Source organism: Streptomyces sp. NPDC001848 (genome assembly GCF_042891915.1).
Classification (GTDB): Bacteria; Actinomycetota; Actinomycetes; order Streptomycetales; family Streptomycetaceae; genus Streptomyces.
This window is the reverse complement of record NZ_JBIATP010000029.1, coordinates 1-56749: the sequence shown is the minus strand read 5'-3', so window position 1 is coordinate 56749 and position 56749 is coordinate 1. Positions and strand designations below refer to the sequence as shown.

The following is a 56749-nucleotide window of genomic DNA, read 5'->3' as shown; positions in this document are numbered from 1 at the left end:
CCGCCGCACAGGTCCACGCCCACCAGCCCGACGGCTTCGGCGGCTCCCTGTCCCCGGACTTCCTGCGCGCCCTCGCCGGACCCACGGGCCGGATCGGAAGCGTCGACGCCACCCTCGTACATCGCGGCTCCGGCGGCACTCCCCGTCTGCGGCCGCTCACCGGTGCCGACGACCACCCCAGGGTGCGGTACGCCCGACAACTGCGCGCCGGCGTCCGGGCGTTCGGCGACGACCGGGGTCTGGTCACTCTCGCGGCGGGCCTCGCCGGGCGTACGGAACTCAGCATCGAACTGCATCAACCCGCGGACGGCGGTCGCGGACACGGCCGGGCGCTGCTCGCCGACGCCCTCACCTTGGTACCGGAGAACGAGCCCGTCTACGCCGCCGTCGCCCCGGGCAACGCCCGCTCCCTGCGGGCCTTCCTCGCCTCCGGGTTCACCCCGATCGGAGCCGAGGCCCTCGTCCGGCCGGAGCGGAGCCAGGCATGACGACGCCGCGCCCGCATACCGCGGGGTCCGCCGTGACACGCCGCAGCTACGACACGGTGGCCGAACGCTACGCCGCCGAGATCGGCGACGAACTCGAGGGCAAGCCCCTCGACCGCGCCCTGCTGGACGCCTTCGCCGAACTGGCCTCCGACGGGCCGATCGTGGACGTCGGCTGCGGCCCGGGCCATGCGACAGCCCACCTGGCCCGCCGTGGAGCCCGTACCTTCGGCGTCGACCTGTCGCCTGCCATGTGCGGCATAGCGCACCGCGCCACCGCCCTGCCGTTCGCAGCGGCGGACATGACCGCGCTGCCGATCCGCTCGCGGACGGTGAGCGGCATCCTGTGCTGGTACGCCGTGATCCACCTGAGCCAGTCCGAACGGGCCGCCGCCTACGCGGAATTCGCCCGCGTGCTGCGCCCCGCCGGCCATGCCCTCCTCGCCTTCCACACCAGCGACGGCGACAGCCGCCCCGGACAGGCCAAACACCTCACCGAATGGTGGGACCGCCCCGTCGATCTCACCTTCCGCTTCCTCGACCCGGTCGCCGAAACGGCGGCCCTCGCCCAAGCGGGCCTCACCCTCACCGCACGACTCGACCGAGCACCACACCCCGGACACGAGCACCCCAGCCGGCGGACCTATCTCCTGGTACGACGGCTCCCCCAGGCACAAGGACAGGCACCGCTGTAGCGCTACGCGCGGTGTTCGCCGCGCTCGCCCCGCTGGTGACGGCAGCAGAGGCCGGGGCCGTGCCGGTGGCCGTCCACCGGCGACGCGCTCGCGGTCCCCATGAGCGCCGCACACTGCGCCCGCTTGGCGCTGTCGACCATCCGGTCGCTGTCCGAGGCGGCGTTGGCCAGGCTCGCGCAGCACACGGTCAGCAGCAGGGCGCCCGCCAGGAAGGGCAGGCTTCGGCGGGCGGGGGGCGGCGCCAGCAGGGCCCGTACCCGCTGGGGCACCTCCCCGCCGGTCACGGCAAGGGCGGGGCGAGGTGCGCCGGCGGACGCGAGGGCGGCGTGGCCGACCGCGCGGGCGACGACCGCCCGGTCCCCGACCTGCGCGGCGGCCTCCTCGTCGGCCCAGCGCTCCAGGACGAAGGCGCCTGTGTCGGCCAGGGGACGCAGCAGCGGGTTCAAGGCGGCCGTGAGCCGCCACAGGCGCAGGAACAGGTGGTGTCTTGCGCGCAGATGGGCCCGCTCGTGCGCCAGCAGGGCCGCGCGCTCCTCGTCGCCGAGACAGCGCAGCATGCCCCGGGAGACGACGATCCGTCCGGGCCTGCCGGGCAGGGCGAAGGCCAGCGGAACGTCGTCGTCGAGCACGGCCAACTCCGTGCGACCGCGCAGCCCGGCACACTCCCGGCGGGTCCGCACGACCTGGCGCACCTGGCGGACAGCGGCCACGCCCAAGGACACGACGCTCGCGGCCAGGACCCAGGTGCTGACGGCCGCGACGACGAAATACACCGGGTCCTCGGCGCGCAGCGCGGTCACCGACCAGTGGCCCTCGGCCGCAACCTGGGGGATCTGCGCGATGCCGGTGAAGGCCAGCAGGGCCAGCGAGCCGGTCCAGCCGACCGCCATGACGAGCGCGGCGCAGGCCAGGGCCCAGGCGGCGGGTCGCGGACTGAGCCGTCGCGCGAGACGCGGCGCGAGCAGCGTGAGGACCGCCGTGCCGGCGAACGGTACGTAGACGCTGATCAGCACCGGCTCACTGCTTCCCTTCGGAGCCCTCGCCCCGGGCTTCGTGCCCGGACAGGAGGTGGTGCAGCAACTGCTCGTCCTGCGCGGAGAGTTCGGAGACGAAGCGGGTCAGCACCGCCTCACGGTCGGAACCTTCCTCCAGCAGCGATCGCATGCGCCGGGCCGTGTGCGACGCCTCGTCCCGGACCGGCGCGTAGGCGAAACCGCGGCCCTCCCGGTGCCGGACGAGCATGCCCTTGTCGTGGAGGCGGGACAGGATCGTCAGGACGGTGGTGTACGCCAGGTCGCCGGGCAGCCGCTGAAGGACCTGCCGGGCGGTCAGCGGGCCGTCGGCGGCCCACAGCGCGGCCAGCACATCGCTCTCCAGTTCGCCGCGCGCACGCCTACCGGATCTGCCGGCGGTCGCCTCGTCCCTCGGGTCGCTCACCATCCGCCTTTCCTCACCCTGCATCCGGACAGGCTACCCGGTCATCTCCTACTAGTTGTAGGAGGTATGCTCCGGGCTTCGAAGCACTCGCTACTACATCTTGTAGAGTTCCCCCCTCTCCCGACGGCCGGAGGACCAGCCCCATGCCCCACGCCGGACGCACCCTTCCGGACGCCGGACGCACCCTTCCGGTGCCCGCACTCACGGCCGCCGTACCGCGCCCACGGAGCGAGGCGACACCCTCCGGCCGGATCGCGATCATCTCCGCGAGCGTCGGCGCGGGGCACGACGGTGCCGCCGCCGAACTCGCCCGCCGCCTCGACCAGGACGGCTACACCGCCGACCGGCACGACCTGCTGGACCTGCTGCCCGCTCGGCTCGGCCGCGCCGTCCAGGAGGGCTACCACCGGATGCTCGTCCGGGCACCCTGGGCCTACCAGCGGATCTACGCCGGCACCGAGCGCGCCGGAGGCGGTGGCCCGGCGGCACGGGCGCTGCTGCGCTCCGCCGAGGACCGGGTGCTGCGCGCCCTGGCCCCGGGGACCGGCGCGGTCGTCTCCACCTATCCCGGGGCCAGCCGGGTGCTGGGCAACCTGCGCCGGTCCGGGCGGCTGACCGTCCCGGTCCTCACCTACCTGACCGACTTCTCCGTGCATCCGCTGTGGGTGGCGGACGGCGTGGACGTCCACCTCGCGGCCCACGCCGTACCCGCCGCCCAGGCACGGGCCGCCGGAGCCCTGGACGTACGGGTGTGCGGGCCGGTCACCGATCCGCGGTTCAGGCCCTGCGACACACAGGAACGCGACCGCGCGCGGGCCAGGTTCGGGCTGCCGCCGCACAGCCCGATCGCCCTGCTCGTCGCCGGGTCCTGGGGCGTCGGGCCGGTGCGGCAGGTGGCGCTGGAGGTGCGCGACTGCGGCGCCGCCGTACCGGTCGTCGTCTGCGGCCGGAACGAGACCCTGGCCGAGCAACTGCGCGCCGACGGCATCGAGCACGTCCACGGCTGGGTGGACGACATGCCCGGCCTCATGCACGCCGCCGACGTCCTCCTCCAGAACGCCGGCGGGCTCACCTCCCTGGAGGCTTTCGCCGCGGGCCTCCCCGTCGCCAGTTACCGCTGCATACCCGGCCACGGCCTGACCAACGCCGCCGCCCTGGACCAGGCCGGCGTGGCGGTATGGATCCGTGACCCGGCCGATCTCAAGTCCGTACTGCACGACCTGGTCGACGGTCCGCTCGGGACACGCCAGCGCGCGACGGGCCTCGCCCTGTTCGCCGGGACGCCGGACGAAGGCCCGGCGGCCGAGATAGCGCGCGTGCACCGCTCGGGGCCCTCACGACCGGACCCCCGGCCCGTTGCCCGCCGGCGCCCCACCCCCCGACGACTCGCCCCGACGGTCGCTCTCGCGTGCGCCGTGTGGGCGTGCGCCGTCGGCACCGGCGTCGCGACCGCGTACGACGGCCCGGGCCTGGTGCACGCCATCGGCCACGGCATCGACCTGGACGACCTCGCCACGCATCACGGCCACCAGCCGGAAGGACACCACTCGTGACCACGGCCCGCACACTGCGCACCGCCACCCTGACCGCCCTGCCCGTGCTCGCCGCCGCCCACGCGGCGCCCGTCCTCTCCACGTTCGGACCGCTGCGCAACCGCGTCCTGCCGCGCCTTTCCGGCCGAGGCCGCCCGGACCACGTCGCCCTGACCTTCGACGACGGCCCCGACCCCCGCTCCACCCCGCACTTCCTCCGGCTGCTCGCCGACCACGGCGTACACGCCACCTTCTTCCTGCTCGGCACGCAGGCGCACCGCTCACCCGGTCTGGTCCGCGAGATCGCCGGGGCCGGCCACGAGATCGGCATCCACGGCTGGCTGCACCGCCCGCTGCTGCTGCGGGGCCCACGGGCGACCTACGACGACTTCGCCCGCGCCCGCGACACGGTCGCCGCGATCACCGGGCGACGGCCCACCCTGTTCCGGCCGCCGTACGGGGTCATGTCCACCGCCGCCCACCTGGCGGCCCGCCGCCTCGGCCTCACGCCGGTGCTGTGGACCTGCTGGGGCGAGGACTGGACGGCCCGGGCCACCCCGGACTCCGTCCACCGCACCGTCACCCGCGATCTGGACGGCGGCGGAACCATCCTGCTCCACGACTCCGACTGCACTTCCGCCCCGGGCGCCTGGCACTCGGCCCTCGGCGCCCTGCCCCGCATCCTCGACACCTGCGCGGAGCGGGGCTTCGAGGTGGGCCGGCTGTGCGACCACGGACGGCCTGCGCCCGCACTCGTCGGATCCCCACACCACGGGCGGCCCGCGCCTGGCTGACGAGACGTTTGCTGCGCGGCCGGCCCATGCTGTCCCTGGCCACGACCTTTCTCATCGCGGTTGGCCGGTCCCCTGACACGTTTTGCATAGTGCAAATTCACGAAAAGGGGAAGCAATAAGAGCCATACCGGCCGCAAGGGGCGGAAAGCAGATGTCCGGCACCGCACCGAGGGGTGTCCCGCCCACACGGCGCCACCTTGAGCAGGTCGGCGAGCGCCACCAGCTTGGTGGCGCCCCGCGTGGACAACACCACCAGCATCCGGAACTGCGGGAGGGTCACCCGCTCCTCCACCGCGGCGAGGGAACGGGCGGAAACCGCCACCAGCAGGCGGGACGCCGTCAGCACCGCCCTTGTGACCGCATCGACGTCGTCCATGGTCCCCGCAGGGTGCTCTCGCTCTGGCATGGTTCCTTTCCACCGCGCCGAAGTCGCTGCGCTCCCCTGGGATGGGAACCTGTGGGCGGGCAGCATGCCGACAGCCAACCCCCGCGCGCGGTGAACCGGGCACGCCTTCGGGCACCCGGCTTCCGGCTGTCGCCGGCAACCGGCAGGCCGCATCACACGTCGTCCATCCGTTGCGGGAATCCGCGGAGCACCCTCACCGGTGTTCGGAGTTTTCGTAGTCGTGGCGGCAGCACGCGTCCCAGGCGGTGCCGCACTGTGTGCGAGCGCGACGGCACGTCCGTCCCACATTCGGCTCCAGCGTGCGGGCCGGCCGTGCCAGGCGCCACCACAGCGCCGCCGAACGGCCCGGCAGTTGCTCAGCGCTCCGAACAAGACCCGGGCGGGTCCTCGGCCCGGCCCACGAGGCGGCCCCGGCCCGGTCAGGACATCGGATCCAGGAACGTCAGCACGGAGGCGTCCTCCTCGATCAGCGGGGCGAGAGCGGTGTTGAAGGGGGCGCCGTACGGGGCCTTCAGGTGCGCCTGGAAGGCGTCCTCGTCCCGGTACACCTCGAAGATCCAGTATGCGCGCGGGTCGGCTGTCTTCGTGTAGACGTCGAAGGCGAGGTTGCCTTCTTCCTCGCGCACCTTCCGGGCGTAGTCCCGCAGCAGGCGGGCGACCTCGTCCTCCGCTCCCTCGCGGGCGGTGAACTCGGCGAGCAGGGTCTTCTGCACGGTGTGATGTCCTCCTTGGTGTCGGGGATCAGTAGCGGTAGGAACCGAGGTGCCGGACACGGGCGCGCTCCAGGTTCACCGAGCCGTTCTCGGCGAAGACCTGCACCCCCTGGGCGGCGGGGTCGGGGAAGATCTGGTCAGTGATCACTGCCTCGCCACTGCCGCCGAAGACCTCGACGGACGACCAGTCGACGAGGACCCGCAGTTTCACCTTGCCGTCCTTGGCCTGCAACGGTGCGCGCTGGACGCCGGGAAAGGCGCTGCTGAAGTCCACCGCGCCGGAGCGGGTTCGGTCGACGTACAGCTCCTGCGTCGTGGTGTCGTACCCGATGACGGTCTCCTGTCCGGCGCCGGTGCGCACCTTCAGCCCGAACCGTTCGGCGTCCCGGAGGGAGAAGGTCGCCTCGATGTCGAGCGCCTTGCCCTCGGCGGCGGGACCGATCAGCGGCCGCGAGCCGTTCGTGACGGTGACGTCGGCCGCGCTCGACGCGTCGCCCTGCCGCAGGGACGCCAGGCTGCTGACCGGCTCGCTGGTCAGCCGGATCCGGCCGTCGACGGTGCGCAGGGCCATCTCCCGGGGGACGCTCTGCGCGCTGCGCCAGGGAGAGGTGGGGATGGCGCCCCCGTACTCCCAGTCGTTCATCCAGCCGATCATGTACCGCTTGTCGCCCGGCGTGTTCTCCCAGGACACCGCCGCGTAGTAGTCCTTGCCGTAGTCGGCCCAGTCGGCGCGCTGCACGGCGGACTTGGCGGGAGCGTCCGCGGCGGTGAACTGGTCGGCCAGGATGTGGCCCCAGCCGCCGGTGTTCATGTCGACGATCTGGATCCGCGCCTTCTTGCCGGCCCAGGGGCGCATGTCGAAGGAGGCCCAGTCCAGGGTCTCGCTGTCGGAGCCGGTGGCGCTGCGGACGACCTGGCCGTCGACGACCAGGTTGACGGAGGTCTCCCGGGAGACCGGCTGCGCCCGGGTGTCGGACAGCGTGATCCGGTCGACGTTGAGGTGGCCCCAGCCGCCGGTGTTGTCGTCGACGATCTTGATCTGTGCCTTCTTGCCGGCGAGGTCACGGACGTCCCAGGAGGCCCAGTTGAGGGCCTCGTCGTCCTGTCCGGTGGCGCTGCGCACCACCTTGCCGTCGACGAGGAGCTCGACGGCGGTGGGGTTGGCTCGGCCGACGGGGTGGTTGCCGCCGCCGATGAGGAAGTCGATGTAATCCTTGTCGATGGTGAACTCGGGTGAGGTGAGGGTGCCGGTGGTGGAGTCGCCGTTGAGGTAGGTGTCGACCAGGCCGTCTCCCAGCCAGCCGGTCACCTGTTGCTGGTTGGGGAGGGTGCCGGTGGCCGGTGCGGTGCCGAAGGCGTCCCCGGTCGTCGTCCAGGCGCCGTAGGTGCCGCCCTCGAAGTCGGCGAGGACCGTCCCGTCGGGGGCAGCACCCCGCTCCAGGACGGTTCCGGCCTCGTGCGGGTGCCGTCCGCCTCCCACCTTGAAGTTCAGGTACGGCCTGTCGACGGTGAACTCCGGTGAGGTGAGGGTTCCGGTGGTGCCGTCGCCCGCGTGGAAGCTGTTGGCGAGCCCCTTGCCCTCGAAGCCGTCGACCGCCCCCTGCCCGGCGAGCGCCCCGGCTGCCGGTCCCTCGCCGAACGCGGTGCCGGTGGTCGTCCACGTGCCGTAGCCATCACTCTCGAAGTTCTGCACGACCGTGCCGGCGGGGGGTGTGTAGGTGCCCTGGTCCTGGGCCGTGAACCTCTTGCCGTCGAAGTCCCCGACGAAGTACTGGGCGCCCGAACCACCGGTGATGCCCCCGGGGTTGATGTTGACGACCAGGACCCACTTGATGTTCTTCTTGTCCCCGTCGACCGCGAGGGGGAACAGGTCCGGGCACTCCCACACACCGCCGGTCGCACCGGCGGGTCCGAACTCGCTCAGTGGCGTCCAGTCCTTGAGGTTCCTGGACGAGTAGAACCGCACCTTGTGCTCGGCGGACAGCGACACCGTCATCAGCCAGCTCTTCGTCGGCGCGTACCACTGGACCTTCGGGTCGCGGAAGTCGGTGGAGCCTATGTCGAGCACGGGATTGCCCTGGTACTTGGTCCAGGTGCGGCCGCGGTCGGTGCTGTAGGCGAGCGACTGGGCCTGCCTGCCCGTGTTCTTGAGGTAGCTGGTGTAGATCGCCACCATGGGCGGGTTCGTCGGGGTGCCGAATCCGCTGGTGTTGTGCCAGTCGACCACGGCGCTGCCGGAGAAGACCATCTCCTTGTCGTCGTACGACAGGGCGAGCGGCAACTGCTTCCAGTGGACCAGGTCGGTGCTCACCGCGTGGCCCCAGGACATGTCGCCCCAGGTGTTGCCGTTGGGGTTGTACTGGAAGAAGAGGTGGTACTCACCCTTGTAGTGGACGAGGCCGTTGGGGTCGTTCATCCAGTTCTTGTCCGGCGTGAAGTGGAACTGGGGCCGGTAGGTCTCGGAGTACGGCGGGGTGTCGGCAGCGGCGGCCCGAGGAGCGAGCGGGGCGGCGGACAGGGCGCAGACGGTCGCCACCGCCGCGATCAGCCGCACGCGGGCATGTCGGGGTACACGTCCAGAGCTCATGCTGTCTCCTGTGCTGCGGCCGTCCACGCGGCGGACTGCCGCACGGCGTGGACGTTCGGCCGGAACTGGCGCTCTGCGGCACCGTCGTCCCATGGCGCCGAGAAGGCGTGTCGTCTTTGCGTGTGATCCTTGCGTAGGCGGCATGTCATCGTTGACTTGTGTCATCGATGACATCGAACGGGCCCGATGATGGGCGCAGTTCGGCCGACGCGTCAACGGTTCGGCCGTGATTGCTCCGCAACCGCCCGTCGGCCCCTCACGCGTCGGAGCCTGGCGCCAGCCGCGTCGGAGCCTGGCGCCAGCCGCGTCGGAGCCTGGCGCCAGCCGCGTCGGCCGGCTCCGCCAGGGCGGAGCGGGACCGGCGTCCTGGCAGGTCAGAGCCGGGACCGGTGGTCCGCGGCGCCGGCCAGGGCGTCGACGACGCACGCTGCGACCACGCCGATCTCCCGCGGGCTCATGGGGGGATCCCCGCTGCGGACGGTCGGGCAGGTGTTGGGCAGCCGGGGCGCGGTAGGGAGCGGGTCGGCGACCGGAACGCCGGGGCGGCAGCCGTCGGCGTTGCCGATTTGTGACGAGCACAAGGCATTGACGTTGCCGGGAGGGGAGTCCATCATCCTCGGCAAGCAAGCAGTGTCAACGATGACATAAGTCAACGATGACACCTGGGGACGGCATGCTTCGATGCCGGCCGCGCCGCCCGCAATCCCGCAGGAGTCGTTCATGTCTCGCACCACTCGTCTGTCCCCGTCCCTCGTCAGAGTCGCCGCCTGCACCGGCATCGCGGCCCTCGCCCTGACGGCCTGTGGATCCGGCTCCGGCTCGGGCTCGGTGAGCGCGGGCTCCGGCTCGGGCAAGGGCGTCAAGGTCGGTCTGATCACCAAGACCGACACCAACCCGTTCTTCGTGAAGATGAAGGAGGGCGCGGAGAAGGCCGCCAAGGAGGACGGCGTCCAACTGGTCACCGCGGCGGGCAAGTTCGACGGCGACAACGCCGGTCAGGTCACCGCCATCGAGAACATGGTCGCCTCCGGCGTCAAGGGCATCCTGATCACCCCGAGCGACTCCAAGGCGATCGTGCCCGCGATCCAGAAGGCCCGCGCCAAGGGCGTCCTGGTCATCGCCCTGGACACCCCGCCCGAGCCGCAGAGCGCGGTGGACGCCCTCTTCGCGACCAACAACTTCAACGCCGGCCAGCTGATCGGTCAGTACGCCAAGGCCGCCATGAAGGGCAAGACGGCCAAGATAGCCACGCTCGACCTCGCGCCGGGCGTCTCCGTCGGCGTCCAGCGGCACAACGGCTTCCTGAAGGGCTTCGGCGCCACCGACAAGGACGTCGTCTGCTCCCAGGACACCGGCGGCGACCAGGCCAAGGGGCAGACCGCCATGGAGAACTGCCTGCAGAAGGCGCCCGACATCAACGTCGTCTACACCATCAACGAACCCGCGGCCCTCGGCGCGTACACCGCCCTGAAGGCCAAGGGCCGGGAGAAGGACGTCCTGATCGTCTCCGTCGACGGCGGCTGCACCGGCACCCAGGCGGTCAAGGACGGCAAGATCGCCGCAACCTCGCAGCAGTACCCGCTGAAGATGGCCGCCGACGGCGTCAAGGCGGTCGCGACATACGCCAAGAACGGCACCAAGGCGTCCGGCTACACCGACACCGGCGTCACCCTGGTCACCGACAAGCCGCAGGCCGGGGTCACGTCCAAGGACACCGGGTTCGGCCTGCAGAACTGCTGGGGCTGAGCCGCCCCCGAGGTCCGTTCGACACCGCCTCTTCCCGCAGCGGGGCGGCCGGCCCCACCCCTCCCCGACCGTGGGGCGGCCGCCCCCTTGTCTTCCGACAAGGACTTCGCATGACCGCCACGTCCACCACCACACCGTACGCCGAGCTCAAAGGCCCGACGACGGCCCGCAGACTGCTGACGGCGCCGACCACCGGCCCACTGGCCGCCCTCGTCCTGGCCTGTGTCTTCTTCTCCGTGACGACCGATCAGTTCCTCTCCGGGGGGAACTTCTCCCTGATCGTCCAGCAGGTGATGGTCGTCGGCACCCTCGCCATCGGACAGACCCTGATCATCCTCACCGCGGGCATCGACCTGTCGTGCGGAGCCGTGATGGCGTTCGGCAGCATCCTGATCGCCAAGACGGCGGCCGCCGGCACCCTGCCACCGCTGCTCGCCATCGCCCTGGGCGTGGTCGTCTGCGGCGGGTTCGGCCTGCTCAACGGGCTGCTGGTGCAGAAGGTCCCGCTGCCGCCGTTCATCGTGACCCTCGGCATGCTCAACGTGGCGTTCGCGCTGACCCACATCTACTCCCAGGAGCAGACCGTCACCAACCTGCCCGGACCGCTGACGGCCCTCGGGCAGACCTTCCCGCTCGGCAGGACCGACATCACCTACGGCTCCCTGGTCACCATCGCCCTGTTCCTGCTGCTCGCCTACGCGCTGAGCAACACCGCCTGGGGCCGCCACGTCTACGCCCTCGGCAACAGCTCCGAGGCCGCCCGGCTCAACGGCATCCGCAACTCCCGGCTGACCGTCGGCATCTACACCGTGGCGGGCCTGCTGTACGGGGTCGCGGCGCTGCTGCTGATCTCCCGCACCGGAGTCGGCGACCCCCAGGCGGGGCAGACCGACAACCTCGACAGCATCACCGCCGTGGTACTCGGCGGCACCAGCCTCTTCGGTGGACGCGGATCGGTCCTGGGCACCTTCATCGGCGTCCTGATCGTCGGCGTCTTCCGCAACGGACTGCAACTGATGGGCGTCGCCTCCATCTACCAGACCCTGATCACCGGCGTCCTGGTGATCCTCGCGGTGACCGTCGACCAGATCTCCCGGAAGAAGGCCCGATGACCGCCACCCCGTCCCCCACCCCCGTCCTGCAGGCCCGCGGTCTGGTCAAGCGCTACGGCCACGTCACCGCCATCGACGGCGCCGACTTCGACCTGCTGCCCGGCGAGGTCCTCGCGGTCATCGGCGACAACGGCGCCGGCAAGACCAGCCTCATCAAGGCCCTCACCGGCGCGTTGATCCCGGACGCGGGCGAGATACGCCTCAACGGCGAGCCCGTCACGTTCTCCGGTCCGCAGAGCGCACGCGCCCACGGCATCGAAACCGTCTACCAGGACCTCGCCGTGGCCGCCTCCATGGACATCGCCTCCAACATGTTCCTGGGCCGCGAACTGCGCCGCCCCGGCATCCTCGGCAGCGCCTTCCGCATGCTCGACAAGAAGCGGATGCGCCAGGAGGCCGCCGAGCACATGGCCGACCTGAAGATCGGCCTGCGGTCGCTCACCCAGGCGGTCGAGACCCTCTCCGGCGGCCAGCGGCAGGCCGTGGCGGTCGCCCGCGCGGTCGCCTGGGCCCGCACCGTCGTCGTCATGGACGAACCCACCGCCGCCCTCGGCGTCAAGGAGTCCGGCCAGGTCCTGGACCTCATCCGCCGGGTCCGCGACAAGGGCATGCCGGTCGTCCTGATCAGCCACAACATGCCACACGTCTTCGAGATCGCCGACCGGATCCACGTCCACCGGCTGGGCCGGCGCGCCGCCCTGATCAAACCCTCCGACTACTCCATGGCGGAGGTCGTCGCCATCATGACCGGCGCGCTCACCGTGGACGAGGCCGGCGGTACCGTCGTAGCGGACTCCGAGGCGGCCAAGGCCGCCGGGGTCCAGGCCAACTGACTGGAAAGTCTTGGCGGTTCCGGCCGGTCGAGCGGCCGGAACCGACGAGCCCGCACGGAACGGTCCTCCATGGCAGCGAACCGCCGCCCCACCCTGACCGACGTCGCCCGAGAAGTCGGCGTCAGCGCCAAGACGGTCTCCCGCGTCCTCAACGAGGACGGACCCGTCTCGGACGGGACCAGGCAGCAGGTGCTCGCCGCCGTGGCCAGACTCGGCTTCCAGCCGAACCTCATGGCACGCAACATCCGCGTCGGCGGACCCGACACCACCATCGGACTGGTCGTCCCGGACCTCGGCAACCCGTTCTTCGGAGCCGTGGCCGGTGGTATAGAGGACACGGTGCGCGACCGCGGTCTGACCCTGCTGATGGGCTCCTCCGCGGACGATCCCGTCCGGGAGCAGGCGCTCACGGACACGTTCCTCGCCCGGCGCGTCAGCATCCTGTTGGTCGTGCCGTCCGTCGGCGCCGACCACTCCCACCTCAAACCCCACCGCGCCGCGGGACTGCCCGTCGTCTTCGTCGACCGCCCGGGGACGGGCCTGTCCACGGACAGCGTCGTCAGCTCCAACCGGGCCGGCGCCCAGGAGGGCGTCGCCCATCTGATCGCGCACGGCCACCGCCGCATCGGATTCATCGGCGACCTGCCCGTCGGGCTCCACACCCGCCGCGAACGCCTGGCCGGATACCGCTCGGCCCTCCAGGAAGCCGGCCTCGCCTACGACCGGTCCCTGGTCACCAGCGCCCACGATCCCCAGGGGGCTGCCACCGCGACCTCCCGGCTGCTCGACCTGGCGGATCCGCCCACGGCCCTGTTCGCCGGCAACAACTTCGTCGCCCTGGGGATCGTCGCCGAACTCTCGCGCAGCAAACGGAAGGACGTGGCGGTCGTCGCCTTCGACGACCTACCGCTCGCCGAGGCACTGGAACCGGCCCTCACCGTCGTCGCCCAGGACCCCGGGGGAATCGGCAGGGCGGCTGCGGCCACCGCCCTGGCACGACTCGACGGCGACCGCTCCCGCGCCCGCACCATCACCGTCCCCACCCGACTGATCGTCCGGGGCTCGGGCGAGTGCCCCACCCCTGCGCCGCAAAGGCCGTAACCGTCTCGACAGTTCGGAGGAGGCCGGAGAAGGCCGGAGAAGGCCCATCGGGGCGGCCGGGGTGCCCGGGGCGCCACCGCCCCGGCGGGGCGGGGTGCCCGGGGTGCCCGCCGGTACCGGAACTCAGCCGGTGAAGAACCGCTTGTCGAGCGCGATGGCCAGCAGCTGGTCCATGCTCAGCGCGGGCTGCGGTCGCGTCACCGGAGCGCTCTCGGCGTACGAGTTGACCTCCCGCACCGCCACCCGGCGACCGTCCTTCCGCAGTGTGTCGACCAGCCACACCGAGGCCGAACCGCCCTTCTCCGAACGTCCCTCGACCTTCTTCACCTTGGTGCCGTCGGCCAGGGTGACGGCCTCGCACGCACCGGACACATCGTCGCAACCCATGTGCCCGGCCAGGTCCTTCATCCGGTCGTACTGGACGTCGACCTCCACCATGTTCTTCCCGTGTCCGTCGTCGTAGACCAACTGGACGAGCGCCTCATCCTCATTCACGTCCGACACGGTCCCCACACGGGGCAGGTGCGACTTCAGCACCTCGGTCAACCGAGCGCCGGGAACACGCTTGTCGCCGGTCGGGGCACCGGTGGACGGGGCCTGCTCCGGGGCTGCCGGCAGCGCGGCGATCGCCTTGTTCCAGGCCGGGCTGCGCACGATGGAGGTCAGCCGGTCGATCGACAGCAGCGGGTCGGCTCCGCCGGACGAGTCCTTCTCACCGCCGCCGCCGAACTCCTGCAGCATCAGCTCCGCCCCGTCCGACCTGGTGAGCACCACGTACCAGCGCTTCTGCCCGGTGTCACTGCCGGGGTAGGTGAACGACCTGGTGGCGGTGAGCACCGCGCCACCCGGAAGCTTCTGGACGGTGCACTTGTCGTACGGGCGCACCTCCACCGGGAGGCAGCCGCCCTGGCTCTGCTGCCGGCCGGCGGCGCCGGAATCCAGCCGCCTGATGGCGATGTCGAGGCCGGCGGACCCGTTCGCGGTGGAGTAGGTGAGCTTGGCGGTCGGCCAGACGACGGGGCCGTCCCCCCGGGCTCCGCTGCCCGAGGCCCCGGAGACGGTGCCGCCGGGCGGCAGCAGGCTCTTCAGCGTACGGACCATCTCCTCCCCACTGATGGACGACGGTGCCCGGGAGGGCGACTGCTCGGTGGAGTGCGCACGGCCGCCGGGCCTCAACTGCTCGGCCGAGCCACCGACCCCGCTGCCGAAGGTGTCCGTGACCATCAGGGTGCCGCCCGCGGCGACCACCGCGAACACGGCCGTCGCGGCGGCGACCTGGGTGGCGCGGATCAGCCGCATCCGTCGGCCCCGGGCGACGGAACGCCGCACCAGGTCGGCGGAGTGGGGCGGGAACTCGCCGGTGGCGCGGCTCATGGCGTGGGTCAGCCGTTCCTCGAAGTCCTCGTTGAGCGACATGGGGGATCTCCGTTCGTCTGGGGCGTCGGTAGGACCGGGGGCGGGGCGAGGAGCGCGCGCCGCCAGGTCGTGCTCTCATGCGGCCAGGTCGGCCAACTGGTCGCCGAGCAGGGCGCGCAGCCGCTGCAGGGCACGCATGCTCTGGGCGCGCACGGCACCCGGCGACAGATGGAGCACCTGCGAGGTCTCCTCCACCGAGCGGTCCTCCCAGTAGCGGAGCACCAGTACGGCACGGTCCTTGGCCGTCATCCGGGCCAGGCCGTCCAGCAGGGTCATCCGCAGCTCAGCGTCCTGCGCCGGGCCGGCCCCGTCGGGCAGCCGGTCGCTGGGGCGCTCGGTGGAGCTGCGGCGGCGGCGCTGGGAGAGGAAGGTCCGCACGAGCACGGTGTCGGCGTAGGCCACCGGGGATTCCACCCGGCTGATCCGCCGCCAGGAGCGGTACATCTTGGCGAGGGTCTCCTGAACCAGGTCCTCGGCGAGGTGCCAGTCGCCCGTGAGCAGACAGGCGGTCCGGAACAGAGGCCCGCTGCGGGCGGCTGCGAACTCCAGGTAGTCCGCGGGTGCTTCCCTCACCGTGTGTCCTTTCGTGGTCGGACGTCACCTGTTACACGCGGTGGGGGTGGTGGCGCGTTACGGGCCTGGGCGGGCTTCCCGCGGCTTGCGGCCTCTGGGATCCCCGCCCCTCGTCACTGGCCCACCCTCCCGTCGATGCACTCCCGCAGCAGATCGGCGTGCCCGCAGTGACGGGCGTACTCCTCGATCCTGTGCACCATCAGCTCCCGGACTGAGATCCCGTCCTTGCCCACACGCTCGCCCAGGTCCGGGTGCTCGGCCAGCGCGGCGTCGGTCGCGGCCTGCTCACGCTCCAGATCGGCGTACGCGGCGTCGACCAGGTCCTGCTCGGCGACAGCTCCGTCGAAGTCCGCGTCCCGCCTTCCGTACAGCTTCGGCAGCGGGTCACCGTCGCTGATCCAGCCGCGCCAGTCCCGTTCCACCTCGGCGAGGTGCCGGACCAGGCCGAGCAGCGACATCGTCGACGGCGGGACCGACCGACGGGCCAGTTGCTCCGCATCCAGGCCCTCGCACTTCATCCGCAGGGTCATGCGGTAGTTCGTCAGGAAGTGCTGCAGCGTCGCCAGCTCGCCGTCCGGACTGGGGCCTTCGCTGTCGCGGGGGTCGTCGTCCGGGTCGACCCACATGTCGGGGTGGACGGTTGCCTGGGTCCATCGCGCGGGCTGGTCAGTCATGCTTGGCATGTTCGTCGCTGAGCGCCCGGGCTCGCCACCGAGTTCTCGCTCGAGGTGACGCGGTGGTGGCGTCAGGACGAGACGCCGGTCTCGGATCAGCCCATGCTCTTGGCCCCGTCCAGGCACTCCCGGATGATGTCGGCGTGGCCGGAGTGCTGGGCGGTCTCGGAGATGATGTGCATCAGCACCCGGCGGGCCGACCACCGCTCGTCGCCCTGGGACCAGGGTGCCTTGGGGAGCGGCTGGGTGGCGTCCAGGTCGGGCAGGCCGACGACCAGCTCGTCGGTCCGGCGTGCCGCCTCGGCGTAGTCGGCCAGCCCATCCGCCAGCGTCTCACCGGGCAGCATCCGGAATTCGTCCGCCCGGCGCGCCCAGTCGTCCTCGCTCATGACGGTGAAGTCGCCCACGGCGGAGGGGCCGTCCAGAATGAAGGCGGCCCAGGTCTGCTCGACCGATGTGACGTGCTTGACCAGGCCACCCAGGCACAGCTCGCTGACGGTGGTCCGCCGTGCGGCCTGCTCGTCGGTGAGGTCACGGGTCGTGAAGCGGAGCAGCTGCCGGTGCTTGGCCAGGACCTCCAACAGGTCGGCGCGCTCGCCGGTGACTGCCGGTGCGTGGGCCTGATCGGGGATGGTCTTCTCGTCGAAGCTCATGGTCTCCGCCTTTCCGGGGGGCGTGTGGTCCTGGTGCGTGGCGGCGCATGGCGCGGCAGCGACAGTAGGGGCGATAGCGGCCAGATCCTGACCTATACCTCGACGAGATGCCCGTTGGAATCACACGCCGACCCGCCCCCGGCGCGACCTGTGCCCGGCCCTGCGAGCCGGTCAGTGGTGCCTCTGCGGAGGGCGAACGCCAGGTCGGATTCCCGCCAGCGTCCGACGCCGGTGCCCGCGATGCTCGACGTCATGAACCGACTTGAAGGAAGCGTGGCCTTGATCACGGGCGGAAGCCGGGGCATCGGTGCCGCTGTGGCGTCACGACTGGCCGAAGAAGGCGCGGACATCGTCCTGACCTATGAGAACAGCACGGAACGCGCCGCCGAGGTGGTGGAACATATCAAGGCCAGGGGGCGCCGGGCACGTGCCATCCGAGCCGACAGCGCGGTCCCCGAGGCGCTCACCGCGGCGGTGGACGAGGCCGCCGCGATGTTCGGCCGACTCGACATCCTGGTCAACAACGCCGGCGTCTTCCTCGTCGGCCCACTGGAGGACCTGGGGCCGAAAGAAGTCGACCGGACCCTTGCGGTGAACGTCCGGGCACCGTTCACGGCGTCCCAGGCTGCAGCACGTCATATGGGCGAAGGCGGCCGGATCATCAGCATCGGCAGCAATGTCGCCGAGCGTGCGGTCTTCCCCGGACTGGCGCTGTACTCGATGAGCAAGACGGCACTGGTCGGGATGACCAAGGGCCTGGCCCGAGAACTCGGCCCGCGCGGAATCACCGTCAATCTGGTGCACCCCGGCCCCACCGACACGGACTCCAACCCCGCCGACGGGCCGAATGCCCAGATGATCTCCGGCTTCACCGCTGTCGGCCGCTATGCGGAGGCGGCCGAGATCGCGGCCACCGTCGCCCACCTGGCAAGCGCGGACGGCGGCTACATCACCGGAGCCTCGATCCATGTCGACGGCGGCTTCACCGCCTGACCCGCGGGATCGACTCGCGATCCAGTTGAGGTAGCCGCCGCCATCAGGCGCCTCACCGGCAACACAGAGGGGCGTCAGGATGGCCGTAGCGGCCATCCTGACGAGAGGTTGTCATGCCGGAATCGCGCTTTTCGACTCGCCAGCCAGAGCCGTCTTGCGATGCTTGCCTGTCTGGGCGTGCGCATTGCCGCGCGTGACCCATCCCCGATCCTTGAGCTTCAACAGCGCCCAATACTTCGCCGGGCGTGTAACGGTCAGGTTGAGCAGGCTCTCCAGCGGCGTGTAGAGGACCCACGCCCAGAGCTTGCGGCGGGCGGAAAGTCCCGGCCGCATCGCCAGGTAGAGCGAGGTTTCGCCGTAGCGGATCACCATGTACGCGAGAAAGGCGAGGATCGCGTGCTTGCCCTGTCCGGCCCACATGACCGAGCAGAAGATCCACAACAGGACCACGGGCATCACGGACCACTGCACGAAAGCCAGCAGTGGAAAGAAGAGCTGCTTGCCCTTCAGGTTGGTCAGGCAGAACGGGAGCGCCTGCCATCCCGACTTGCCCCATCGAAGCCGCTGCCGGAACATCCCTCGCACGGTGGTCGGCATGTCCGTGTGAACCACAGCTTCATTGACCACCACCACGTCGCCCCGCAGCAGGGAATACATGGTCAGGCGCCGGTCGTCCCCGTTCGTGCCGGACGACAGGTAGTCATGCAGGTTGTCGAAGAGGATGGCCGAACGGTACAGGGCCAGGGCGCCCGACGTGGTCTCCACCGCACCGATTGCCGAGCGCGAGGTCCGGATCATGAGGCACGAGGTGCCGATGTTGAGGTCCGTCAGCCGGGTGAGCAGGTTCGCCTCCCGGTTGCGGACCAGGATCAGACCAGTGGCAGCCTGGACTTTCGGGTTGCTCATGGCCCTCAGCAACTGCTCCAGGGCATCGGGCTCGGGTTCCGCGTCCGAGTCAACCGTGAAGACGAAGTCCCAGTCGTCTCGTCGGAGCTTCTTCAGCACGTGCCCCTGAGCCACACGTTTGCCGCCATTGGGCGCCCACCCCCAGGACACCTTCGGATGTTCGAAAGGCACCACGGGGTGATCCACCGAACCGTCGTCCTGCACGAAGATGTGGTCCGGAGGCCGCGTTTGACTGAGCAGAGCCCGCACAGTCTTGTGGACAGCCTCGGGATCCGCTTCCTCGTACGAGGGCACGATGGCGGCCACACGACCGGGCGCCACCGGCAGATGGGTGAACTGGCGGCCCTTGGTGAAGGCAACCATGTAGAAGACGATCACCGCGTCACCGAAAAGCCAGTAGGCCAGGCCGAACGAGGTGTGCAGGCCACCTCCCAGCACGAAGTGGTAGGTCCCCGACCACACCGCGACCATGGCGGTCGCGAGGATGTACAGCGCCTTGCGCTGCTGGGCCTTACGCACCGTCGTACTTCTTGTTGCGCGTGGCGAATCTGTAGATCAAGGCACCAGTCAGGGTCAATGCCACAGATATCGCCAGCACGGTACTGAAGCTCAGGCTTTGACCAAAGACGATCAGCCCTGTCCCGGTCGCGGCCATGGTTCCACGTCCGTACATGGTCTTCCTCCCTTCCGGAGCGTCGATGACGCTCGATGTTGTCGGCCGGCGGCATGGCACCCGCCTTCCCAGCACGTGTGCGCCGGAGTCCGCCGCTTTCATCAGCCGAAGTGGCTGTCGGCGTCACCGAATTCCGCGGCATCGGGCCAATGAGGGGTGCCTGCTTGCGGCGGCCGTCTGCCTGTGTCCGGGGAACGCCGCGGTTCTGCTGGTGCTCTACAGCCGCTCGACGTGTGGGGCGGCCGGCATGACGCCGCGCGTGTCGAGGACGTATGCGGCTTCGTCTGCGAGCTGAGCCAAGTCGAATTCGTCGTGCGGCGTGAGTACGACGACAGCGTCGAAGTCGGCCACGCTGATGCCGCTTCCTTCGTCGGCGAAGGGAATGGCTTGGCAGTCGTCGTCCTGCAGATAGGGGTCGACGACGGTGACGTCCGCCCCCATGGCGCGCAGCCGGTCGATGACCTGCACGGCCGGCGACTGTCGGGCGTCGGCCGTGCCAGGCTTGTAGGCGGCGCCGAGGGCGAGAATGCGGGCGCCGTGCACACTGCGGCGGAAGCGGCGGTTGAGAGAGTCCTGCAGACGGCGCACCACGTAGTCGGGCTGGCTTTCGTTGATGTCCTGGGCCAGTTCGATGAGCCGGAAGGTCTGACCGTGCCGGGTCTTGACGTGGTGGCTGAGGTAGACCGGGTCGATGGGAAGGCAGTGCCCACCGACACCGGGGCCGGGCAGGAACTTGGTGAAGCCGAACGGCTTGGTCGCAGCCAGCTCGAGCGTGTGCCACACGTCGACGCCGAGCGTGTGGGCCATCCGCGAGAGCTCGTTGACCAGGGCGATGTTGACATGCCGGTAGGTGTTCTCGAAGACCTTGGCCAGCTCCGCCTCTTCCAGCCCGGAGGCCGGCACGGTCACCTCGGTGACGGAGTCGTAGAAGGCCTTCACGCGCTGCAGGCAGGCGTCGGTGAGCCCCGATACGATCTTGGGAGTGTTCTCCAGCCTCCAATCGGCGTTGCCCGGGTCGATGCGTTCGGGGCTGAACCCCACATGGAAGTCACGGCCGGCGACCAGGCCCGACCCCTCTTCCAGCAACGGAATGAGTACCTCCCGAGTGGTGCCGGGGTGCGTGGTCGACTCCAGAACCACGGTGGCGCCCGGCTCTATTCGGGCAGCCAGCACACGGGCAGCCTCCCGTACGCAGCTGAGGTCCGGGGCACGGTCGGTCAGCGGGGTGGGCACGGTGATGACCGCGACGTTGAAACCCTTGACGTCCTCGGGGTCCGAGGAAGGCGTGTAGGCGCCGGAGCGCAAGGCTCTGCGCAGGCGGTCCGAGTCGATGTCCTCGATGTACGAAGAGCCCGCGGCCAGACTCTCGCAGCGCTTCCGGTCGGGCTCGTAGCCCGTCACGATGTGTCCGGCCTCGGCGGCCCTCATGGCCAGGGGCAGGCCGACATAGCCCTGCCCGAGCACACAGATGTGCATGGTGGATTCCTCACCTTGAGCCGGCCCGCGGGCATGCGCGGGCCGGAAACGGCGCCCCTGAACGCGACTGCCTGTTCCTGAAGCAGGCAGCCGTGGCGTCGGGTACTGCGTGGATTGCGGTGCGGGAGCGGCGTACCGGACCCCCGTCGGGTTCAGCACGCGGCCTGCTCAGTCACCGCTTGTTCAAAGACCGGTCCAGGCCCCCTGCCCGGACGTGCGCCAGCCGCGCAAAACGATCTTCACAATTCCCCCTCATTTGTGGACCCTAAGAGTCCAGCAAGAGTTCCCCGCAGGGAACCTTCTTTACTGATTCGAAACCTATGAACTGCCTCTGAGTCGGCAACCAGTGGCGGCACGCCGTCATATTTCCTTGCCACAGGGCAAGTCAGACGCCTCATCAAGCCTCTCGGTGGGACGCCTCAAGCGTTGAGACCATTGCCCACCAAGCCCGGACACCCCTCCGACTCCACCTTGAGCACGAGAATCGATCTTCACAACTTCCCCTTTTCGTGTCGGTCAAGACTTCAATAACTTGCCGCCAAGCGGAAGGCGCGTTCCCGCATGGGGACGCCGCGACTGATGCACTCTCGGCCGGCGTGCGCCTCTGCGCGCGCCCCTGTACCACCTGTTTGACTCACGTGCGGCTCTTGGCCGGTGCCGACGCACGCCCCGGAGGCCGACATCGGACACGCCCGTGCCTGCAAGGCGGCGCGCTCCACACTGCGGTGGCGGACATAATCGAGGCATGGCTCTCTCCCACGGACCCGGCTGAGACTGCGTGAAGCTCGCTGAACCGCATCGACGACTCCTCGCCGACGTCCTCGCCGTGGGCGCGCCGTACGCTCTCGCGCTCGCCGGTGGAGACGCCGTTCGGGCGCACGGGTTGGTGGACCGGCCCAGCGGCGACGTGGATGTCGCCACGGAGAGCGCCACTCCCATGGAGGAGATCGCCTCCGCGGTCAGGGCCGGTCTGGAGGAACGGGGCTGGGACGTACACCCGCTGAGGTCGGATCCCCTCGCCGCACGACTCGGCGTCACCGAGCCGGCCACGGGTGAGGCGTGCGAAGTCCAGCTGCTGAAGGAAGCGCTCTGGCATCCTCCGGTCGTGACGGAACTGGGCCTGACCGTGTCCCTCGAGGACGTCGTCGGCATGAAGGTACGGGCACTGGCCGACCGGGGTTTCGCCCGCGACCTCGTCGACGTCCACGCCGCTTACGACCGCTGGAGCCACCCGGAACTCGAGGCACTCGGCCGCCGCCACGCCGGCGACACCCTTGACCTGACCGACCTGCAGGCCCGCCTGACCGGCGCCGAGTGGATCGACGACTCGGAGTTCGCGACCTACGGCCTCGACGGGACCGCGATCGCCGACCTGCGCCGCTGGGCCCAGCAATGGGCGGACGACATCGCGGAACGCCTCGCCGAAGGGCAGCCACCACACGACGAGTGACACGTCGCCCGCGCATCCAGCGAGGCGGTAGCGCGGCGTACATAACGTGCGCCCCTTGCGCACCCCCTACCACCGGTGACGTCACAGCGTTCACAGGGCAGCGGTGACGTGTCGTGTTCATCATGGGCGCAGAGCGGGCCTGGCGCATGTACGTGGACGCAGGGGGAGTTCAGCAGCATGGGCATCGATGGCAGCCGCCGTAGGAAGAACGCCTCGGCTATGAAGATGGTCGGCGGCCTCCTCGGCACGTTCCGGAAGGCGGCCGGGTACACGCAACGGTCACTCGCCCCCCAGGAGGTTCTCGTGGACGAGGGAGCACTCCCCCGGCCCCACCCTCACCGTCCCCCCGAGACTCCTGGGCCGGCTTCCTCCGTCTCGCGCGGGAGCTGACGTCGGGCTGCGGTGTGGAAGGGGCCCGTCGGCGGCGGGTCGCGGCCAGTGTCAGCGTCACCGACAGGGACGCCGCCGCCATCACCGTCATCGCCGGGCCCGGTGACGTCAGTTGCGCGATCCCGCCCGCCAGCGTCGCGCTCACCCCCTGCATCGTCAGCATGCCCGCCGAGTGCAGGCCGAGGGCGTGGCCGCTCAGATCCGGTGGGGTCAGGGTCATCAGGCGCTCCTGCTGGACCAGGCTCGCCGCGAAGCCGACCGACGCCAGGGCCGCGCAGGCCGCCGCCACCGGCGCCTCCGGGTGCAGGGCGAACAGCAGGTACGGGGTCGCGAGGAGCAGCAGGAACGGGATGCCGAGGCGGCGGCGCAGCGCGGGCGGGAGGAGGCGGCCCGCCGTCACGTCACCGACGAACATCCCGAACGCCGCGCACGCGAACAGCACGCCCGCGTGGTCGGGTGCGTAGGAGACGTAGAGCGATTCGCAGCCGACGACCAGGCCGTTGGGGATCCACAGCAGGAGGTAGGTCGTACGGCGCTCCGGTGACGACCACAGCAGGGCGTTGGTACGCCAGGTCTGTGCGACGGAGGGGCGGCCCGAGCTGCGCGGGGCCCTGCGGGTCAAGCCGAAGCGGGCCGTCGCAGCCGCCGCCAGGTACAGCGCGGACGCCGTCAGCAGCGTCGTACGCGGGGACAGGACCGCCAGCAGGACGCCGCCCGCCGCGTAACCGGTGATCTGCATCAGTCCGTTGATCACGTTGAAGGCGGAACGGCCCAGCAGATAGCCCTCCTTGGACAGGATCTCGTTGAGCAGACCCCAGCGGACTCCGCCGCCGAGCGACTGGATCAGGCCGAGGAGGAAAATCAGCGCGAAGATCGCCCCCAGTGGGAGGCCGGGGGTCGCCATGGCCGCCGTGCCGACCGCGAACCCGGCCGCGATGCCCGCCGTCGTCGCGCGCGGCGGCAGTCGGTCGGCCGCCGACAGCAGGGTCGTAGCGCCCACGACCTGAGCGAGTTGCGGGCCGAACATACTGATCGCGGACAGCAGGGGCGAGTCGGTGGCCCGGTAGACCAGCGTGCCGAGCGCCAGGCCGCCGAGCGTCGAGGCGGCCGTCTGTAAGGAGGCGGACAGGAACAGCGGGGTGAACTCCCGGGTGCCGAACAGATCGGTGTAGCTGCGCATGGATTGAGTGTGGGCAGGGGGTCGGACCGGCCGTTACTGTTTCGCGCGTGTGCGAAACGTCTGCCCGACCCCGAGTGTGAAGGCCCCCCATGGGCCTCTGGTACCTCAACGCCGACACCCTCGCCGGAAGCCGGTTCCTGCTCTCGCCGCTCGCCGAGGTGTTCGCCGCCCTGAAGCTGCTGCACACCGGCACCGCCTCCCACCCCGGGGAGCGCGCCTGGCTGGACGCCCACCTTCCCGCGTACCGGGCACGACTGGCCGCCGACCCCGTCACCGCGCTGCTGGTGAGCAGCGGGCTCGGCCCTGAGTGGATCGCCGACTTCCTCACGCCCACCCCCAGGGACGGGGAGAGCTTCGACGACGGCGTGGAGCGCGTCCGCTCGGCCTCCCCCGCCGACGCCCGGGCTCATCTCACCGTTTCCCTGCGCGGCCCGCTCCCCACCGCCCTCGACCGCGACGACCTGCCCGAACGCGCGGCCGACCTGCTCACCTACGTGTGGACGCAGACCGTACGGCCGTACTGGGACCGGCGGCGACGCGTCCTGGAGGCCGATGTCGTCGCCCGGACCGCGCAGCTGAGCCGGGGCGGCTGGGCCGCCGCCCTTGACACCCTGCGGCCGGGCCGGACCCGCTGGCTCGGCGGGAACCGGCTCCAGGTCAACCTCCACGAGTACCCGCCGCGCGAGATCTCCGGCGCCCAGCTGCTGTTCGTCCCCGTCACCCTACAGCGGGCCGGCTGGCTGTCCTGGGAGGAGCCCGACCGGTACGCGATCGTCTACCCGTGCGCGGGAGTACTCGCGGACGGGGCGCGCACGGTGGTCCCGGAGAGTCTCGGCGCGCTGCTCGGCCCCGCCCGGGCACGGGTGCTGGTGCTGCTCGACTCCCCGATGAGCACCAGCCAGTTGGTCGCCGTGACCGGGCAGGGGCTCGGCTCGGTCGGACGCCACCTCAAGGTGCTGCTGGACGCACGGCTGGTGGAGCGGCGGCGCGCGGGACGGTCGGTGCTGTACTCGCGTACGGCGCCCGGTGAGGTGCTCGTCACAGCGCAGCGGGGCTGACGGGCGCGTCACCTGGTGGCGATGCGGCGGAGTTAGCATCCGCCCATGACGACTACTGACAACAGTGCGGGTGCCTCTGTCCTCGATGTCGAGATCGGTGCGCTGCAGGGCGGTTCCGCGGACCTCTCCCAGTACGCGGGCAAGGCCGTCCTGGTGGTGAACGTGGCCTCCAGGTGCGGGCTGACCCCGCAGTACGCGGGTCTGGAGCGGCTGCAGGAACGGTACGCGCCACTGGGCTTCACCGTGCTCGGGGTGCCCTGCAACCAGTTCCTCGGGCAGGAGCCGGGAAGTGCCGAGGAGATCGCGGAGTTCTGCTCGGCGACGTACGGCGTGACCTTCCCGATGACGGAGAAGATCGAGGTGAACGGGGAGGGCCGGCATCCGCTGTACGAACGCCTGGTCGGCCACGCGGACGCCGAGGGGCACAGCGGGGACATCCGCTGGAACTTCGAGAAGTTCCTGATCGGGAAGGACGGCAAGGTCGTCGCCCGCTTCTCGCCGCAGACGGAGCCGGAGGCGGCCGAGGTCGTGGCGGCCATCGAGGGGCAGCTCGCGTAGGCCGGGTCGGCCGTTCCCCGCGGGCGTTGACCTTGCCCCTGGGGCAGGGACGAGCGTCTCCGTCACCGGGCGAACGGCGCCCGGTGACGGAGGCACGCCGCCAGGAATCGGGGGCTGACCAGGTGGACGAAGAGCTGCTCACCATCGGCGCGTTCGCCGCGCGGGCCCGGCTGTCGGCCAAGGCCCTGCGGTTGTACGACCGTCTCGGTCTGCTGGTGCCCGCACACGTCGACGAGGCCAGCGGGTACCGCTACTACCGCGTGTCCCAGGTGGAACGGGCCCGGCTCGTGGCCCTGCTGCGCCAGCTGGACATGCCGCTCGCCCGCGTGGCCGAGGTGGTCGACGCGGACGGGGACGAGGCGGCCGAGCGGCTCGCCGCGTACTGGGCGGGCGTCGAGACGCGGATCGCCGGACAGCGGACCCTTGCCGCGTACCTCCGTGGACGACTGTCGGGGAGGAGTTCCGAGATGTACGGGAAGTTCGTGGTCGAGACGGTGGACGTGCCCCAGCAGGTGCTGATCACCGAGACGCGGCACGTCCTGGCGGACGAGCTGCCGACGTGGATCGGGGCGTCGCTGGGGCGGCTGGAGGAGGCGGCGCGGGAGTGCGGGGGCGTCGCCGGGGCGCCGTTCGTCGTCTACCACGCGGAGGTGTCGCCGGAGAGCGACGGGCCGGCGGAGGCGTGCGTGCCCGTCGTGGACGAGGCGGCGGCGCGGGCGTGGGCCGAGGCACGGGGGCGGGCCTGGCAGACGCGGGTACGGGTGGAGCCCGCCCGGCGGCTCGCGTACACACGGATCACCAAGGCACAGGTGGCGCATCCGCAGATCCTGGCGGCGTTCGAGGCGGTCGAGGCGTGGATGGCCGAGCGGGGGATGGCGTACGCGGGGCCCTGCCGGGAGGTGTACTTCGCTGACTGGGAGGCTTCGGGTCCGGAGGACGCGGTGTGTGACGTGGCGTTCCCGGTGGGGTGAGGTGGGAGGGCGGGGCCGTGAGGTGTTCGCCCCGCCCGCTCCTACCCCGGCCGGCCTCGACCGCCGGCCGGCTGGTCGTGGCTCCGTCCTCAACCGGCGGACGGCTGGCCGCTTCCCCTCAGCTCCTGCGGGCACGCGGTCCCCCGCGGCAGCTGATACGGCGCCGCCAAGCGGTAGGTGCCCGCTCGTGGGGCCAGGAGTTCTGTCCACTTGTCGCCCCAGATGTCCTCGGGGGCCTCCATCAGGCAGCCGTTGAGGTTGTCGTACGTCTTCGGGACGTCCTGGGCGCGGTGCTTCGAGGCCTCCGTCTCCTGCGGGGGCTTCACGCCCTTGCCCTGGGCGTCGACCAGGCCCAGCCACGGCGAGTAGGGCACGCGGATGAGCACGCGGCCCGCCTGCTTCACCTGGATCGTCAGTTCCCCCTGCTCCGCCCGGTCGACGACCGCCGGTGGATCCGCCAGCGGGGTCGGGTCGGTCACCGCGAACAGCTGCCAGTTGGCGTCGCCCCAGATCTGCTTCAGGTACGGCATGCCCCGCTGCACGAGCTCACGTTCGCGTTCACCGCCGTCGCCGTCCGGCTCGCCCTTCGGCAGCACCACGTAGTGCACGGCCCAGCGCTGCAGCCAGGCGTGGTAGTTCGCGGAGTTCAGCGTGTCGTCGTAGAAGAGCGGGTTGCGTTCCATGTCGGCCTGGCGGTTCCAGCCGCGGGCCAGGTTGACGTACGGCGCCAGCGCGGAGGCCTCGCGGTGCGAGCGCGCCGGGACCACCTCGACTCGGCCCTTCTCCGCGCCGACCACCTGGAGCTGGTGGACCAGCGGTGCCAGCTCGTGCGCCCAGGACGCCGCCGGGGTGGTGTGGACGATGTCGTCCACCGTCTTGACGCCGATCCAGACGACGAAGCCGGTGCACGCCACCACGATGGCGTACCACCTCCGGCTGCGCGGCACCGCGAACGGCAGCGCGGCGACGAGCACCACCCCTGCGAACAGCATCGCGAGCCGGGTGATGTTCGAGCCGATCTGGGAGCTGATCAGCCAGACGAGGAGAACGGACAGCCCGTACACCGCCGCCGTGATCCGTACCGTCTTCCACTCCTTCGGGACCAGGGAGAACGCCAGGACCGCGAAGGCGAAGGGCAGGATCGTCGACGCCCAGGTCATCGGTTGCGTGCCCGAGAAGGGGAACAGCCACGCGGACAGGGCCACGACGGCCGTGGGGGCCAGACCCAGCGCCCACGCGCCGGGGCGGCGCTTCTGCAGGAACAGCGCCACCGCGACCAGACCCACGAACAGGCCCGCCACCGGAGACGACATCGTCGCCAGCGAGGCCAGCGACGCCGCGCCGAGCGCCTTCGCCCAGCGTTTGTGACGCCAGCGGTACGGCCAGCAGAACACGGCCGCGGTCGCGCCCAGCGCGAACACCATGCCCAGGCCGAACGTCACACGGCCCGAGATGGCGTTGCACAGCAGTCCGAACACCCCGGCGAGGGCCGGCCACCGCGGCTCGCGGACCGCACGGCTGCGGATGAGGATCAGGGTCAGCAGGCCGGCCGAGGCCGTCCCGGCGATCATCATCGTCGTACGGACGCCGAGGACGGACATCAGATACGGCGACACGACGCTGTACGAGACCGGGTGCATGCCGCCGTACCAGGCGAGGTTGTACGCCGAGTCGGGGTGCCGGCCGACGAACTCCGCCCAGGCGTCCTGCGCTGCGAGGTCGCCGCCGCTGTTCGCGAAGGTGAAGAACCAGATGAGGTGCAGCACTCCGGCGAGGGCCGTGACGGTGAGGGCGGGATGGCGGCGGGCCAGGTCGGCCGCGCGGGAGGAGCTCAGACGGGCGGTCAGGGCGCGCAGGCGCCCCGGTGCCTGCGGAGCGTCCTCGGCGGGGGGTTCGGAGGCGGTGGCCGGGGGTGCGGGAACCACCGGTGCCGTCGGGGCCGAGGTCTGGACGGCCGGCCGGCCCGGGGGGTCAGGGGTGGGCGCGCTCAGCGGTATTCGCGGTCCGGGAGGTGCCCCGTCCGGGCGACGTCCCCGGTCGGCGTCGTCGGCGTGTGTCGGCTCCGCTGTGGCCACCTGAAGGCACTCCCCGTGTCCTGTCTTCCGTTCTCGGCCGCGTCCCGTTCGCTCCCACTTCACGGCCGCGTCTCCGCGACCGGCGACCTGTCCCGATTCGCGACGCTAGCACGCACCCCGCCGCGGGGCCCCGGGGTGGGGGCTCCGCGGCGGGGTGCTGTGGGGTGCCGCCGGGTGCCGGGTGTGCCCGGCACGGCCGGGACGGGCTAGCCGAGACGGGTCAGCTTGTCGGTGAAGCCCGGCTCGGCGAGGTCCCTCTGCAGAGCCACGGGGACCGTCACCGCATGGCTGGAGCCGTCACCGACCGTGAGTTTGCCGACGACCTTGCCGGCCTTCGCCTCGTGCGGAGGCGCCGTGCCGTCGTCACCGATCGACAGCTTCGTCCTCAGGCCGGGCCAGCCGACCGCCGTCAGGTTCTCGGTGGCCACCACCGGCGTCTTCCCGCCCAGCTGGTCGTCCACGTACCCGACGACCTCGCCCTTCTTCACCACAGTGGCGGTGGTCAGGCTCTGCTGGATGGTGTTGATGAGCTTCTGGCTGTTGGTCAGCGCGAGTTGCAGGCTGTCCCAGACGCGGCCGGTGTGGGCGTCCTGGTTGAGGACGGCGCCGTAGATCGTCCGTGTCCTGCCGTCGACCACCTTCGTCGCCGCCCAGACCAGGTTGCCGCCGGCCGGGGTCGACGAGCCGGTCTTCAGACCGATCACGCCGACCTGCCTCACCAGCAGGTCGTTGTTGTTGTATATCGGCTTGTCCAGGCCGGGGATGTCCGCCTTGGCCATCGCGACGATGCTGCGGAACACCTCGTTCTGCATGACCGCCTTGGCCAGCTTCAGCTGGTCGACGGCCGTGCTCACGGTGGTCTTGTCCAGGCCGCTCGGGTCCGTGTAGGTGGTGTGGGTCATGCCGAGCTTCTTCGCGGCGGCGTTCATCTTGCCGACGAAGGTGTTGTTGTCGGAGTCCCAGCGGGCCAGCAGCCGCGCGACGTTGTTCCCCGACGGGATCATCAGCATCTGCAGCATCTGCCGCTCGGAGAACTTCTGGCCCTTCCTCATGGCCGCCGTCGACTCGTCCTCCTTCTTCGAGTCGTCCTCGGCCTGCTGGTCGGCGGTGATGGTCGGGCCACCCTGGTTGCCCTTGAGCGGATGCTCCTGGAGCGTGACGTACGCCGTCATGATCTTGGCAACGCTCGCTATCGGCTTCGGGCTCTGCTGCCCCTCGGTGCCGATCACGCCGACACCTTCCACCTCCATGGCCGACTGACCCTGGCCCGGCCAGGGCAGGTTGAGCTTCCCGCCCTCGAAGGTGTACGTCTCGCCGGCCGTCAGTGCGAGGGTCGGGGTCGGCAGCGGACGGACCGCCTGTACGATCGCAAAGATGATCGCCAGCAGAACGACCAGCGGCGACCAGATCTTGATGCGCCGCACGACGGTGCGGACCGGAGTCTCCGGGGGCGGCGGGGTGTTCGTCAGCTCCGCGAGCAGGTCCAGCGGCGGCTTGGGCGGGATCGGCTGCTGGGCGGTGCGCTCGGGGCCGACCTGGGGCATGGCGGTGGTCGCGTCGGTGGGACCCGCGGCGGGCTTCGGCTCCGTGGACGTCGACTGCGTCGGGTTCGCCTGGGTGGTGGGCCGGGGCTCGTCGAGCGACTTCAACGGGACGAACTTGCTGGTGCGTTCGGCCTCGGACTCGATCTTGTCGGACTTGCTCGACTTGTCCGACCTATCCGCCCACGAGGGGCCGGACGTGTCGGAGGACGTGGCGGGCTTGGCGTCGCCCACCTTGAGCATGGTGGTGGGCTGGTCGACGGCGGGCGGCCGTACGGCCTTGAAGATGGCGGTGGGCTGGTCCACGGGGGGTGCCGGGTCCTCCTCGTCCCCCTTGCCGTCCTGGCCGCCCTTGCCGTCCTGGCCGTCCTTGCCGTCCCGGTCACCGGACTCGGAGTCGCCCTTTACCTCCCCCCCTCCCCTTTCGCCCTCTTCTTCTGTCTTTTCGGCTACTTCCCGCTTTTCCGGCTTCTCCTGCTTTTCCTCGGGCTTGGGAGTTTCCTCGCGTTTGTCCCTGACCTCGGGGGTCACCGGATCGGCGTCGACGCTGCCGTCGCCCTCCGCCTCCGGCTCGGAAGCGCCGGCGTCAGCTTCGGATTCGGCTTCGACATCGGCATCGACGGCTTCGACGGATTCGCCCTCACCCTCGTCGGCCGCACCTTCGGACTCGGCCTCCGGCTCCGCCGCCGACTTGCCCTCAGGCTCCTCCTCGGCCCTCTCCGCCGGCTTCTCCTCCTCGGCCTCGCCCTCCTCGGCGCTCCTCACCCAGGAGGCCAGCGACGCACGCCCCCGCGCCTCGCCTCCGGTGCCGTTGGCGCCGGAACTCGCCGAGTCCGCCGAGTCCGCGGGACCCGTGCCCTCCTCGACCACCTCGACTTCCTCGGCCTCCTCAACTGCCGTACCGGCGGAGCCACCACGCAGCGACTTGGTCGAGAGCACCGTCGTAGCCTGGTCGACCCGCACCTCCTCGCCGGTCATCGCGAGCCTGGGTTCGCGTCCGGCCCTGGCCGGCCCCGGAACCGGAGCCCCGCTCCCCGACGTCGTTTCCGCCGACGACCCCTGCTGCTTCGACCTGTCGGGGGACTCGCCCGCCACCGATGCCTCCTCCGTGCGCCGCGCACCCGCGTGCGCGGCTTGCCCAACCGTGAACCACCGCCCGGACACCGCTGCCCGAACCATGTACCAGTGTCCTGTGTGAGGGATTGACCCCTGCGCTAGACGAGAACGACATACCTACCGGTTCCACTACATTCCGGTCACGCACCCTCGACAGACCAATGTGAGAGGGGTCACCCTGTCTCTCATCCACGCGGGGAGGCATGGATGGGCAGGAGCCGCAGAACACTTCCGGAGGAGCTTCTGCTGCTGGCACTGGACCCGACCACGGGTACCACTGCACAGCCGCAGTCGCTCGACCTCGGTCTGGCCGGAGCACAGCTAGTGGAGCTGGCGCTGGCCGGACGGATAGCCCCAGACGGGGATCGTATCGCCGTGGTGGTGCCACGGCCGACTGGTGATCCGACTTTGGACACCGCTTTGGAGTTGCTGCGCAGGCGCGGTGCTCCGGTGCGGGCCGTCCACTGGATCGGCGGGCCCCGTCTCGGGCTCCGCCAGACCTACCTCTCGCATCTGGAACGGTGCGGCATGGTCCAGGCCGTGCCCGGCCAGATGTGCGGGGTGCTGCCGACGACTCGGTACCAGGCGACCGACACCGCCATCAGCCGGGAGATCAGGTCCCGGCTGGATTCCGCGATCCGTACCGGCGTTCCGCCGGACCCGCGGACCGCGGCGCTCGCCGCACTGGCCCACGCGGTCGGTCTCGGCAAGCACCTGTATCCGGGCAACGAGGGCCGCTCGTCCCGTTCCCGGCTGCGGGATCTGATCCGGCACGACCCCATGGGCGGCCTCGTGGCGCACGCCGTGATGGACGTCCAGAACGGCGTGGGCGCGCAGCCGCGCCGCAACCCGGCCGCGGGAACCAGGCCCGCACCGGAACCCGCCCGCGGCGTTCCGATGCAGCCGCGCCGCGGATCCATGGCGCGCGTCGTGGCCCACTGAGCCGAGGCCCCACGGCTCAGCGGAACCTCGGCAGGCCCCCTGCCCAACCAGCAAAATCGGTACGGCAGGACAGCGAGACCGCACGACGAGGCACCGCAAGCTGTCCCGAGACCCGTTCGGGAGCCGCCCGGCCGCGCGGGGTGGTCAGGCCGTACGTCCCTGTGCGACGACACGGCCCCACCGCCCCGCGCGGCCGCATGCGTACGCCCTACCGGGCACGGAGGCCATGAGAGGGCCGCCGCGTACGGGATTCCGTACGATGGGCGGCGGGCTGTTCGGTATCCGCGGTACCGCGGGCCCGACTTCCGACCAGGGGCCACCCAAGTGGCGTGCGATCGGCGCATATCCGCGGTTTCCCAGCGGTAGGAAGCACCTTGGTGGCAATCTGCTCAACAGCAGATACGCAAAGTAGAGGCACGCAGCCGGAGGTGCACGTCCGTGGCGTCGAATGTCAATCCCACCGTCCGACGGCGCCGGCTGGGCCAAGAGCTGCGCCGGCTCCGGGAACTCAAGGGTATGACCGCCGAAGAGGTCGCCGAGCGGCTGCTGGTGTCACAGTCGAAGATCAGCCGTCTGGAGAACGGCCGCCGCAGCATCAGCCCGCGTGACGTCCGGGACCTGTGCGGAGTCTACGAGGTCGAGGACCAGCGTGTCGTCGAATCGCTGATGGAGATGGCCCGCGACTCCCGCCAGCAGGGCTGGTGGCACGCGTTCGGGGACATCCCCTACAGCGTCTACATCGGCCTGGAGACCGACGCGGAGTCGCTGCGCGTCTACGAACCGCAGATCATCACCGGCCTGCTGCAGACCCATTCGTACGCCGAGGCGCTCATCCAGGGCGCGCTGCCCGAGACGTCGCCGGCCGACATCGAGAAGCGCGTCCAGGTGCGGATGCGCCGCCAGGAACGAATCTCCGCCGAGAACAACCCGCTGCGCCTGTGGGTGGTGCTGGACGAGGCGGCGCTGCACCGGCGGGTGGGCAACGACCTGGTCATGCGGGAGCAGTTGGAGCACCTGGTGGAGATGTCCCGGCTGCCGCACGTCACCGTGCAGGTGCTGCCCTTCGAGGTGGGGGCGCATCCCGGCCTCAACGGCCAGTACGCGATCCTGGAGTTCGCCGACGCGGCCGACTCGAGCGTGGTGTACCTCGAGGGCGTCACCAGCGACCTCTACCTGGAGAAGGCCCCGGATGTGCAGAAGTACGCCGTGATGTACGAGCATCTACGAGCGCAGGCCCTGAACGTGGAGCAGTCCCGCACGTTCATCGAGGACGCGGCCAAGAAGTACGTCTCCTCCTGAGGCTCGCGCCCGGCGAGCGGCGGATCTTACACCCCTGGGTAATTCGGGCGTAAGACCCCACTGGAATATGCCACCCGGACGAGTGAACGGCTCCTCCGGACGGCGATGTTGCCGAGTAGCGTCGATCACGCCACCAGTCAACAAGTTGGCGCGATTCGCAACGCGGTACCCGTGAGGGGCCCGCGATGCGGTCACAGCAACTCAGCAACTCGTACCGGAGTCAACATGGCTGTTCTTCAGGGGGCCACGGCAACGTGGACCAAGTCGTCGTACTCGGCCGGAAACGGCGCCTGCGTCGAGGTCAAGTCGCCCCTTCCGTCGGCCCTGCTCGTGCGGGACTCGAAGGTCACCGAAGGGCCCGTCCTGGCCTTCCCCGCCGACGCCTGGAACATGTTCGTGGCGTCGATCAAGTAGTGCCGGCCCGGCCCCACCACACCCACGAATGAGCCCTCTCGACTGGCCCGCCGTCCCGGCCGAGGGGGCTGTATTTTTTTGCGGCTCGGTTCGCCTCCGGGGCGCCTCAGTCGGTTTCCCGGAGCCGATCCACATACCGGTCCGTCCCCGGCACTGTGGGAATGAACGGCGCTACCAGCTCCACCCTGCCCAGCCCGCTCTCCGCGACCACCCCGTCCAGTCCCGTGAAGTGTTCCTCCCAGCACTCGCGGGGATCCTCCTCCAGGAACCACAGCAGGGTCAGCCGCGTCTCCACGCCCTCCACCTGTTTCACATACGTCATGCGGTCGCCCGGCAGCGGCGTCGGGCGGAAGACGGTCACCATGGCCGCCGGGGAGCCCGCCAGGCGCCGCGGCAGATGCCGGGTGCGCAGCCACTCCAGCAGACCGGCGCGCTGCTCGGGGCCGTCCGCGTCGACCACCTCCAGGACCAGGCCCGCGTACGGGTGGTCCAGCGCGTGAACGTCGCGCGGTCCGGCCGCGCCGTCCCGGTACACCGTCGTCTCATGGTCCTGGAACGCGGTGAAGACGTGGGTACGGTCCCGGTACACCCGCGCGTCGCGGTCGAGTCGCTTGTTGATGCTGACCGTCCAGCGCATGTGGTCGTCGTAGCGGCCGTCCGTGATCCAGTACGTCGACAGATAGCAGCCCGCCGTGACCGGCTGCGCGACCGCCGACTCCCGGGGATAGCGCAGGAGTTGCAGCTCGCGGGTGGCGACCCAGCGGCGGCCCGCGTACATCCACGGCATGGCCATGGCACCGGCGTAGTAGTGGTCGTCCTCGTACCAGCGGTTGTACGCGTACTCGTGCCCGGGGTGGGGTTCCACCATGGTGATCAGCGCGTGGCCCGGGCGGACGCCGTAGGGCCCCACGGCGGCCAGCTCCGCGTACACCTCGCTGCGCGTGTCCTCGCCGCCTGCGCCGTCCTCGCTCATACCGCTTCCCCTCTCCCCTTCCGTCCTCGGTCGGTCGGCCATACTCTGACGCTCCGTCAGGTAATCCGCCAGAGGTGGGAGGGCCCGATGTCACTGCTCCGGGGCAGCACCGTCGTCGTGTCGGGGGTCGGTGCCGGGCTCGGCCACCAGGTCGCCGCGGCCGTGGTGCGCGAGGGCGGCAACGCGGTGCTCGGGGCGCGTACGGAGGCGCACCTCGCCAAGACCGCCGCCGCCCTCGATCCGGTCGGCGCGCACACGGCGTACCGGGCGACCGACATCACCGACGAGGGGCAGTGCGAGGCGCTCGCGGCGCTGGCGGTGGAGAGGTTCGGCGGGATCGACGCGGTCGTCCATGTCGCGGCCTGGGACAGCTACTTCGGCGGCCTCCAGGACGCGGATTTCGCCACCTGGCAGTCGGTCATCGACGTGAACCTGTTCGGGACGCTGCGGATGACCCGGGCGTGCCTGCCGGCGCTCAGGACGTGCGGCGGCTCGGTCGTCTTCATCGGCACCCAGTCGTCGGTGGCCGCGCCCTCCCAGGTGCGGCAGGCGGCGTACGCGGCGTCGAAGGGGGCGCTGACCAGCGCGATGTACTCACTGGCACGGGAGCTCGGCCCGTACCGGATCCGGGTCAACACGGTTCTGCCCGGCTGGATGTGGGGGCCGCCCGTCGAGGCGTACGTGCGGTTCACCGCGCACACCGAGGGCGTACCGGAGGCGGAGGTGAGAAAACGCCTCAGCGACCGCATGGCGCTGCCCGACCTGGCCACGGACGGCGACGTGGCGGATGCCGCGGTGTTCCTGGCCTCCGACCGGGCGCGCGCGATCACGGGACAGTCCCTGCTGGTGAACGCCGGTGAGCTGATGCGATGACACGCCCCTGATGCAGGCTCCAGCCTCGTGAACGGACAAGCATGCACCCGGCCGGAAATCGCCTCTATCGGTCAAGTATATGGATACCTCTCAGCCAACAGAACGATTTTACCTCTCTTTGACCAGTACGTCGGTTGTCGTGCCCATGCACCGGAACCCACCATGGCCGGGCAGTCCGGCAGGGAGGGAGGGGCACATGAACGGGTTCGACTGGGCCGTCCTGGTCGCGTACTTCGGCGTGATGACCGCGATCGGCGTCTGGTCCCACAAACGTGTGGACGACGTCGGCGACTTCTTCACCGCGGGCGGCAGGATGCCGTGGTGGCTGTCCGGCATCTCCCACCACATGTCCGGCTACAGCGCGGTGATGTTCACGGGATACGCAGGCATCGCCTACACCTACGGCATCACCTCCTACGTCACCTGGGCCCTGCCCATCGCCATCGGCGTGCTGCTCGGCGCCAAGCTGTTCGCACCGCGCCTGAACCGGCTGCGCTCGCGGCTGGGCGTGGCCTCGCCGCTGGAGTACCTGAAGGACCGCTACAACGTGCCCACGCAGCAGGCGCTGGCCTGGTCCGGCATCCTGCTGAAGATCGTGGACGTGGGCGCGAAGTGGGCGGCGATCGCCACACTGCTGAGCGTCTTCACCGGAGTCACGATCACCCAGGGCATCATCATCACCGGTGGCATCACGGCGGTGTACTGCACGATCGGCGGTCTGTGGGCCGACGCGCTGACCGAACTGGGCCAGTTCGTCATCCAGTTGCTGGCGGGCCTTGCCATGCTCGTCATCGCGCTGCACAAGATCTCCGAACTGGGCGGTCTGTCCAAGGCGCTCGACTCGCCGAAGCTGGACGGTCACGGGCACGGGTTCGCGGGCCCGTACATGACGGTCTTCTTCATCGCGTACCTGTTCATCAAGCTGTTCGAGTACAACGGCGGCATGTGGAACCAGGCCCAGCGCTACATGGCGACGGGCAGCGCGAAGCAGGCGACCAGGTCCGCCCTGCTGTCGGCGGGCCTGTGGTTCGTCTGGCCCGTCATCCTCTTCATCCCGATGTGGCTGTCCCCGCTCCTGGTCACCGCCAAGAAGCCGGACGGGTCGGACGCGTACGGCCTGATGACCGAACAACTGCTGCCGCACGGGCTGCTGGGCCTGGTCGTCGTGGGCTTCTTCTCCCACACGATGGCCATGTGCTCCTCCGACGCCAACGCGATCGCGGCCGTGTTCACGCGCGACGTGGTCCCGGTGCTGTCGAGGGCGGCACGCGCGTGGAACACCCGGACCGGCCTGATCGCGGGCCGGGTCACCACGGTCGCGTTCCTCGGTCTGTCCATGGCGGTGGCCACACAGGTCAACTCGCCCACCTTCAAGGACATCATCACGGTCGTCATCAAGTGGGTGGCCGGCCTGATGGGCCCGATCGCCATCCCGTTCATCCTGGGCATGCTGCGCCCGTTCCGGAAGTCGGGCCCGACGGCGGCGCTCACCAGCTGGGCGGCCGGCCTGCTGGCGTTCTTCCTCGTCAACTACAACCTGGACTTCTCCGATCGCACGGGCGTGAAGCTGGAGTACCAGGTGGCGGTACCGATGGCGATCTCGCTGGTCCTGTACGTCCTGATCGGCCTGGTGAGGCCGGAGGACACGCCCGAGCGGGACGCGCTCATCGAGAAGATCAACACGGACGACGACGGGGCGACGGCGACGGTGCCGGCTGCGGGCACCGCCGGCCCGGCGTGGGGGTCCCCCCGCTCGAGCGAAGTCGAGAGTGAGGGAGTCTGAGGACGAGGGGGCGCCGCCCCGGGCGTGACTACGCCCGGGGGTACCGCTCCAGCCACCCCGGCGCATACCCCGTAGGGCTGTGCAGCGCGGCGCCCTGCGTCATCTCCATCGCGAAGTCGTCCGCCAGGACCAGCATCGTGGGACGGCCCTCCAGTTCGGCCAGCCAGGCCGGCGGGAGGGCCGTCTCGCCGTGCAGCGCGCCCAGCAGGCCACCGGTCAGGACCGCCGCGGCCCCCGAGGGACCCCCGTGGTTCACGGCGAGGCAGAGCGCGTGCCGGACGTCCTCCCCCACCAGCGCGCAGTACACGGCGACCGCCAGCACCCCGGCCGCCGTACCGTCCCCGGCCAGCTCCTCGATCCGGTCGGGCGTCGGTATCCCCTGCCGTACCGCCCCCAGGGCGTGCTGCAGGGCGTCCGCCACCTGCTGGTGCCCCGGCCGTGGGGCGAGCAGCGCCAGAGCCCGCTGCACGCCCGCGTCCAGGCCCTCCCCGCGCGCCAGCGCGTGCAGGATCACGGCGTACGCGCCCGCCGCGAGGTACGCCGTGGGGTGCCCGTGGGTCTGCGCCGCGCACTCGACCGCCAGTTGCAGCACGAGTTGCGGCTCCCAGCCGACCAGCAGCCCGAACGGCGCGGAGCGCGCCGCGGCCTCGGGACCCTGATCGCCCGGGTTCTTCGGCGCGTCCAGCGTGCCCATCGTGTCGTCGCCGAGGCCGAGCAGACAGGCCCGGGCCGGTGAGCGCCGGGCGTACAGCCACTCCTCGCGGGCCAGCCAGCCGTCCTCCTTGCGCCGCTCGTCAGGTCCCCAGTCCCGCTGGGTGGCCGCCCAGCGCAGATACGCCCGGTGCAGATCGGTCGGCGGATGCCAGGCGCCCGTGTCACGGCGGACCTGGGCGCGGATGAGCCCGTCCACGGAGAACAGGGTGAGCTGGGTGTGGTGCGAGATCGCGCCACGCCTGCCGTGCCCGAACGCCAGGTCCGTCAGCCCCTGGGGCCCGTACGCCTGCCGGATCTCCTCCAGGGTGAGCCCGTCGACCGGCGCGCCCAGGGCGTCGGCGACAGCCACACCGAGCAGCGTGCCGCGCACCCGGCTGCGGAAGTCCTGCTGCTCGACGCGCCCCCAGACGGCACCGGCTGTCGCACCCACCCCAGGCCTCCCTCACGGCACCGCACGCACGTCGACGCCCAGCACTGTAATCGAGCGGGAGCGGTCGGCTCAGGGCCGCGCAACGTCGTGCACACCACACTTCCCGGACCGCCCGAAAATCCCCTGTGAGCGGCCGAAAGCCGTCTCCATAGTTGGATCATGGCCGAAACAACGAGAAGCCCCCGCACCCCGTCCGCACTCCCGCTCGCCGCGACCCTGCTCACCGGCACGGTCGCCCTGTACATCGCGCTCGTGGCGTTCGGGAACATCACGGACTTCGGCACCAACCAGCAGTTCGTCCGGCACGTCCTCGCCATGGACACCACCTTCAAGGACGACGACCTGATGTGGCGCGCCATCACCTCGCGCGCCTGGGAGGACGCCGCCTATGTGGCGATCATCGTCTGGGAGACGGTCGCCGCCCTGATCCTGATCGCCGCGACCTGTCTGTGGGCCCGCCGCCACCCGCGTGCCCGGTGGCTCTCCGACATCGGCCTGCTGATGCTCCTGCTGCTCTTCGGCGCCGGGTTCGTCGCGATAGGCGGCGAGTGGTTCGCGATGTGGCAGTCCAAGACCTGGAACGGCCTGGACGCGGCGGTCCGGGTCATCGTCCTGACCGGGGTGGTGCTGCTGGTGACGCATCTGCCGGGGGCGGCTCGGGAAGACGGCTGAACGGTCCTCGACGAGGCCCCCGGCACATGGTGGTGCCGGGGGCGACTCAGTTCTCCAGCACCGGCAGCAGCTCCGGCAGGTGCCCGTCCGAGGCCGCCGCCGCCCGCCGTCGTTCCTCCGGGACCTCGCCGTAGAGCGTCGTGCGCGGCCTGGCCGGGCGGCCCGCCGCCTCCGCGACCGCGATCAGTTCCCGGATCGACTTGTAGGAGCCATACGACGAGCCCGCCATGCGGGAGATCGTCTCCTCCATCAGGGTGCCGCCCAGGTCGTTCGCGCCGGAGCGGAGCATCTCCGCCGCGCCCTCCGTGCCCAGTTTCACCCAGCTCGTCTGGATGTTGGGGATGTGCGGGTGCAGCAGGAGCCGCGCCATCGCCGTGACCGCGCGGTTGTCCCGCATCGTGGGGCCCGGGCGGGAGATGCCCGCCAGGTACACCGGGGCGTTGGTGTGGATGAAGGGGAGGGTGACGAACTCGGTGAAGCCGCCCGTCCGCTGCTGGATCCGGGCGAGGGTGCGCAGGTGCCCGAGCCAGTGGCGGGGCTGGTCGACGTGGCCGTACATCATCGTTGACGAGGAACGGATGCCCAGTTCGTGCGCCGTGGTGACGACCTCGATCCAGGTCGCCGCCGGCAGCTTGCCCTTGGTCAGGATCCAGCGGACCTCGTCGTCCAGGATCTCCGCCGCCGTGCCCGGGATCGTGTCCAGGCCCGCTTCCTTCGCCGCCGTCAGCCACTCGCGGATCGACATGCCGGTCCGGGTCGCCCCGTTGACCACCTCCATCGGGGAGAAGGCGTGCACATGCATGTCGGGGACGCGGGACTTCACCGCCTCGGCGATGTCGAAGTACGCCGTCCCGGGCAGGTCCGGGTGGATGCCGCCCTGCATGCACACCTCGACCGCGCCCACCTCCCAGGCCTGCTGGGCGCGGTCCGCGACCTGCTCCAGGGAGAGCGTGTAGGCGTCGGCGTCGGTGCGGCGCTGCGCGAACGCGCAGAAACGGCAGCCGGTGTAGCAGACGTTCGTGAAGTTGATGTTCCGGGTGACGATGTAGGTGACGTCGTCGCCGACCGCGGACTTGCGCACGTCGTCCGCGATGCGGGTGAGCGCGTCCAGCGCCGGGCCGTCCGCGTGCAGCAGCGCCAGCGCCTCGTCGTCGTCGAGCTTCGTCGGGTCGTCGGCCGCCGTGCGCAGCGCCGCCCGTACGTCGGCGTCGATGCGCTGCGGCGCCATGCCGGGCGCCGCAGCTTCCCGTAGCGCCTCCCAGTCGCCGTACACCTCGTCGAAGTCGTCCCGCCGGTCGCCCGTACGGCCGTCGGTGTCGATGGTGCGGTGCAGGTCGGTGCGTCCGGCCGCGACGAACACCTCCTCGGGCTCCTGCCAGGAATGCCCCTCGACCACCGCGTCCTCCCGGGCCAGTCCCGTCTCCGGGTCGGCCAGCGCCGCCACGTGGGGGCGCAGCCTGGGGTCCAGCCAGGGCTCGCCGCGCCGTACGAACTCCGGGTAGACGCACAGTCGTTCGCGCAACGTGAAGCCCGCCGCCGCGGAACGCTCCCGCAGCCGCTCGATCTGCGGCCAGGGCCGCTCGGGGTTCACATGGTCGATGGTCAGCGGTGACACCCCGCCCCAGTCGTCGATGCCGGCGCCGATGAGCCGCTCGTACTCGTCGTCGACGAGGTTCGGCGGTGCCTGCAGACAGGCGGAGGGGCCCATGACGTGCCGGGCCACGGCCACCGTGGCGACCAGTTCGTCCAGTTCGGCGTCCGGCATCCCGCGCATCGCCGTGTCCGGCTTGGCGCGGAAGTTCTGGATGATCAGCTCCTGGATGCCGTGGTAGGCGCGGGAGACCTTGCGCAGCGCGAACAGCGACTCGGCGCGCTCCTCGTAGGTCTCGCCGATGCCGATGAGGATGCCGGAGGTGAACGGGACGGAGGAGCGGCCGGCGTCCTCCAGGACACGCAGGCGGACCGCGGGTTCCTTGTCCGGGGAGCCGTAGTGGGGGCCACCCGGCTCCGACCACAGCCGCCTCGCCGTCGTCTCCAGCATCATGCCCATCGACGGGGCGACCGGCTTGAGCCGCTGGAAGTCGGTCCAGGACATCACGCCCGGGTTGAGGTGCGGCAGCAGGCCCGTCTCCTCCAGGATCCGGATGGAGACGGCCCGTACGTAGGCGATGGTGTCGTCGTAGCCATGCGCGTCCAGCCACTCGCGCGCCTCGGGCCAGCGGTCCTCCGGCTTGTCGCCGAGAGTGATCAGGGCCTCCTTGCAGCCCTGCGCGGCGCCCTTGCGGGCGATGTCGAGGACCTCGTCCGGGGACATGAACATCCCGTGCCCGGCGCGGCGCAGTTTGCCCGGCACGGTGACGAAGGTGCAGTAGTGGCACTTGTCGCGGCACAGGCGGGTCAGCGGGATGAAGACGCTCTTGGAGTACGTGATGACGCCGGGCCGGCCGGCGGCCTCAAGGCCCGCGTCGCGCACCCGGGCGGCGGACGCGGCCAGGTCCTCCAGGTCCGCGCCACGGGCCTGGAGCAGCACCGCCGCCTCCGCCACGTCGAGCGCGACACCGTCCCGGGCGCGTTTGAGGGCGCGACGCATGGAGTTCTCGGTGGGGCCGGTTCCGGAGGTCGCGGAAGTCGTCATCCCTTGAGCATACGTACGCGGTGATCGGGTCATACAGGGCGTGCGTGTGTCGGCGGGCGGCTCGGCCGTTACAGGGTGTCACGGGCGGCGTGTCCATCCGCTGTTCCGCCGGACGTGCCTGCCGATCGGCTTCCCGTGCACCGGAGTTCACGGCTGAACACGACAGTGGTGTGCGCCACCCCCTGCACCACTCAAGTCATCCGACCCGTTGGGAGCCACAGCATGTGCGAGGAGGACCACGGCAACGGCAACGGCATGGGAAGACGCGCGCTGTTCGTGACGGGTGCGGCCGCCGCGCTTACGTTGGGGACCGTGAGCTTCTCCCCGGGCCCCGCCGCCGAGGCGGCCGACAACCAGGAGACGAGGACGGTGCGCGGCACGCTGCCCACCGGCTCCCCCGACTTCGTGTACCTGCCCGTCGACGTCCCCGAGGGCGTCCGTGAGATCAGGGTCGCCTACACCTACGACAAGCCGTCCGTCCCGGCCGGCACCCAGGGCAACGCGCTGGACATCGGCATCTTCGACGAGCGCGGCACCGAACTGGGCGGCAAGGGGTTCCGCGGCTGGTCCGGCGGCGCGCGCAGCGAGTTCTTCCTCCGCGCGGACGACGCGACCCCCGGCTACATCCCGGGCCGTATCCGCCCCGGCACCTGGCACATCGCGCTGGGCCCGTACACGGTGGCGCCGCAGGGCCTGACGTACGAGATCACCGTCACGCTCACCTACGGTGAGCAGGGCGAGACCCCGCAGCCGGGGTACCCGCCGTCCCGGGCCCGGGGCCGGGGCCGGGCCTGGTACCGCGGGGACTGCCATCTGCACTCCTGGTACTCCGACGGCCGCCGCACGCCCGCCGAGATCGCGGCGCTGGCCCGGGCGGCCGGACTGGACTTCATCAACACCTCCGAGCACAACACCCACTCCTCGCACGCCCACTGGGCCGACCAGGCGGGCGACGACCTGCTGATCATGACGGGCGAGGAGGTGACGACGCGCAACGGCCACGTGCTGGCGCTGGGCATCGACCCGGGCACGTTCGTCGACTGGCGCTACCGGGCCCGCGACAACCGCTGGGCCCGCTTCGCCCGGCAGATCCACCGGGCGGGCGGCCTGGTCGTTCCGGCGCATCCGCATGCCACCTGCGTCGGCTGCGGCTGGAAGTTCGGCTTCGGCGAGGCGGACGCGGTGGAGGTGTGGAACGGGCCCTACACCCCGGACGACGAGGTGACGCTCGCGGAGTGGGACAACACGCTGGTGGCGGCGGTCCGGGAGAGCCACGGCCGGTGGCTGCCGGCGATGGGCAACAGCGACGCGCACCGCGACCCGGACGCGGTGGGCACCCCGCAGACGGTGGTCCTCGCCGACGACCTGACCCGCGAGGCCGTCCAGGAGGGCATCCGCGCGGGCCGCTCGTACGTCGCCGAGTCGAAGAACGTCTCCCTGACCTTCACCGCCTCGGGCGGCCACGGCGAGCAGGCGGGCATCGGCGAACGGCTGCGGGTGGACCGCGACACCCCCGTCACGGTCCGCCTGGAGGTGCGGGGCGCACCGCGCTGCACGGTCCGCTTCGTCACCGACCAGGGAGTGCTGTTCACGAGCGGCCCACTGCCGGTGACCGGCTCGGGCACCGCCGAATGGCGTACGACACCCGCCTACGCGGCGTACGTCCGGGCCGAGCTGCGGCACGAGGCGGCGGCGGGCCCGGTGCCGGGGGCACTGGCCGCGTTCACCAATCCGATCTTCCTGGGCGGGGCGTAGACATCCGCAGGGCGCGCGGCTGTTCTCCGCGCGCCCCGGTCCCCGGTCTGCGAGACTGCGCGGAGTGCCCAGCACTGTCCCGCTGTCGAGGAGAGCGAGGGACGATGTCGGACTTCGCCGACCGCAAGTACCGTGCGGTCACGGCGTTCCAGCGCCGGATGAACCCGGTGCTGCGCCGCCTGCCCCTCCAGACGGTGCTGGAGACGACGGGCCGCGTGTCCGGGCTGCCGCGCCGGACCCCGGTGGGCGGCCGCCGCGTCGGGAACTCCTTCTGGCTGGTATCGGAATACGGCGAGAAATCCCAGTACGTCCGCAACATCCAGGCGAATCCACGCGTCCGGGTGCGCATCCTGGGCCGCTGGCACACGGGCACGGCCCACCTGCTCCCGGACGACGACCCCCGGGCCCGCCTGAAGCAACTGCCGCGCATGAACAGCATGGCGGTACGGGCCCTCGGGACGCAGCTGCTCACGGTACGGGTGGACCTGGACGGCTAGGGTCTTTCGATCGGATCAACCCGGCCACACGATCGCCTGCAGCTCGCTGTACGCGTGCAGGGCGTAGGAACCCACGTCGCGGCCCACCCCGCTCTTCTTGAAGCCGCCGAACGGCGCCTCCATGTTGCGGCCGACCGTGTTCACACCGACGCCGCCCGCGCGCAGCCGGTGCGCCACGCGGAAGGCGCGGGCCACGTCGCCCGACCAGACGTAGTCGATCAGGCCGTAGTCGGAGGCGTTGGCCAGGTCGACGCCCTCCTCCTCGTCGTCGAAGGGGAGCACCACGACCACCGGGCCGAAGATCTCCTCCCGCACCACCCGCATGTCGGGCGCACAGTCCGCGAGGAGGGTGGGGGCGACGTAGCAGCCGCGGTCGTGCGGAGGCCGTTCGCCGCCGGTGACCAGCCGTGCGCCCTCCTTGCGGCCCAGTTCGACGTAACGCTCCACACGGTCCCGGTGCGCCGCCGAGATCAGCGGGCCCACCACGGTGTCCCGCGCGCGCGGATCACCGACCTTCAGACGGCGGGCGTACGCCGCCAGCCGGGAGACCAGCCGGTCGTACACGCCCCGTTGCGCGAGCACCCGTGTCGGTGCCGTGCAGATCTGGCCGCTGTAGAAGGAGAACGTGGTGCCGATTCCGGCCACCGCCGCGTCCAGGTCCGCGTCGTCGAAGACGAGCGCCGCGCCCTTGCCGCCCAGCTCCATCAGCTGCCGTTTCATGGACCGGCCGCACACCTCGGCGATGCGCTGCCCCACGGCCGTCGAGCCGGTGAAGCTCACCATGTCGACGTCCGGGCAGTCCACGGCCGCCTCGCCCACCTCCGGGCGCGCCCCGCTGACCACGTTCACCACGCCCGGCGGCGCGCCCGCCTCCTGAAGAGCCTCGGCCATGCGGTACACCGACAGCGGGTCCTGCGGGGCCGGCTTCACGACCACCGTGTTGCCCATGGCGAGCGCGGGCGCCACCTTGCCCGCCGGGTTCGCCCAGGGATTGTTGTACGAGGTGACGCAGGCGACCACGCCGACCGGCCGGCGCACGGCGACGGCGCCCATGACGGTCGCCGGGCCGAACGGCCCCGCCTCGTTGATCTGCGGCGGCAGCGGCTGCTCCACCGGTTCCACCCGCGCGTACCGGCGGAAACGCGCCACCGCGACCCCGACCTGCATCCCGCGGGCCGTGCCGGTCGTCGCGCCGCTCTCCGCCTGCGCCAGCTCGGCGTACGGCCCCAGCCGGCCCTGGATGACGTCGGCCGCCCGCGCCAGCACCGCCGCCCGCTCCTCCGGCGGCGTCCTCGACCACGGCCCGAACGCCTCGCGGGCCGCGGCGCAGGCCGCCCGCACCTGGTCCCGCGAGGCCTCCGGCGCCCACCCGACGATCCCCTCGGTCGCCGGGTCGGTCACCCGGTAGTGGCCGTCGTCCGGCTCCACCCACGCGCCGCCGATGAACAGCCGCTGCCGGTCGGTCACGTGGTGCTCACCGTCCTGGTGTCCCGCCCGGAGCGCAGCACCTTCCCCGGTACGGCCCCGGTCACCACGTCGTCCCGGATCGCCTCGACGCCGTTGACCCACACGGCCCGTATCCCGATCGCCCGCGAGTCCAGCCGTGGGCTGTCCCCCGGCAGGTCGTGCACGAGGACGGCCTGCCCGGCGTCGATCCGCTCCGGGTCGAAGAGGACCAGGTCGGCGTGGAAGCCCTCGCGCACCCGGCCGCGCTCCCGCAGCCCGAAAAGCTGCGCGGGGTCGTCCGTCAGCATCTTCACGGCCTGCTCCAGCGGCACCAGCTTCCGGCCGCGCAGACAGTCCCCGAGGAACCGGGTGGTGTACGGCGCCCCGCACATCCGGTCCAGGTGGGCGCCCGCGTCGGAGCCGCCGAGCAGGACGTCCTCGTGCCGCCAGGTCTCGGCCCTCAGAGCCCAGGAGGCGGGGTCGTTGTCGGTGGGCATGGGCCACAGGACCGTACGCAGTTCGTCGTTCGCGCAGATCTCGACCAGGCAGGCGAAGGGGTCCTGGCCGCGCTCGGCCGCGATGTCCTTCACGACGCGCCCGGTCAGGCCCTCGTTCCGCGCGCTGTAGGTGTCCCCGATGACGTACCGCCCGAAGTTGGTGAGACGGCGGAGGACACCGGCCTCCTCCGAGGAGGCGTGCCGCAGCATCCCGGCCCGGACCTCGGGGTCGCGCAGCTTGGCGATCCGCTCGGGCACGGGCAGGTTCAGGATCGGCCCCCAGCCGGGGATCAGGTTGAGGGCGCAGAAGGTGCCGAGGGACATGTTCATCGGCGTGAGGATCGGCATGGTGAGGGCCACCACCCGGCCGCCCGCCTTGCGGGCCCGCTCGCTCGCCGAGAGCTGGCGCGGCACGCGTTCGGGGACGGCCGCGTCGATGGTGAGGACGTTCCAGTTCAGGGGCCGCTCCGCCGTAGCGCTCATCTCCACCAGCAGGTCGATCTCCGGGTCGCTGAACTGGTCCAGGCAGCCCGCGACGATCGCCTCGATCTGGGTTCCCGCGTGCTCGCCCACCGCCTTGGCGAGCGCCAGCAGCTCCGCCGGCCGTGCGTGCCGGGAGGCGACCGGCTTCCCGTCACCGTCGGAGTGGGTGGAGGACTGGGTGGTGGACAGCCCCCAGGCGCCGGCGTCCATCGCCTCGTGGAACAACCGGAGCATGGCGTCCAGTTGCTCGTCCGTCGGCTGCCCGCCGACCGCGTCCGGGCCCATCACATACCGCCGCAGCGCGCAGTGCCCCGCCATGAAACCGGCGTTGACGGCGATCCGTCCCTCCAGGGCGTCCAGGTACTCCCCGAAGGAGTGCCAGGTCCAGGGCGCCCCCTCCGCCAGGGCGACCAGGGACATGCCCTCCACCTTGGACATCATCCGCCGGGTGTAGTCGGCGTCCTCGGGCCGCGCCGGGTTCAGCGGGGCGAGGGTGAACCCGCAGTTGCCGGCCGCGACCGTGGTGACCCCGTGGTTCAGGGACGGGGTCGCGTACGGGTCCCAGAACAGCTGGGCGTCGTAGTGGGTGTGCGGGTCGACGAAGCCGGGGGCGAGGACGAGACCGGTGGCGTCCTCCGAGGTGCGGGACTCCTCGGTGACCGCGCCGATGGCGGCGATACGGCCGTCGCGTATGCCGACGTCGGCGGTGTACGCGGGAGCACCCGTCCCGTCCACGACGGTCGCGCCCTTGATGACGTGATCGAGCATCCGCCGCACCCCTCAGGCAGCCTGACGGAACCGGCTGGTCCGGTGAACCGGATCCGTGTCGATCTTCGGGATCACGTGCTCGCCGATCAGCCGTATCGTCTGGAGCGTCTCCTCCTTCGGTATCCCGACCGGCAGCCCGAAGCTGAGCTGGTCGGCGCCCGCCTGCTCCCACCTCTTGCACTGGCGCAGCACCTCGTCCGGATCGCCGCAGATGAGCAGCTCCTCCTCGATGAGCAGTTCGAGGAATTCCTCGGTGTACTCGGGGAGCGTCTCCGGCCACACGGGGAAGCCCTCGGGCCGCGGAAAGGTGTCGTGGTAGCGGAAGACTAGGGACGGCAGGTAGTGCAGTTCGCCGTTCAGCGCGATGCGGATCGCCTCCTCGTGCGTGGGCGCGCAGATCGCGGTGCTCGTCACCATCACGTTGTCGTTGACGAAGTCCCCGACGGGCTCGGCGTCCACGACCGCCGTCTTGTACTGCTCCAGCACCCACTCCATGTCGGAGACCTTCTGCACGCTGAAGCCGAGCACCCCGAGCCCCTTCTTGGCGGCCATCGCGTACGAGGACGGGGACCCGGCGGCGTACCACATCGCGGGGTGCGACTTCCCGTACGGCTTGGGCAGCACCTTGCGGGGCGGCAGCGACCAGTGCTTCCCCGTGAAGCCCTGGTACTCGTCCTGGAGCCACATCTTCGGGAACTCCGCGATGGTCTCCTCCCAGATCTCCTTGGTGAAGTTCATGTCGGTGATGCCGGGGAGGAAGCCGAGGATCTCGTGGGAGCCGGCGCCGCGTCCGCTGCCGAACTCGAAGCGGTTCCCGGTGAGGTGGTCCAGCATGGCGACCTTCTCGGCGACCTTCACCGGGTGGTTGACCTGGGCGAGCGGGTTGAAGATCCCGGAGCCGAGGTGGATGCGCTCGGTGGCGTGCGCGAGGTAGCCGAGGAAGACGTCGTTGGCGGAGAGGTGCGAGTACTCCTCCAGGAAGTGGTGCTCGGACGCCCAGGCGTACTTGAAGCCGGACCTGTCCGCCTGGATGACGTACTCGGTCTCCTCCATCAGCGCCTTGTGCTCCGCGAGCGGGTCGGTCTCGGCCCGCTTGCCGACGTATCCCTGTACGAAGAGCCCGAATTCCACGGAGGTCACCGTCCCCACGAGTATCTATCTGACGGATCGTCAGCTTGGCTTGCCGCCGACTGTCGCACCGCCCCGCCGGCCCGTCAATAGCTGATGGGTCGTCAGCTGCGTGGTCAGACGACCGAGACCCCGGCCAGCCATCCGCCGTCGATCACGAACGGCTGCCCGGTGATGTACGAGGAGTCGTCCGAGGTCAGGAAGAGGGCGAGTTTCGCCACCTCCTCCGGCCTGCCTATCCGGCCGAGCGGCACGAGCCTGCCGTACACCTCGTCGAGCGCCCTGGACATCTCCTCGGCGTCCGCGCTCGGGTCCAGCTGGGCCGGATTGGCCATCGGGGTGTCGATGGCGCCCGGGCACACGGCGTTCACCCGGATCCTGTCCGACGCCAGCTCCAGCGCGGCGACCCGGGTGAGGCCGAGCACGGCGTGCTTGGTCGCCGCGTACGTCCCGACGGCGGCCATCCCCGTCATCGCGGTGTAGGAGGCGGTGTTGACGATGGTGCCGCCGCCGGCCGCCGCGATCTCGGGAGCGACGGCCCGGATGCCGAGGAAGCAGCCGACCTGGTTGACCTGGACGACGCTCATGAACTCGTCCAGGGGCGTGTCGAGAAGCGCGTTGAACCGCAGGATGCCCGCGTTGTTGACCAGCCCGTCGATGTGCCCGTACGCCGCCTTCGCGGCGGCCACGGCGGCGGCCCAGTCGGCCTCACGGCCCACGTCGAGATGGACGTACGACTGCCCCAGCTCCTTGGCGAGCGCCTCCCCCTGGTCGTCGAGCACGTCGGCGAGGACCACCCGGGCCCCCTCCGCCGCGAACAGCCGCGCCTCCTGCTCGCCCTGCCCGCGCGCCGCCCCGGTGACGATGACGACGCGCCCGTCCAGCTTGCCCATGGGAGCTTCCTCCTCAGTCCAGGCGGGGCGCGACCTCGGCCCCGAACGCCGCTGTCTGGTCGATGAGTTCGGCACGGCTCCGGCTGCGGAACCGCACCTGGATCTGGTCCACGCCCATCGCGCGGTAGGCCCGCAAGGACTCGGCGATCGCCTCCGGGGCGCCGCCGATCGTGCGCGACCCGACGTCCCACAGGGGGTGACCGATGTACAGGGGCTCGGTGATGGCGCCGACGGTGAAGGGGCCGTCGAGCCCGGCCCGTTCGCGGAGTTCCCCGATCCGGGCGATCTGCGCGGGCAGCCGCTCGCGCGGATCCCCCTGCGGCAGCCAGCCGTCTGCCCTGAGCGCGGCCCGGCGGACCGCGGCGGGCGAGGAGCCGCCCACCCAGAGGGGGACGCGCGGCTGAGCGGGCCGGGGCCGCTGCCCGAGCCCCTCGAAGTCGTACGCCTTCCCGTGGTGGACCGGGAACTCATCGGGCCCGAGCGCGGCCCGCAGCGCGTCGATCGTCTCGTCGAGCAGGGGCCCGCGCCGCCCGAAGTCCACCCCCAGCGCCTCGAACTCCTCCCGCACGTGCCCGGCCCCCACCCCCAGGACGAGCCGTCCCCCGGAGAGGTGGTCGAGGGTCGCGTACTGCTTGGCCGTGACGAGCGGATGCCGCAGCCCGACGATCGCGACATGGCTGAGCAGCCGTACGCGCTCGGTGACGGCGGCGAGGTGGGCGAGGGTGGCCACCGGGTCGTACCAGACCGTGCCCATGGCGGGGGCGAGCCGGCGCGGGATGGCGACGTGGTCGCAGCAGGCGACGTAGTCGAACCCGGCGGCGTCGGCGGCCCGGGCGACCGCGACGAGGTCGCCCGGGCCGGCCCCGGCCTCCCAGGGCTCGGCGTAGAGCGTGGACCGGGACTGGACCGCAAGCTGCATCCCGTACCGGAGCGGCCCGTACCGCAGGGGCCCGCTCAACGCGTACCGCCCGGCCACAGGCCGTCCTCCGTCAGCCCCAGCAGCTCGATGGCGTTGCGCCGCACGATCCGCTCGACGACGTCCGGCTCCAGGTGCCCCATCTGCGCCTCGCCGACCTCGCGGGACTTGGGCCAGGTGGAGTCGGAGTGGGGATAGTCGGTCTCGTACAGGACGTTGCCGACCCCGATGGCGTCCAGGTTCCGCAGGCCGAAGGCGTCGTCGAAGAAGCAGCCGTGGACGTGCTCGGCGAACAGCTCGGACGGCGGGCGGTGGACCTTGTCGGCGACGCCGCCCCAGCCGCGGTTCTCCTCCCAGACGACGTCCGCGCGTTCGAGGATGTACGGGATCCAGCCGATCTGCCCCTCCGCGTACATCACCCTCAGGTTCGGGAACCGCTCGAACTTGCCGCTCAGCAGCCAGTCGACCATCGAGAAGCAGCAGTTGGCGAAGGTGATCGTGGAGCCGACCGCGGGCGGGGCGTCGGCGGACGTGGACGGCATCCGGCTGCTCGACCCGATGTGCATCGCGACGACCGTCCCGGTCTCGTCACAGGCGGCGAGGAAGGGGTCCCAGTCGTCGGTGTGGACGGACGGCAGGCCGAGGCGGGGCGGGATCTCGGAGAACGCGACGGCCCGGACGCCGCGTCCGGCGTTGCGGCGCACTTCGGCGGCGGCCAGTTCGGCGTCCCAGAGGGGAATGAGGCAGAGCGGTATGAGGCGCCCCTGGGCCTCCGGCCCGCACCACTCCTCCACCATCCAGTCGTTGTACGCCCTGATGGACAGCAGCCCGAGCTCCCGGTCCTTGGCCTCGGTGAAGGTCTGCCCGCAAAAGCGCGGGAAGGTGGGGAAGCAGAGGGCGGACTGGACGTGGTTGACGTCCATGTCGGCGAGGCGCTGGGGGACGTCGTACGAGCCCGGGCGCATCTGCTCGTAGGTGATCACCTCGAGCCTGATCTCGTCCCTGCCGTAGCCGACGGCGGTGTCGAGGCGGGTGAGGGGCCGGTGCAGGTCCTCGTACACCCACCAGTCGCCGAGCGGGCCCTCGTCACCCGGGGCGCCCATGACCGGGGCGAACCGGCCGCCGAGGAAGGTCATGTCCTTCAGGGGTGCGCGGACGATACGGGGGCCGGTGTTCCGGTACTTCGCCGGGAGGCGGTCCTGCCAGACGTTCGGCGGCTCCACGGTGTGGTCGTCGACGGAGATGATCTTCGGGAAGGCGGTGTCGGCCGCCGCTGAGGTCTCCATGCCGCTCAAGGTAGCGCTGATCTGACGGAGCGTCAGCTATCGCGGACGGGGCGCTCGGGATATGGGGAGAGCATGTGGAAACCTTGTGACGCACTGCACGGTGACCTGTGATCGCCGTCTCCCACGGCTGACGCATCCGCCATGAACAAGGCAAACTGGCCTCTTGGTCGTGGACGGTTCGGCAGGGGGCCAGGGGGCAACAATGGACGGTGTGCCGCGAGTACCTGAGCAGCGGGGTCCCGAGGATTCGGCGGCACTGCGCTTCGGTGTGCTCGGACCGGTGCGCGCCTGGCGCGGGGAGGAGCTGCTGGCCACGGGTTCGCCGCAGCAGCGGGCCCTGCTGGCCGCGTTGCTGATGCGCGAGGGCCGTACGGCGACCGCCTCCGAACTGATCGACGCGCTCTGGGGCGACGATCCGCCCCCGCGGGCGCTGGCGGCGGTCCGCACCTACGCCTCCCGGCTGCGCAAGGTGCTCTCCCCCGGTGTCCTGCTCAGCGAGTCGGGCGGCTACGCGGTGCGGCTGGGCGAGCCCCGCTCCCTGGACCTGGCCGCGGCCCAGGAGCTGGCCGCGGAGACCGAGAAGGCGAAGAACTCCGGGGATCTGTCCCATGCCCGGCGCGTCCTGAGCGAGGCGCTGGCCCTGTGGGACGGGGAGCCGCTCGCCGGAGTGCCCGGCCCCTACGCGGAGGCACAGCGGGCCCGCCTGGAGGAATGGCGACTGCAACTCCTCGAATCCCGCCTCGACATGGACCTGGAACAGGGCTGCCACGCGGAGGTGGTCTCGGAGCTCACGGCCCTGACGGCCGCGCACCCCCTGCGCGAGCGCCTGCGCGAACTGCTGATGCTGGCGCTGTACCGCTCCGGCCGCCAGGCGGAGGCCCTCGCGGTCTACGCGGACACCCGGCGCCTGCTGGCCGACGAACTCGGCGTGGACCCCGGCCCCGACCTGAAGGAACTCCAGCAGCGCATCCTCCAGGCGGACCCGACCCTGGCGGAACCGTCGGCACCGGCGCCCGAGCCCTCCGCCACCCCCGTACGCCCGGCCCAGCTCCCGGCCACCGTGCCCGACTTCACGGGCCGTGCCGCCTTCGTCGCCGAACTGAGCGAGGTGCTGGCGTCGGCGGAGGGCCGGGTGATGGCGGTGTCGGCGCTGGCGGGCATCGGAGGCGTGGGCAAGACGACCCTGGCCGTGCACGTGGCCCACCAGGCACGCACCGCCTTCCCGGACGGCCAGTTGTACGTCGACCTGCAGGGCGCGGGGCCCCGCGCGGCGGAACCGGAGACGGTCCTCGGCGCCTTCCTGCGCGCCCTGGGCACCGCGGACTCGGCGATCCCGGACTCCCTGGAGGAACGCTCGGCCCTGTACCGCTCGGTCCTGGACGGCCGCCGGGTGCTGGTCCTGCTGGACAACGCCCGCGACGCCGCCCAGGTACGCCCGCTGCTGCCCGGCACGGAGGGCTGCGCGGCCCTGGTCACCTCCCGGGTCCGCATGGTCGACCTGGCGGGCGCACACCTGGTGGACCTGGACGTGATGTCGCCCGACGAGGCGTTGTCGCTGTTCACGAAGATCGTGGGCGAGGAAAGAGTGGCCTCGGAGCGCGAGGCCGCCCTGGACGTGGTCGCGGCGTGCGGCTTCCTGCCGCTGGCGATCCGCATCGCGGCGTCGCGCCTCGCGGCCCGGCGCACCTGGACGGTGTCGGTCCTGGCCGCGAAGCTGGCGGACGAGCGCCGACGGTTGGACGAACTCCAGGCCGGCGACCTGGCGGTCAAGGCGACGTTCGAGCTGGGCTACGGCCAACTGGAGCCGGCGCAGGCGCGAGCGTTCCGGCTGCTGGGCCTCGCGGACGGCCCGGACATCTCGCTGGCGGCCGCCGCAGCGGTCCTGGACCTCCCGCTGGAGGAGACGGAGGACCTGCTGGAGTCCCTCGTCGACACCTCTCTGCTGGAGTCGGCGGCCCCCGGCCGCTACCGCTACCACGACCTGGTCCGCCTCTACGCGCGTGCGTGCGCGGAACGGGACGAACATCCGCCGAGCGAGCGGGATGCGGCGATGTCGCGGTTGCTGGACTTCTATCTGGCTACGGCGGCGGGGGTTTATGCGATCGAGCGGCCGGGGGATCGGCTGGTGGATCACCTGGAGGCCACGCAGTACCCGGGACTGACCTTCGCCGACCGGCATGAGGCCCAGGACTGGCTTTACTCTGAAGCGAACTGCCTGCTGGCATGCGCGGGTCAGTCCGTAAGGAAGGGCGACCTGCGACGGGCTGTCGACCTTCTTTGGGCGGCGAAGGACCTGGCCGAGTCCGGCGCCAACGCCCGTGACTATGAGGCAGCTGCTACGGCGGCGCGCGATGCCGCTCAGGCGGCGGGCGACGTGCAGGCCGAGGGACGAGCTCGGACGACGTTGACAGACGCCCATCTGGCGGCCGGGCGATTCGCCCAAGCCGACGAGGAGGTGAGCCAGGCCGCGGCTCTGGCACGGACGATCAGTGATCCGGCCCTCAGCAGCTGGGTTCCGAACCATCGTGGCGTGATCGCGGTCTATCGCAGCCGGCACGCCGAAGGGGCCGCCTATTTGCAGGAGGCCATCAGCAACTTCCGGTCGGACGGCAACCTGGCTGGTGAGGCCAGCGCGCTGTGCAACCTCTCGCGTTCGCACCTCGCCATGGGATATACGAAAAGCGCGATCGAGCTCGCGCGGCAGGGCGTCAGCATCTACGACCGTCTCGGCCATACCCTGCGGGGCGCCAACGGCCGCTATGCCTTGGGGCTGGCGCTCGCGCAGGCCGAAGAACTCACCAACGCGGTCGAGCAGTTGAACGAGGCTCTCGAGGTCTTCCGAGACAGCCGCCAGCGTCTCTGGGAGGGCATGACGATATTCCGGATCGCCGAGATTCGACTCAGCGAGCGAAAGTCCGCCCAGGCTGCCGCTCTCGCAGAACAGTCACTCGCCGTACTCCGCGGCATCGGCGGGGACTGGCGGCGAGGGAACGTACTCACCATCCTGGGGCGAGCCCTACACAACATCGGGCAGTTGGACCGTGCGCAGGCCTGTTGGCGCGAAGCCCTGTCCATATACGAGGATCTGGACTCCCCGGAGGCTGCACAGGTGCGGAGCCTGCTCACTCCCGTGACCACCGCGTAGTCGGACACGGGCCGCGTTCATCGTTCGTTTATCGCCTCACGGCACTCTGAATGCCGTCGTTCCGTCGCGTCGGGGGGCAGACGGATCGCCATTGAGGCCGACCGCTAAGGTGAACGGCCCTTACCAGCCCGTCCGGCGGCCCTCGGGGGAGTCGCCGGGCGGGCATCGTCCCCAGAGCCACAGGAGTTGAACATCATGGCCGAAGAGAAGAAGACCGACGGCACCGTCAAGCCGCTCGACACCCACATCACCGACGCCGCCGCCGGCACCGTCAACCCTCTCGACACGCACATCACCGACGCCAAGGCCGACGACGGGACGATCAAGCCGCTCGACACCCACATCACGAGCGAAGAGGCCTGAAAGACCAGCACACAACGGGGATCGGCCGCGGCGGCGCGGAGGGGGAGCCGTCGCGGCCGATGCATGTCCGGAGCAAGGCTGTCACCAATCCTTCGCACTGGAGGAAGAGCAGCTACAGCAACGGCAGTGGCGACGACTGCGTCAAGGTCGCCGACGGGCTCCCCGGCGTAGTCCCCGTCCGCGACTCGATGGGCCCGCAGGAAGAGGGCCCCGTACTCCTCTTCCGCCCCTCTGTCCGTGCCGCTTTCCTCTCCTCCTCGAAGCGCTGACCCAGACCCCGGAACCGGTTGGCGGATTGGGGCCACGAGGTTATCCACAGGGGGCCATGGATCAGCCAGGCTTTTGCGATCTTGGCCGAATGAAGCGAGCGCCGCTGAAGGAACTGGCCAAGGAGGGACTGCTCCTCACTTCCCATGCCCTTGAGGCCGGTTGGCCTCGACGAAGCCTTGTGCGGGTGCTTCGGGACGAAGGCTGGATCCACATGCGGAACGGCGTCTGGGCGGAGCCGGGGTGCACACCGGATCTCCGCATACGGCTCCGCGCGGTGCAGCTCCTCAATCCCCGGCTCGTCGTGAGCCACCGATCCGCGGCCGCCCTCTGGCTCATCGAGACGCTCACTCCGTCGACCGCTACGCCGCTGGAGTTCATCGACCCGGAGCGCACCCACCGCCCGGAGGGCAAGGGCGTACGCGTGCACCGCTCCGCCCTCGGACCGGGGGAGGTGATGGAGCGGCGGGGCCTGCGGATCACCGCGCCGGTGCGTACGGTCACCGACCTGCTTCGGGCCGGCCCCAGGGATGACGCGCTCGTCGCCGTGGAGTCGGCGCTCACCTACCGAAGGGCCGGAGGCGTCCGCCGCGCCCCGCTCACCACCCTCGACTCGATCAAGGCTGCACTCGAGGTCCCCTCACGAGGGGCGGCCAGAGCTCGTCGGTGGCTGCCCCTGTGCGACCCTCGCGCCGGGTCACCGGCAGAGACGATCGCCCGCCTGCGCCTGTACGACGCCGGGCTCCACCCCGAGTCACAGGCCGAACTCCTCACTCCCGCCGGCCGCCGTGTCATCCTCGACTTCCTCTTCCGCGCCGAGGGGCTGGCGGTCGAGATCGAGGGATACGCCTACCACGGCACCCGGGAATCCCATCGACGCGACGTCGCCCGCTTCAACCAGATCGTTCAGTGCCCCGAGGTCCGCAGCATCCTGCGTTTCACCGCCGAGGACGTGTTCCACCGCCCTGCGCTGATGATCGAGCAGGTTCGCGCTGCCCTGGCTGCAGCCGGGGCTAGGCGAGTGAGTGCTGTCGGGTGAGAGGGAGGGCGGGAGAGCGGGCTTCGACTCCTCGGTGGTGGCGAGTGGCGCAAGCCCATTCCCACTCCCGACTCGGTGACTGGCGGGATTGTGCCAGCCACAGGACAAAAAACCTGGCAGCGAGCACCCGGGCATAGCACAAACCCTCCAATTGCCTGACCGAGTGAGGCCCCAGAGGGCTGCTGTGACCAGCGAGGCCCGCCCGCTGCCCCCTCAGCGACCGCGCCACCCCCCACCCCACCCCACCCACGACCCACCGCAAGCCGCCAAGCCCACCCGGCATGCATGCAAGACGCGACCGCGCCCCCCAACCCCGGGCACAACCCACCCAACAACCACCCCCACCCCCGGCCAGCCCCCCACTACACCCCCGGCCGCCCGCACGCT

At 70.9% G+C, this 56749-nt stretch carries 49 protein-coding genes and 1 pseudogene (1 of these 50 cut by a window edge); 25 read left to right on the top strand and 25 right to left on the bottom strand.

Features of this window, described 5'->3' with window-relative positions; all coding sequences use genetic code 11:
- Positions 1 to 488: the 3' end of an alpha/beta fold hydrolase gene (locus ACFYZJ_RS37610; protein WP_388576412.1), read on the top strand. Its footprint begins 1021 nt before the window's first position; 488 of the gene's 1509 nt are visible here — the last part of the coding sequence; its start codon lies off the left edge, out of view; the stop codon is at positions 486 to 488.
- Positions 485 to 1180, top strand: a complete 696-nt coding sequence (locus ACFYZJ_RS37605; RefSeq protein WP_388576410.1) for a class I SAM-dependent methyltransferase — start codon at positions 485 to 487, stop codon at positions 1178 to 1180. Before ACFYZJ_RS37610 ends, ACFYZJ_RS37605 begins: the two co-directional genes overlap by 4 nt.
- 2 nt (positions 1181 to 1182) lie before the next feature.
- Here ACFYZJ_RS37605 and ACFYZJ_RS37600 read toward each other — a convergent pair whose 3' ends face one another.
- Positions 1183 to 2193, bottom strand: a complete 1011-nt coding sequence (locus ACFYZJ_RS37600) for a M48 family metalloprotease (RefSeq protein ID WP_388576407.1) — start codon at positions 2191 to 2193, stop codon at positions 1183 to 1185.
- Positions 2194 to 2197: 4 nt separating this feature from the next.
- Complete coding sequence (locus tag ACFYZJ_RS37595) at positions 2198 to 2641, bottom strand: BlaI/MecI/CopY family transcriptional regulator (RefSeq protein WP_388576405.1); 444 nt, start codon at positions 2639 to 2641, stop codon at positions 2198 to 2200.
- Between the two features lie 119 nt (positions 2642 to 2760).
- On the opposite strand from ACFYZJ_RS37595, the gene ACFYZJ_RS37590 reads away from it, so the two are divergent.
- Positions 2761 to 4170, top strand: coding sequence for a glycosyltransferase (locus ACFYZJ_RS37590; protein ID WP_388576403.1), 1410 nt, complete (start codon positions 2761 to 2763; stop codon positions 4168 to 4170).
- Positions 4167 to 4943 (top strand): polysaccharide deacetylase family protein, encoded by a 777-nt coding sequence (locus tag ACFYZJ_RS37585; RefSeq protein WP_388576401.1) that lies wholly within the window; start codon positions 4167 to 4169, stop codon positions 4941 to 4943. Before ACFYZJ_RS37590 ends, ACFYZJ_RS37585 begins: the two co-directional genes overlap by 4 nt.
- Positions 4944 to 5130: 187 nt before the next feature.
- On the opposite strand, the pseudogene ACFYZJ_RS37580 reads toward ACFYZJ_RS37585, so the two are convergent.
- The 4 genes and pseudogenes from ACFYZJ_RS37580 to ACFYZJ_RS37565 all read right to left on the bottom strand — a co-directional run.
- Positions 5131 to 5349: pseudogene (locus ACFYZJ_RS37580) on the bottom strand (MarR family transcriptional regulator); the annotation flags it as partial.
- Between the two features lie 419 nt (positions 5350 to 5768).
- Positions 5769 to 6062, bottom strand: a complete 294-nt coding sequence (locus ACFYZJ_RS37575; RefSeq protein ID WP_388576399.1) for a putative quinol monooxygenase — start codon at positions 6060 to 6062, stop codon at positions 5769 to 5771.
- A 28-nt stretch (positions 6063 to 6090) separates the two neighbouring features.
- Complete coding sequence (locus ACFYZJ_RS37570) at positions 6091 to 8649, bottom strand: GH32 C-terminal domain-containing protein (RefSeq protein ID WP_388576397.1); 2559 nt, start codon at positions 8647 to 8649, stop codon at positions 6091 to 6093.
- A gap of 374 nt (positions 8650 to 9023) precedes the next feature.
- On the bottom strand, positions 9024 to 9230 hold the full coding sequence (locus ACFYZJ_RS37565) for a hypothetical protein (protein ID WP_388576395.1): 207 nt from the start codon (positions 9228 to 9230) through the stop codon (positions 9024 to 9026).
- A gap of 139 nt (positions 9231 to 9369) precedes the next feature.
- On the opposite strand from ACFYZJ_RS37565, the gene ACFYZJ_RS37560 reads away from it, so the two are divergent.
- The 4 genes from ACFYZJ_RS37560 (at position 9370) to ACFYZJ_RS37545 (ending at position 13441) form a co-directional block, all read left to right on the top strand.
- Positions 9370 to 10395: a sugar ABC transporter substrate-binding protein gene (locus tag ACFYZJ_RS37560; RefSeq protein WP_388576393.1), complete on the top strand. Its 1026-nt coding sequence runs from the start codon at positions 9370 to 9372 to the stop codon at positions 10393 to 10395.
- Between the two features lie 110 nt (positions 10396 to 10505).
- Positions 10506 to 11507, top strand: coding sequence for an ABC transporter permease (locus ACFYZJ_RS37555; protein ID WP_388576390.1), 1002 nt, complete (start codon positions 10506 to 10508; stop codon positions 11505 to 11507).
- The gene (locus tag ACFYZJ_RS37550) at positions 11504 to 12340 is read left to right on the top strand and encodes an ATP-binding cassette domain-containing protein (RefSeq protein WP_388576387.1); all 837 of its coding nucleotides are present in this window, start codon (positions 11504 to 11506) and stop codon (positions 12338 to 12340) included. The genes ACFYZJ_RS37555 and ACFYZJ_RS37550 overlap by 4 nt, the downstream gene beginning before the upstream one ends.
- A 69-nt stretch (positions 12341 to 12409) precedes the next feature.
- Positions 12410 to 13441 carry a LacI family DNA-binding transcriptional regulator gene (locus tag ACFYZJ_RS37545; protein WP_388576385.1) on the top strand — a complete coding sequence of 344 codons (1032 nt, stop codon included), beginning with the start codon at positions 12410 to 12412 and terminating at the stop codon, positions 13439 to 13441.
- Between the two features lie 123 nt (positions 13442 to 13564).
- Here the strand turns inward: ACFYZJ_RS37545 and ACFYZJ_RS37540 are convergent, their stop codons facing one another.
- The 4 genes from ACFYZJ_RS37540 to ACFYZJ_RS37525 all read right to left on the bottom strand — a co-directional run bounded on the left by ACFYZJ_RS37540 (position 13565) and on the right by ACFYZJ_RS37525 (position 16757).
- Complete coding sequence (locus ACFYZJ_RS37540; protein ID WP_388576382.1) at positions 13565 to 14857, bottom strand: hypothetical protein; 1293 nt, start codon at positions 14855 to 14857, stop codon at positions 13565 to 13567.
- Between the two features lie 75 nt (positions 14858 to 14932).
- Positions 14933 to 15430, bottom strand: a complete 498-nt coding sequence (locus ACFYZJ_RS37535; RefSeq protein ID WP_388576380.1) for a SigE family RNA polymerase sigma factor — start codon at positions 15428 to 15430, stop codon at positions 14933 to 14935.
- Positions 15431 to 15543: 113 nt separating this feature from the next.
- A complete protein-coding gene (locus ACFYZJ_RS37530; protein WP_388576377.1) occupies positions 15544 to 16113 on the bottom strand; it encodes a DinB family protein in 570 nt (189 codons plus the stop codon).
- Positions 16114 to 16199: 86 nt separating this feature from the next.
- A complete protein-coding gene (locus ACFYZJ_RS37525) occupies positions 16200 to 16757 on the bottom strand; it encodes a DinB family protein (protein ID WP_388576374.1) in 558 nt (185 codons plus the stop codon).
- A gap of 252 nt (positions 16758 to 17009) precedes the next feature.
- Between ACFYZJ_RS37525 and ACFYZJ_RS37520 the strand changes: the two genes are divergently transcribed.
- Positions 17010 to 17750: an SDR family NAD(P)-dependent oxidoreductase gene (locus ACFYZJ_RS37520; RefSeq protein WP_388576371.1), complete on the top strand. Its 741-nt coding sequence runs from the start codon at positions 17010 to 17012 to the stop codon at positions 17748 to 17750.
- 111 nt (positions 17751 to 17861) lie between these two features.
- Here the strand turns inward: ACFYZJ_RS37520 and ACFYZJ_RS37515 are convergent, their stop codons facing one another.
- The 3 genes from ACFYZJ_RS37515 to ACFYZJ_RS37505 form a co-directional block, all read right to left on the bottom strand.
- On the bottom strand, positions 17862 to 19175 hold the full coding sequence (locus ACFYZJ_RS37515) for a glycosyltransferase family 2 protein (RefSeq protein WP_388576369.1): 1314 nt from the start codon (positions 19173 to 19175) through the stop codon (positions 17862 to 17864).
- A complete protein-coding gene (locus tag ACFYZJ_RS37510; RefSeq protein WP_388576366.1) occupies positions 19168 to 19329 on the bottom strand; it encodes a hypothetical protein in 162 nt (53 codons plus the stop codon). Before ACFYZJ_RS37510 ends, ACFYZJ_RS37515 begins: the two co-directional genes overlap by 8 nt.
- A 216-nt stretch (positions 19330 to 19545) precedes the next feature.
- Positions 19546 to 20805, bottom strand: a complete 1260-nt coding sequence (locus tag ACFYZJ_RS37505) for a nucleotide sugar dehydrogenase (protein WP_388576364.1) — start codon at positions 20803 to 20805, stop codon at positions 19546 to 19548.
- 778 nt (positions 20806 to 21583) lie between these two features.
- On the opposite strand from ACFYZJ_RS37505, the gene ACFYZJ_RS37500 reads away from it, so the two are divergent.
- Positions 21584 to 22255 (top strand): nucleotidyl transferase AbiEii/AbiGii toxin family protein, encoded by a 672-nt coding sequence (locus ACFYZJ_RS37500; RefSeq protein WP_388576361.1) that lies wholly within the window; start codon positions 21584 to 21586, stop codon positions 22253 to 22255.
- Between the two features lie 217 nt (positions 22256 to 22472).
- Here ACFYZJ_RS37500 and ACFYZJ_RS37495 read toward each other — a convergent pair whose 3' ends face one another.
- Positions 22473 to 23825 carry an MFS transporter gene (locus tag ACFYZJ_RS37495; protein WP_388576359.1) on the bottom strand — a complete coding sequence of 451 codons (1353 nt, stop codon included), beginning with the start codon at positions 23823 to 23825 and terminating at the stop codon, positions 22473 to 22475.
- A gap of 89 nt (positions 23826 to 23914) precedes the next feature.
- Between ACFYZJ_RS37495 and ACFYZJ_RS37490 the strand changes: the two genes are divergently transcribed.
- The 3 genes from ACFYZJ_RS37490 (at position 23915) to ACFYZJ_RS37480 (ending at position 26412) form a co-directional block, all read left to right on the top strand.
- The gene (locus ACFYZJ_RS37490) at positions 23915 to 24883 is read left to right on the top strand and encodes an ArsR/SmtB family transcription factor (RefSeq protein ID WP_388576356.1); all 969 of its coding nucleotides are present in this window, start codon (positions 23915 to 23917) and stop codon (positions 24881 to 24883) included.
- 45 nt (positions 24884 to 24928) lie between these two features.
- Positions 24929 to 25441: a glutathione peroxidase gene (locus ACFYZJ_RS37485; protein ID WP_388576353.1), complete on the top strand. Its 513-nt coding sequence runs from the start codon at positions 24929 to 24931 to the stop codon at positions 25439 to 25441.
- Between the two features lie 122 nt (positions 25442 to 25563).
- Positions 25564 to 26412, top strand: coding sequence for a MerR family transcriptional regulator (locus ACFYZJ_RS37480; RefSeq protein WP_388576350.1), 849 nt, complete (start codon positions 25564 to 25566; stop codon positions 26410 to 26412).
- A gap of 89 nt (positions 26413 to 26501) precedes the next feature.
- Here the strand turns inward: ACFYZJ_RS37480 and ACFYZJ_RS37475 are convergent, their stop codons facing one another.
- Together ACFYZJ_RS37475 and ACFYZJ_RS37470 are read right to left on the bottom strand one after the other, a co-directional pair.
- Complete coding sequence (locus ACFYZJ_RS37475; protein ID WP_388576347.1) at positions 26502 to 28487, bottom strand: MFS transporter; 1986 nt, start codon at positions 28485 to 28487, stop codon at positions 26502 to 26504.
- A 206-nt stretch (positions 28488 to 28693) separates the two neighbouring features.
- On the bottom strand, positions 28694 to 31006 hold the full coding sequence (locus tag ACFYZJ_RS37470) for a D-alanyl-D-alanine carboxypeptidase (RefSeq protein ID WP_388576345.1): 2313 nt from the start codon (positions 31004 to 31006) through the stop codon (positions 28694 to 28696).
- 345 nt (positions 31007 to 31351) lie between these two features.
- On the opposite strand from ACFYZJ_RS37470, the gene ACFYZJ_RS37465 reads away from it, so the two are divergent.
- The 3 genes from ACFYZJ_RS37465 to ACFYZJ_RS37455 all read left to right on the top strand — a co-directional run bounded on the left by ACFYZJ_RS37465 (position 31352) and on the right by ACFYZJ_RS37455 (position 33799).
- A complete protein-coding gene (locus ACFYZJ_RS37465) occupies positions 31352 to 32086 on the top strand; it encodes a GPP34 family phosphoprotein (RefSeq protein WP_388576342.1) in 735 nt (244 codons plus the stop codon).
- A gap of 438 nt (positions 32087 to 32524) precedes the next feature.
- On the top strand, positions 32525 to 33385 hold the full coding sequence (locus ACFYZJ_RS37460; protein WP_388576339.1) for a helix-turn-helix domain-containing protein: 861 nt from the start codon (positions 32525 to 32527) through the stop codon (positions 33383 to 33385).
- Between the two features lie 225 nt (positions 33386 to 33610).
- Positions 33611 to 33799, top strand: coding sequence for a DUF397 domain-containing protein (locus tag ACFYZJ_RS37455; protein WP_388576338.1), 189 nt, complete (start codon positions 33611 to 33613; stop codon positions 33797 to 33799).
- 106 nt (positions 33800 to 33905) lie between these two features.
- On the opposite strand, the gene ACFYZJ_RS37450 is transcribed toward ACFYZJ_RS37455, so the two are convergent.
- On the bottom strand, positions 33906 to 34772 hold the full coding sequence (locus ACFYZJ_RS37450) for a hypothetical protein (RefSeq protein ID WP_388576335.1): 867 nt from the start codon (positions 34770 to 34772) through the stop codon (positions 33906 to 33908).
- Positions 34773 to 34859: 87 nt separating this feature from the next.
- On the opposite strand from ACFYZJ_RS37450, the gene ACFYZJ_RS37445 reads away from it, so the two are divergent.
- Positions 34860 to 35645 (top strand): SDR family oxidoreductase, encoded by a 786-nt coding sequence (locus tag ACFYZJ_RS37445; RefSeq protein WP_388576333.1) that lies wholly within the window; start codon positions 34860 to 34862, stop codon positions 35643 to 35645.
- Between the two features lie 196 nt (positions 35646 to 35841).
- A complete protein-coding gene (locus ACFYZJ_RS37440; RefSeq protein ID WP_388576330.1) occupies positions 35842 to 37428 on the top strand; it encodes a sodium:solute symporter family protein in 1587 nt (528 codons plus the stop codon).
- A 28-nt stretch (positions 37429 to 37456) separates the two neighbouring features.
- Here ACFYZJ_RS37440 and ACFYZJ_RS37435 read toward each other — a convergent pair whose 3' ends face one another.
- Positions 37457 to 38572 carry an ADP-ribosylglycohydrolase family protein gene (locus ACFYZJ_RS37435; RefSeq protein ID WP_388576327.1) on the bottom strand — a complete coding sequence of 372 codons (1116 nt, stop codon included), beginning with the start codon at positions 38570 to 38572 and terminating at the stop codon, positions 37457 to 37459.
- 159 nt (positions 38573 to 38731) lie between these two features.
- Between ACFYZJ_RS37435 and ACFYZJ_RS37430 the strand changes: the two genes are divergently transcribed.
- Positions 38732 to 39244: a DUF2165 domain-containing protein gene (locus ACFYZJ_RS37430; RefSeq protein ID WP_388576325.1), complete on the top strand. Its 513-nt coding sequence runs from the start codon at positions 38732 to 38734 to the stop codon at positions 39242 to 39244.
- Between the two features lie 46 nt (positions 39245 to 39290).
- On the opposite strand, the gene ACFYZJ_RS37425 is transcribed toward ACFYZJ_RS37430, so the two are convergent.
- Entirely contained in the window at positions 39291 to 41879 is a 2589-nt protein-coding gene (locus ACFYZJ_RS37425) for a bifunctional FO biosynthesis protein CofGH (protein ID WP_388576323.1), read from the bottom strand.
- A gap of 222 nt (positions 41880 to 42101) precedes the next feature.
- Here ACFYZJ_RS37425 and ACFYZJ_RS37420 point away from each other — a divergent pair, with 222 nt between their 5' ends.
- Together ACFYZJ_RS37420 and ACFYZJ_RS37415 are read left to right on the top strand one after the other, a co-directional pair.
- Complete coding sequence (locus ACFYZJ_RS37420) at positions 42102 to 43634, top strand: CehA/McbA family metallohydrolase (RefSeq protein WP_388576320.1); 1533 nt, start codon at positions 42102 to 42104, stop codon at positions 43632 to 43634.
- A 104-nt stretch (positions 43635 to 43738) separates the two neighbouring features.
- A complete protein-coding gene (locus tag ACFYZJ_RS37415; protein WP_388576317.1) occupies positions 43739 to 44131 on the top strand; it encodes a nitroreductase/quinone reductase family protein in 393 nt (130 codons plus the stop codon).
- 15 nt (positions 44132 to 44146) lie between these two features.
- On the opposite strand, the gene ACFYZJ_RS37410 is transcribed toward ACFYZJ_RS37415, so the two are convergent.
- The 6 genes from ACFYZJ_RS37410 to ACFYZJ_RS37385 all read right to left on the bottom strand — a co-directional run bounded on the left by ACFYZJ_RS37410 (position 44147) and on the right by ACFYZJ_RS37385 (position 51557).
- A complete protein-coding gene (locus ACFYZJ_RS37410) occupies positions 44147 to 45598 on the bottom strand; it encodes an aldehyde dehydrogenase family protein (RefSeq protein ID WP_388576315.1) in 1452 nt (483 codons plus the stop codon).
- Positions 45595 to 47325, bottom strand: a complete 1731-nt coding sequence (locus ACFYZJ_RS37405; protein ID WP_388576312.1) for an amidohydrolase family protein — start codon at positions 47323 to 47325, stop codon at positions 45595 to 45597. Before ACFYZJ_RS37405 ends, ACFYZJ_RS37410 begins: the two co-directional genes overlap by 4 nt.
- Positions 47326 to 47337: 12 nt before the next feature.
- A complete protein-coding gene (locus tag ACFYZJ_RS37400) occupies positions 47338 to 48456 on the bottom strand; it encodes an LLM class flavin-dependent oxidoreductase (protein ID WP_388576310.1) in 1119 nt (372 codons plus the stop codon).
- A 113-nt stretch (positions 48457 to 48569) separates the two neighbouring features.
- The gene (locus ACFYZJ_RS37395; RefSeq protein WP_388576308.1) at positions 48570 to 49346 is read right to left on the bottom strand and encodes an SDR family NAD(P)-dependent oxidoreductase; all 777 of its coding nucleotides are present in this window, start codon (positions 49344 to 49346) and stop codon (positions 48570 to 48572) included.
- Positions 49347 to 49359: 13 nt separating this feature from the next.
- Positions 49360 to 50265 (bottom strand): TIGR03619 family F420-dependent LLM class oxidoreductase, encoded by a 906-nt coding sequence (locus ACFYZJ_RS37390; RefSeq protein WP_388576305.1) that lies wholly within the window; start codon positions 50263 to 50265, stop codon positions 49360 to 49362.
- Positions 50266 to 50300: 35 nt separating this feature from the next.
- Positions 50301 to 51557, bottom strand: a complete 1257-nt coding sequence (locus ACFYZJ_RS37385; protein WP_388576302.1) for an amidohydrolase family protein — start codon at positions 51555 to 51557, stop codon at positions 50301 to 50303.
- A gap of 193 nt (positions 51558 to 51750) precedes the next feature.
- Between ACFYZJ_RS37385 and ACFYZJ_RS37380 the strand changes: the two genes are divergently transcribed.
- The 4 genes from ACFYZJ_RS37380 to ACFYZJ_RS37365 all read left to right on the top strand — a co-directional run bounded on the left by ACFYZJ_RS37380 (position 51751) and on the right by ACFYZJ_RS37365 (position 56362).
- Entirely contained in the window at positions 51751 to 54693 is a 2943-nt protein-coding gene (locus ACFYZJ_RS37380) for a BTAD domain-containing putative transcriptional regulator (RefSeq protein ID WP_388576300.1), read from the top strand.
- Positions 54694 to 54888: 195 nt separating this feature from the next.
- Complete coding sequence (locus ACFYZJ_RS37375) at positions 54889 to 55056, top strand: hypothetical protein (RefSeq protein WP_388576298.1); 168 nt, start codon at positions 54889 to 54891, stop codon at positions 55054 to 55056.
- A gap of 59 nt (positions 55057 to 55115) precedes the next feature.
- Positions 55116 to 55325 carry a DUF397 domain-containing protein gene (locus tag ACFYZJ_RS37370; RefSeq protein ID WP_388576295.1) on the top strand — a complete coding sequence of 70 codons (210 nt, stop codon included), beginning with the start codon at positions 55116 to 55118 and terminating at the stop codon, positions 55323 to 55325.
- Positions 55326 to 55510: 185 nt separating this feature from the next.
- The gene (locus ACFYZJ_RS37365; protein WP_388576292.1) at positions 55511 to 56362 is read left to right on the top strand and encodes a hypothetical protein; all 852 of its coding nucleotides are present in this window, start codon (positions 55511 to 55513) and stop codon (positions 56360 to 56362) included.
- Positions 56363 to 56749 lie beyond the last annotated feature (387 nt).

Coding starts and splice junctions, on each gene's coding strand:
- ACFYZJ_RS37420 (WP_388576320.1), top strand. CDS start 42,102: ATGTGCGAGGAGGACCACGGCAACGGCAACGGCATGGGAAGACGCGCG.
- ACFYZJ_RS37510 (WP_388576366.1), bottom strand. CDS start 19,329: ATGTACGGACGTGGAACCATGGCCGCGACCGGGACAGGGCTGATCGTC.
- ACFYZJ_RS37520 (WP_388576371.1), top strand. CDS start 17,010: ATGAACCGACTTGAAGGAAGCGTGGCCTTGATCACGGGCGGAAGCCGG.
- ACFYZJ_RS37605 (WP_388576410.1), top strand. CDS start 485: ATGACGACGCCGCGCCCGCATACCGCGGGGTCCGCCGTGACACGCCGC.
- ACFYZJ_RS37440 (WP_388576330.1), top strand. CDS start 35,842: ATGAACGGGTTCGACTGGGCCGTCCTGGTCGCGTACTTCGGCGTGATG.
- ACFYZJ_RS37430 (WP_388576325.1), top strand. CDS start 38,732: ATGGCCGAAACAACGAGAAGCCCCCGCACCCCGTCCGCACTCCCGCTC.
- ACFYZJ_RS37570 (WP_388576397.1), bottom strand. CDS start 8,649: ATGAGCTCTGGACGTGTACCCCGACATGCCCGCGTGCGGCTGATCGCG.
- ACFYZJ_RS37425 (WP_388576323.1), bottom strand. CDS start 41,879: ATGACGACTTCCGCGACCTCCGGAACCGGCCCCACCGAGAACTCCATG.
- ACFYZJ_RS37470 (WP_388576345.1), bottom strand. CDS start 31,006: ATGACCGGCGAGGAGGTGCGGGTCGACCAGGCTACGACGGTGCTCTCG.
- ACFYZJ_RS37455 (WP_388576338.1), top strand. CDS start 33,611: ATGGCTGTTCTTCAGGGGGCCACGGCAACGTGGACCAAGTCGTCGTAC.
- ACFYZJ_RS37525 (WP_388576374.1), bottom strand. CDS start 16,757: ATGAGCTTCGACGAGAAGACCATCCCCGATCAGGCCCACGCACCGGCA.
- ACFYZJ_RS37560 (WP_388576393.1), top strand. CDS start 9,370: ATGTCTCGCACCACTCGTCTGTCCCCGTCCCTCGTCAGAGTCGCCGCC.
- ACFYZJ_RS37395 (WP_388576308.1), bottom strand. CDS start 49,346: ATGGGCAAGCTGGACGGGCGCGTCGTCATCGTCACCGGGGCGGCGCGC.
- ACFYZJ_RS37550 (WP_388576387.1), top strand. CDS start 11,504: ATGACCGCCACCCCGTCCCCCACCCCCGTCCTGCAGGCCCGCGGTCTG.
- ACFYZJ_RS37445 (WP_388576333.1), top strand. CDS start 34,860: ATGTCACTGCTCCGGGGCAGCACCGTCGTCGTGTCGGGGGTCGGTGCC.
- ACFYZJ_RS37555 (WP_388576390.1), top strand. CDS start 10,506: ATGACCGCCACGTCCACCACCACACCGTACGCCGAGCTCAAAGGCCCG.
- ACFYZJ_RS37370 (WP_388576295.1), top strand. CDS start 55,116: ATGCATGTCCGGAGCAAGGCTGTCACCAATCCTTCGCACTGGAGGAAG.
- ACFYZJ_RS37590 (WP_388576403.1), top strand. CDS start 2,761: ATGCCCCACGCCGGACGCACCCTTCCGGACGCCGGACGCACCCTTCCG.
- ACFYZJ_RS37465 (WP_388576342.1), top strand. CDS start 31,352: ATGGGCAGGAGCCGCAGAACACTTCCGGAGGAGCTTCTGCTGCTGGCA.
- ACFYZJ_RS37450 (WP_388576335.1), bottom strand. CDS start 34,772: ATGAGCGAGGACGGCGCAGGCGGCGAGGACACGCGCAGCGAGGTGTAC.
- ACFYZJ_RS37415 (WP_388576317.1), top strand. CDS start 43,739: ATGTCGGACTTCGCCGACCGCAAGTACCGTGCGGTCACGGCGTTCCAG.
- ACFYZJ_RS37380 (WP_388576300.1), top strand. CDS start 51,751: ATGGACGGTGTGCCGCGAGTACCTGAGCAGCGGGGTCCCGAGGATTCG.
- ACFYZJ_RS37595 (WP_388576405.1), bottom strand. CDS start 2,641: ATGCAGGGTGAGGAAAGGCGGATGGTGAGCGACCCGAGGGACGAGGCG.
- ACFYZJ_RS37375 (WP_388576298.1), top strand. CDS start 54,889: ATGGCCGAAGAGAAGAAGACCGACGGCACCGTCAAGCCGCTCGACACC.
- ACFYZJ_RS37405 (WP_388576312.1), bottom strand. CDS start 47,325: ATGCTCGATCACGTCATCAAGGGCGCGACCGTCGTGGACGGGACGGGT.
- ACFYZJ_RS37390 (WP_388576305.1), bottom strand. CDS start 50,265: ATGCAGCTTGCGGTCCAGTCCCGGTCCACGCTCTACGCCGAGCCCTGG.
- ACFYZJ_RS37495 (WP_388576359.1), bottom strand. CDS start 23,825: ATGCGCAGCTACACCGATCTGTTCGGCACCCGGGAGTTCACCCCGCTG.
- ACFYZJ_RS37485 (WP_388576353.1), top strand. CDS start 24,929: ATGACGACTACTGACAACAGTGCGGGTGCCTCTGTCCTCGATGTCGAG.
- ACFYZJ_RS37505 (WP_388576364.1), bottom strand. CDS start 20,805: ATGCACATCTGTGTGCTCGGGCAGGGCTATGTCGGCCTGCCCCTGGCC.
- ACFYZJ_RS37490 (WP_388576356.1), top strand. CDS start 23,915: ATGGGCCTCTGGTACCTCAACGCCGACACCCTCGCCGGAAGCCGGTTC.
- ACFYZJ_RS37545 (WP_388576385.1), top strand. CDS start 12,410: ATGGCAGCGAACCGCCGCCCCACCCTGACCGACGTCGCCCGAGAAGTC.
- ACFYZJ_RS37540 (WP_388576382.1), bottom strand. CDS start 14,857: ATGTCGCTCAACGAGGACTTCGAGGAACGGCTGACCCACGCCATGAGC.
- ACFYZJ_RS37530 (WP_388576377.1), bottom strand. CDS start 16,113: ATGCCAAGCATGACTGACCAGCCCGCGCGATGGACCCAGGCAACCGTC.